Genomic DNA, 57505 nt, shown 5'->3' on the forward strand with positions numbered 1-57505 from the left:
GGCTGCCAATGCCATCCGTGCGGTGAAACTCGGTGCACCCGCCATTGATATGAACTTTGGCTGTCCAGCCAAAACCGTGAACCGTCACCGTGGTGGCTCGGTGCTTTTAGATGAGCCAGAAGTGGTGCATGAACTGGTCAAAGCAGTACGTGATGCGGTTCCTGCGCACATTCCTGTTTCTGCGAAAATGCGCTTAGGCTATATGGACCGACATTTTATGTTGGACAATGCTCATGCCATTGAAGATGCAGGTGCAGCATGGGTTACCGTGCATGCACGTACCAAAGCCGATGGTTATACCCCACCCGCTTTTTGGGATCAGCTCCGCCCGATTCGTGAAGCATTGAAGATCAATGTGATTGCCAATGGTGAAATTTGGAACAATACAGACGCGAAACAGTGTCGGTTAGAGTCTGGCTGTGAAGATTTGATGATTGGACGTGGTGCCGTGACTACCCCCGATTTGACTCAGTGTATTCGTCAAAATATCGATACACCTCTGCTCACATGGAATGAGCTACTGACCTTACAAATCCGTTTTTTAAACGGCGGCTATAAAAAAGAAATGAATATGGTCGGACGTTATAAGCAGTGGTTGGGCATGATGTCTAAACACTATCCTGAAGCCAAAGCCCTCTGGGATGAAGTCAAGCGTATCAAGCCGCTGGATGACATTATTCTTAAACTAAACGCAAGCGCGACTTAATCCGTTCGCGCAACGATCGCGACATAAGTGGGTAAGTTCCATGCACCACCCGCAAAGCCTTTACATTGCTGCGATTGTGCATGATAACTGAGGACAAAAGCCTTTCCATTCCAAGCCCACTCGGAACGAATACCACAGTCAGCGATACCCCGCCCTTTTTGTTCTGAGAAAATTTGCGCCTCACTAAAACTTGAGCCTGATGTGGTGACTTGCTGCTGAATCTTTTGCAATGCTTTGTCCATAACCCAATAGCCTAGACCTTCATTGTACGCTCCACGCCAACATGGCACTTGAACCACCACTTGTTCCGCATTCAGCGGATAGACTGAAACCCGATCTTCCTCAAAAAACCGTGCCTCATAGAGATTTGGACAGTCTTGTTCATCTGTTTTTGCTTTTAACTTTTTAAAGAGTTGATGGGCATTTTTACTGTCCACGGCAAAATGACTGGCAACCGCAGGTCGGTATCCCGTGATGCCAATTTTGGGGATGGCTTTGGGTTGTAAAACATTTTGCTCAGACTGATTGCCTTTTTGATATACCGCATTCGGTGTATTTACACGTTTTTGTATATCATCCATTTTGAGCAAAACAGCATTTGCACCAGCGGTTGAAATTTGCCATTGCTGTGCTTGGGTCGTAAGACGAATATCTTCTGCACCCACCAAGGCCTTTAGCAACTGCGCACTTTGAGCACTGGACAGTTTCGCAGTACTTTTCTTGGCATCGATGGTTAGGTTCCCTAGAGATGTTCCTCCTATATTTAAACTGGCTTCAGTATCCTGCGTAAACTCCTCAGCCACTTGAATTTGGCTGAGCACCGCACTGCCTGCACCTGCGGGACGAGAAATCAGTAATGAAACTGGATGACCAAACTCAGCATCACTTTGATACCCCACCGCACGGCACATACCCGTATTATCACAGGCAAGCTCCCAGTCTTTATGCATAAAATAGTTACCCGTTTCAGCATGAGTCAACTGGCTCAAGGCACTCATCAGCAAGACACCAATAATGGGACTATTTCGTTTTATGATCTTATTATTCAACATATGCACTCACTCCACTTTAGAGGAATCTTAATTTTGCACTCAAAAACTTCGGCTTTGCACGATACCTGTATAATTTAAACAATCTTCAACGCGAATCCGTTGTACTCTCGACAGCTGATCTAAATCAAACCAAGCATAAGCCGTATGTTCATCACTGAGGCTGATCTCAGCAGATGCAGCCAAATGACATCTAAAAATAAAGGCATGTGAGGTCACTGCCGAATGAAAGTACACACCCGATAAATAATCGATTTGAACCTGACAACCGAGCTCTTCTTGGCACTCACGCAATAAAGCCTGATGAATGGTTTCTCCCATATCCAAGGCTCCACCGGGTAGCCCCCAAGCCTGATCGGCATAATTGGCTTTCAGTAGCAAAACCTGTCCTGCGTCATTGGTCAGCACTGCATGAGAACTCAGTCGGTAAAAGTCTTGAAATGCCATAGATGCCCTCCTTCTTAAGTTGTTCATGTTGTCATTCAAACATAGTCCAGCAAAACGGAGGTGGCTCTATCTGTGCCCAAGCCAAAGCTTTAGTCGAACTCAGTCTGGAAAATAAATCGGCTTTGACATTTTAGTTTCAAAGTCCACAGGCACCGAAATATGCTGATGGGCAACCAACCACTCACCTGCCGTTTTTTGAAAACATAGCGTGGTTCTGCACCAAGGAATCTCTGGGGTTGCAACGCCACTGGCATGATCCAATTTAGAATAACAATGTAAAAAAGCTAAACCGTCAAGACTAAAAATATTGATGTTACGCCTGAACACTTTGATTTCCCCCTGAAAAAATGGGGCATATCGTCTCCACAATTCTTGATAGGCTTGTACACCTTGTAGCTCAAACCCAATATCAAACAAGCTGACATCACTCTGACAAAGACGAATGATATTTTGTACATCCATTTTACAAATGGCATCATCCCATTGTTTGAGTTTGAAGATAATTTCATGCCCTGCATGCTCATCTCCAACTAATCGAAAATCCACATCGCACTCCCACACTACAAATCAAACCGCATAAAAAACGCGTGCGCCATCCATAGCAAACACGCGGTTTTCTTTAATTCTTAAAACAAGCAAAATATGTAATCTGATCTTAAGTCGTCAAATCCTTAATCGTGGTACTTGAACCATTGTTTTTGACCGATTCAATGCCTTTATCTCGGGATTGCTCACTGGCATAAAACTGACTGGTACCAATAATCTGATGATTGGCAGCCTTTAAGTTAAAATAAGGTTTGCCATTTTTGGCTTCTAAGCGTTCATAACGCGTATCATCGGGGCTATTTTTTTGCACCGATTCAATTCCATTATGTGCTGACGCCTTTGCTTTATACAGTTCACTGGTCAAAATGACCTCGCCATTTCCCGCTTTTAAAACAAAGCGATATTGGCCATCATTTGCCTGACTTACTTCGTACCATCCTGACATAAGCTCACCTATTGTTATTTTAAAGTGATTATAGATCCACCAAAACCGAATAAAAAATCATCCAATTTCATAAAATATAAATGACTTCTTTTATAAAAAAAAGTGCATTTACTACCAGCCCAGATTTTATTTTTTTAAAATAACAGCGCTATATGAATAACGCATGACAGCCTCAAACCGTTTAAATGACACGTGATATCAGCCCAATAAACGGTTTGGAACTCTTCATAATTTTATGCTTTTAATACCAATTTGCTATAACTGCTTTTTGGCATTTCAATAATTTCTACACAAATTTGTACCGTTAAATCCTGAGGAGCGGTAAAGTTTTGCTGCAAGGTTTTAAGCAATTGGCTCGAAATGGCAGACTTGGTGGCTTCATCTCGTCCGCTTAATAAAGACACTTTGGCATGCAAATAAGCCTGCGCATCGCCTTCTACCCCAATCACAAAATCGGACTGCCGAATGGCACGACTTTTGATGTGATTGCCCGATTGTACAAACTGACCATCCAGCAAAGCTTGGTTTAGAGCCAATAACATCGGCTTAACTTCAAGGGTATCGATATTGTCTGAATATTCAAGGTGGATATGTGGCATAACGTATTCTTCAACAGTTTTTATCTTTATAGCATGCTGTGCTGGTGTTTCAACGCTTAAATGTCTTTTCAAAATGGCTAAAAAACAAAAACGGAGTCCAATTGACTCCGTTTTAATCTCAAGCTGCAAACTCAGCGGATTAGGCTTTTTTCACATACTCAGATTTCAGTTTCATCGCACCGACACCGTCAATTTTACAGTCAATGTCATGACCATCTGCGGCATCTGGCAGTAAACGAATATTTTTCACTTTGGTTCCGACTTTCACCACCGATGACGAACCTTTAATTTTTAAATCTTTAATCAACGTTACCGTGTCACCATCAGCAAGTAAGTTGCCGTTGGCATCTTTGATTGCTACCACTTCTTCTGTTGCTTCTCCCTCTTTCCATTCGTTTGAACATTCAGGACAGATCAGCAAGTCACCATCTTCATAGGTATATTCGGACTGGCATTTTGGGCAGTTGGGTAAAGACATAAAAACCTCAAAAATAAAAAAATAAGCAATTCACATTGCTCAAAGCGCCAATATAGCATTTTTCAGATGAAAACGATGCGAATCACATATTTATTTTAAGGCTTTAGCATTGTCATGGGATGAATAAAATAAAGCCTAGGAAAATATAAATTTTCCCTGTATTAGCATCAGCTCAACTCTTATTTTTGTTCCAAGCACTGCTTCAAAATCACCACATGGTTATGCTGTTCTTCTTTGGCTGCGGTGAGTAACGTTATCTGCTCACGCACCGCGAATTGGCGCAAATCATTCAACTCGGTGGGATGTGCTTCCAGTTCTTTCATATAACGGACTTTAAACTCATCCCAGTGTGCCACCATGTCTTGGTGATACCATTTCCGTAGTTCATTGGATGGTGTTAGAATTTTTGGCCATTCATCTATTTTTGCCTCAAGTTTTGAGACCCCTCGTGGCCACAACCGGTCAACCAAGACCCGTTTGCCATCCTCGGCCTCGGCAGGTGCATAAATTCTCTTCATGCGTATTGGCATGCAGAACTCCTTTTATTCTTTTGTGCAACTTATTCTATTGTTCAACGATGACGAAGCACTATTCATCGGGAATGTCTGGATTCACTAAAAAAGCCAAGAGTTGCAATGACTCCTGCCAACCCAGATAACAGCCATCAACAGGAATCACATCGGATAAACCAGACTGCGTAATATGGACCTCAGTACCGACAGATACTTCTTTAAACTCAACACGCACTTCAATTTTTCCTGCTAGTTCAGGTACATCGAACTCATCGGTATAGCGCAATAAACTGTTTTCAACGATTTCATGATAAGTGCCATGAAATGAATGCTGCATGCCCGTACTGAAGTTGGTAAAGAACATGCGATATTGACCAGCTTCTCGCAAATCAAACTGATCTACATGTGCGGTAAAGCATGTGGTGCCATCCATTTCACTAAAGCATCTGCGGTGGTAAAAGCACCATAGACGCGCTCGACGGGCGCACTCAATACGCGGTGTAATTGGACATTATTTGGCATGATTTTTTTCGTTTTTTTCAAATATTCAGATTTAGTTTAAAACGCTCAAACCCACATGCTGTATTTTTCTGTAAACATTCTTAGGTAAGCAAAACGTGTCCTGCCTTCTTTTTCTCCCCACCAACAAAAAAAGCATGTTTTTCAACATGCTTTAACTTTAACCATTTCTTAGGCTTGACCTTGCTCATAGTCCTCATCATCTTCATCGTCATAGACATAGGCCATACAGCCCCAGCCGTCATATTCACCACCAAACTGTTCTGCAATTTTAGTAAACCATTGTTCTAAGTCAACAATGTCTGAATACTCAGGTTCCATATACACATAGATGGTAATAATCCACTCAGATACGTCGCTTTCTTCATCGACAAACAACGTGATTTTTTGCTCTTCTTGTAATAAATACAACGCACACTTTTCTGCTTGTGACTGCTCTTGAAAGGCAATCGAATATTCTATTTCATGCGGTTCAGACAGGTCGTCGCCATCCTCAGCCATTTGCCAAAGTACATTTCCGTTATCATCATCTGGATATAATTCATAATCACGTGTCATGCGTATGTCCTTGTTATCTTTTTAGCCAATATATCGTTGGCAAGTGACAAAATAGTGACTTCAACATAGCATATTTTGCTCATTTTTATAGCAGTTACATCTGATTTTTCGAAGGTTGTTTAGACTTTATTTCACGCTGGCTTTGCCGTGTTAGTGTAAAACCCGATCTTCAACTAAAATGTCCGCTTGAAACTGTAAATCACTGCTTTTTAAGTTTTCTAATAAGGCTGAAAATTTAAGTTCTTCTAAGCGTAAAGCCAGATAACTCTCTTGTATCTGAGTATGACCGAAAGCCACACCATAGTAATTGATCAGGGTAAAGTCATCCTGCAAAGCTTGAATCAAAAGACCAAGATTGTCTTTGCTCACACGTTGTAAATAAAAGTCTGCTTTCGTATTAAACAACTGTGAAACCAAAACCATCATCGATAATCGCCGATTCTCATCCATAAAGGCGCAGTTCACAACGTCGTTTTGCTCAACCGCACGAATCACCTGTTGCCGAACTTTCAGTAAATGAACAGCCGCATCCGTTTTCCCATAGCCTTCGATGAGTTCATCTAATAACTGCTCGGAAGGTAGTTGATAACTCTGGCTGTAGGTTTCAATTTTATGGTGTAGTACCTTCGATATTTCAGCCAGATGTTGTCGTTCTTCAGCCATATGAAAAAAAGCACCCAGTTTTTCTCTGGCGCGCTGCATGGTAACTTCTTTGGCTTTACATTCATATTCCGTTAAGAAGTGATGTACTTTTTCAATGCGCTGCCGAAATTGTTTGAGCATCTGTTCAGCATCAAATTTAACCGTTTCAGCAAACAATTCAACTTGGTTGTGCCGTTCAATCACATAGTGTTCAACATCAATAATTTCTTGGTAAGGACTCAAAGTTTCGTTACGTTGTCTGAGTGTTCCAAGCTCAATTCTTAAACTGGTCAGCCGGTGTTGTAATTCACTTTGCTGCTGTTCATAAACTTCTAAACTGTTTCGACTGCGCTCTAAATTGCTTTCTAAGGATTCAATCTTCTTTTTTTGGGCAAGGCTGTGTATTTTTTGCCAGCATATAACCGCACACAGCAGCACAAGAATGACAGCAAATACATAAAGCATGGCCTATCTCCCTAAGGGAACGTCATTTTTCTTTTAAAGACTCCGCTGTAAGAACACATGAAACTCGAACAGTAAGCCTTGGAACAGACAAACCTATTTTCATTCAATTTCAATCAGTCGTGATCATGGCTAAAAAGCCAAACTCAAATGTTAATTTCAACAAAGATAAGCACACTGGATAAAACTGCACTTACACAACTTACGCTAACGGTTTTTTAAACGACCTGATATCCCAAATTTTAAGTATTTCTCAAAATATAGTTAAAGTGTGACACAGTTAAAATGGCACACTTCCATGAATCGCAACCGCTTTACCACTTAAAGGCTGCTGAAAGGCGAGAAAACTGGCATGTAAAGCCATACGTTTTAATGGACTTCGTGTCGGCTCAGGGTGATATAACTTATCCCCTGTAATTGGATGCCCAATATATTGCATATGCACACGGAGCTGGTGTGAACGCCCCGTAATCGGGGTCAGTAAAACTCGCGTAATACCGGTCTCAGTATCATAGCTAAGAGCTTGATAAAGTGTTTTTGCAGGTTTGCCCAGTTCAAAGTGCACGATCTGCCGTGGTCGATTTTCCCAGTCAGTAATCAGTGGTACTTCAACACTGCCTGCGGCATCCAACTGGCCTTGAACTAAAGCAATATAGTGTTTGTCCACCGTGCGGGCTTGGAACATTTTGCTGACGGCGACTTCGGCATCGCGATGTTTGGCAAACATTAGAATTCCCGAGGTCGCCATATCTAAACGATGGGTAATTTTGGCATGTGGGTACTGAGCTAAAACCCGTAAATAGGCACTGTCTTGGTGTTCTGGTAAACGCCCTGGCACAGACAACAAACCCGCAGGCTTTTCAATCACCACCAAATCATCGTCTTCATAAACGATCACCAAGTCTTCTTGGGGCGGTGTATAAATAAAGTTGTCATTTAGAGCCATGAGAATAACAGCATACAAAAGCGAGCGCGAAAAATAGCAAGCTGTGTTTCTGCTGTCAATCATTCAAGAAATATCGAAAACAGCCTTAATCCTAGGCACCCATCACTCCATATAAAACCAACTTTTTAGCAGCGCTGATTAGATTGAAAACTTAAAATAAAATGATGTAAGTGAAACTACAACAGCAGAATTTTTCGGTTTTATCGGGAAATATTAAAATTTATTTTTTTTGATTTATATTTTATTCGAGTTCAAATTTTTTAGGGTGTCTGGGAAAACATGTTGTTTACTTCAACTATCATAACTTTGTAAGCGATGATCTTATAGCCTATAAACTTTTGATTTATAGCGTCCTAAGCCGAATCAAGACCTTTTGGGTAAGTACTACTCACGCGTTTTGCGCCACTGGTAGCATGCTACTCTTTTCGATCCCGTCACACCCTTGAGATATAATTTAACAATCCAAGGGCGGGATTGTTTCCCGAAGATAAAGTCTTTTTGGCTATTTTTGGAAAAAAATCTTGGCTTTCAGGTTATCTAAAAAATATTTTCCCAAATGCAGCGTATTTATGATTTTTTTCTCACATAACAGCGCTTTTCTCAGGATTTTATTTCTTTACTGCATCACAGATGAGAAATTCAACTTCCTGCGCAGACCTGCATCAGCTGAATGAGATTCCCGCAGGTATCATCAAAGACTGCAACTTTAACTTTTCCTGCCCGCATCGGTTCACTAGTAAAGCGCACCCCTAAGTTTTTGAGTCGCTCATATTCCGCATCGAGGTCACCCACTTGAAAAGAAGTATAGGGAATCAGATCTGCTTTAATCGCAGCTTTAAACGGCTGTGCCGCAGGATGTGCATCAGGTTCCAGTAGCAGTTCAACACCCTCTGGACTTTCGGGGGAAACCAAAGTCAGCCAACGATAATCCCCCACAGGTACATCATGTTTGACTTTAAAACCGAGTTTTTCTGTATAAAACTGACAGGCTTTTTCTTGGCTATCGACCATGATGCTAGTGACATATATTTTCATTGTTGTTCCATATTTTTTATCAGACTTTTAATGGTTATAGCAGAACTCTAAGCGTTCCAATGTTATCAAATCGCAATTTTTTTAAAGCCGTTTTCGCAAACCAAAGCGCCAATTTGTTTTAGCATAGTTAGAGCAAATATTTGAATAAATTCGGAGCAATATAGACGCTTAAAATGGAAGAAAATATTTAAATGGACGTGTCTTTTATCGTGTTGTTTTTATCATGTTGTTTCTAGGGATCAGGAGATAACTTCAACGATTAAAACTGGGTAAGTTCTAAACTTTTGCCTATAAATGGATAATCTATAGCGTCCTAAGCCGAATCGAGACCTTGTGGGTAAGTACGACGCTGATCTGATAGATAACAAGTCGCAAACTACTCTTTTCGATTCCTGTGCCCTTAAACGCTATATTAAGCAAATTGGTACGGGATAAATTTCCGAAGATTAGCTAATTTCAAGCGATGATGAAAAATATTTCCCTAAATAAAACCAGACTTGATAAAAATATTCATAACGACAGTTGAATCATCTATTTCATCGCATAAAAATGAACTTTTATCATTTTTTACACCATCATTTCAGAACGCTTAAGTCCCCATATAGCCTTGCAACCATGTTGCAATAAACCACCATAAACTGATCGCAGACATACCACAGAGTAAATTGGCAAGCACCTTTTGCATATTGCTGAGCTGAGACAGATAGATTTTTCGGTTAATCACATAAGCAACCACAGCTAAGGCTCCACCGATTGCACCACCAATCATCACTAAAAACAAAGGCCAGCCTGCCATCAAATGAGCCGCCGTACTCAGCTTAGGTTTCTCTTCAACACTCAAGAGCAGTTCTTTATTTTCCATCTCTCTCCCCTATACATAATCCAAGCAGTCATGTGACTGATGCCCTAGGCTCACGTCACTCATAGAAGTGCATTTTGAGATATAAGTTAGCAAAAACTAAGCCAACACTATTCAAAACTCAGATCATCGATGTCCTGAATTGTGCTCAAATACAGCGGAGCAACACTCACTTTGCTCCATATTTCTTTAAATTTAGGGTCGCTATCCGAGTCTTTGTTGAGATTTTCTCTGACCAGCTTCTTAGCCGTGAGAAAATTGACACTGGTTTCACTGTTCACATAAGGGCCAAAATTATCGGAGCTGTCATAGCCAATCAAGCGCATATCACGCCCCTCTAAACGAAACTGATAGGCCCAATATCCATAACGGCCATGGGCATAATGTAGTTTTAACAGGCCTTTTTCGATAGAGGGCACCAACTCAGGTGCAAAGTACACACCGCCATCTTCATTTTCTGAAGAAAACAGTGACAGATTCTGAACGACTTTTTGGTAGTGCCCTTTGGTATTCAACAGCACAATCACACCACGGCGGTTGCGATCTAGTTTCCCACGGTATTCATCGGTGACCCATTGTTTCGGATCTGTAGCTTTGACGATTAAAACCACATCTTTTAAACCATCTTTGTTTAAGTCCCCTTGCAGGACCTCTAACACCGTATATTTTGCGGGAAGGTAAGCCTTGTATTGGCTGGTGGCTTTTTGTCGCTGAATATCAGCTATATCCGCTGCGCTTAAATTTTCAGCATATATATTGGCGGATATACCCAACATTGCAGTGAACATTAGAGAAGTGAGAATGAACTGTTTTTTCATAGTTTTGTTAATTTTTTAAATAATAAAGTAGGTAAAAGAGCGCGCTAATGAATGCTTCATCTTTGAGACCTGTGCTACAGATTAGCATTTATCAGAAGCCTATTTGTAGAATGCTCTACAATTAAAAACAGATGACTGTATCCGTGTCATATTTTGATTGTTGCCATGGAAAACTTTCGGCTAAAGTGACGAAAGACCATTCAAATACGTTTCATCATGAAAACCAAAACTGCCCTATTGATGCTGTGCCTTGCGCTTTCCCTCAGTGCATGCAAAGTGTTAAAAACACATATTGTCAAAGTCACCAACTCAACTGAAGCACAGCCACATGAAGTGTTGTTAAAAACCTCCAAAGGCTATGTATATTTATCGACACAGAACATGACAGATAAACAGAAGCACATCCTAAAAAATCTACGTCCTTTTCAGTGCTTAGAAATTAGGACACCTGAACAGTTTGCTATGCAAAACCGAGTAGTGCGGTTTTCTGACTTTAAAATTCGTGCTTTAGTCGAAGCTGACCGAGAATGTCGAAAAATTAAGGTCACGACCCGAGTTGAAATTCATTAATGTTGTAATGCTTAAAAATAGAGCATCCATATCCAACAATGAAAAGCTCAGCATAATTTGCAGAGCTTTTTTGTTTTTGATTATTTGAAACAGCACTTGTCACAACCTTCGACTTTTTCTCTGGGCCAGTTCATTCTTGCCCGTTTATAAGCCAGCTCATAACTGGCAAAATAACCAATCAGAATTTGATCCTCCGAGCTGGGTAAATCTGCACAACCTAAGGATGCATTATGAATATGATGAATGCCTTTTTCACTAGGCTGTTCATTTACAATAAATTTTATCATTTACAGTTCCCCGAATAATTTTTATAAAGTTCAACTACAAACAAAACCATACAAAAAGTATGTATTTATAAAATTAAACGGATGCCGTATAAAAATCAATCATTATTTTAAAAGTGAAACTGACCTCTAAGCCATATCAAGTTAAAAGGATTGATGTCCACTAACCAAAAAATTAGCCACTCTATTTTTAAAATTTAGAGACCCAGCAATGCCATAAGAAAACTACTGAAACTATAAGGGTGTTCTGATACTTTGTTGTTTTTTACGTTTAAACCAACGTACGGTCCAGATCGCCAAAATAATGCCCACAATCACCACCAAGACAGGAACCAGTAGTGACAGCACGGACAGTAAAACGGCACCTATCCACTCCACTGTAGACACCAGTGGGTTGGCAACCCCGCCCGTCGTTGCAGTTGAAACCCCTCGAACGGCAACGGTACTCATTTGCACAGCACCTGCTGTTCCGCCACCGATAATAATTGCGGCGGCCCAACTGGCAAACTGTGACATTTCCCCGCTGCTGACTGCCATAGTGGTGAGTGTTCCTGCGACCATCGCGGCTGGCGTTGCAATGGTGTCCAAAGCGTTGTCGACCCAAGGTATGTAATAAGCTGCGATTTCACAGACAGTTGCAATGGCTAAGGCGATACACACCGATGGCATGCTTAACCACTCAAAACCTTGCATGGGTTCGAACCATCCCATAATAGATGCAAGGCTCATGACCAAGAGTGGGACAAAGACACGAAAGCCACAGGCAGCACTTAAGCCAATGCCGATACAAAGTCCTAATATGGTTTCCATGTGCTTTTCCTGTGTGGCCTAAGTTGGGATGTTTTTATCTTTTTTATAACTTAGCAAAAAGCCCTATCGGGTGATAGGGCTTTTCTTTTAAACAGTGGGTAACTGTTAAATCTTTGGCTTAGGCATTCTTATTGTTAAATTGATTGCCTTGGCATTTGGTACACGGGGGTAAACGATCTGTACCAATTTCTAAGTAGACGCGGTGTCCGCATTGAACACAAAAATAGAAGCCTGTTCCAGGTTTTTCGCCAGCAGTAACCATTTTTGTTCTCCATATGTTTAGAAAATGGTCTTACTAGTATATGCATTTTATGATGGATGTCTATTGATCATTTCGACAAATGATGATGGCATTTAGGCAAAGTATAATTTCGATTGGAAATTTTGGCTGCTTTACAAGGATTTGCTAATCTAGCTCTCTACTTGCAGTTCATCTACATGTAGAAATTCTACTATTTTCTGATTTGGATAACTTCTCGTTCTTGCGGTGGTTCATCTACTCTTTCTTCGGAATAGAAGTCAGAAGGCATTTCAGAAAGTGATTTAAATAGTTTTTCTACTTCGATTGTTTTATTTTGAACAGTATTTTCTTCAATTTTAGGAAGTGTTTCTTTTTCTATAGGCATTTGTGACTCCTAATTATTATGCGGAATACCAAAATGATTAATATTTGAATAAATGAAGTGTAAATTTTTAAATAAACTACTTTGCAGTTCCACCGTAAAGCGTGGTGGAACTCTAAATAAGTCAGATTATCAATTGATAATTTATTACACTTTTAAAATTTTTTGTTTTTGTAGATATGCCAAAAACTCCGTCCCTTTTTTCGTCATTGCAAATCTACGATACTTTACACCTGTAACTTTTTCATTTTCAACTAAACCGTGAATTTGTAACTTAGGACAAACATTATGATAAAGAAATGATTCTCCATCGCTTACACCAAATGCGTTAGTAATACCCGTAATTATATAATCACTACTATTTTTATACAATTGTAACAGAGTCAATTCCATTTCAGCGCTTTGCTTAGAAACATTTTCTGGCACCTTAACTTTGATTGACTCTAGTACTTGTATTAATTCCTGATAATTATTTGTATTAGATTCCCGACTTTTATTCATTCTTAACTGATTATTGTCTTTTTCTAAATCTTTAATTTTTTCTCTAAGTTCAGTTACTTCATTAATTAATCCATTAATATCGGGAATATCATCACCCGACACCCATCCGGACAAATTATTCATCTGAGCAATTTCTGGCAAACTTTCCATTACAGTTAGTCTAATATCTTTTAAATCATTAAAAAAAGAACTCATATTTTGTAAAACTTTTTCTTTAAAAAGTTTTAATTCAGAAGGTCTGTCTCTTTCTAAAAAATCCAAACCATTTTTTTTAACTTTTTCTTCTAAAGCCGACTCTTCAATTACCACAGCAAATAATGGTTTTCCCGTCTCAACAGCGTAGTCATATTCTAATTCTGTATAGCTAACGCCCTTTTGAGGATCAATGCTCCCATATCTACCACCTAGAATAAGCATATAAACATCAGACTCATCTATCCAACGCTTTATAATCTCCCATTGACTTTTGTCAGCGGCTTTAAACAACTCCATACCTGCTGGAATGTGTCCTGCTTTTAAAATTGCACTAACTGCAGCTTGTCTTTCCTCTTTCAAATCGATGAAAGTAGAAGAAATAAATACTTGTAATTTTTTATTCATCTGAAGTCTCAAAATTTAATAACGGTTAATTTATCTGTCATACAATTTATTAGCATACAACTTAATATAAGAATTAAGACCATCGCCACATTTAGCCAATCGCTTCATTTCTTCTACTTTATTAACCCCTGCTTTTCGATAACTATAAGTATAAATTTTAGCTGTACCACTAAATTTAACCCTTATGAAAGTATCCCCAATTTCATATCCAACTACACCTGAATCACCATCTAAATCCAAATATCTTTCCATATCCATACACAAAAAATAAAGCCATATATGAAATATGGCTTTATAAAATTATTTCAAGTATTAAAAAGACTTATTTTTAACTACGCCACATTCCCTTCCAAGAAATCCTGCGCAAAGCGTTGTAATACACCACCCGCTTCATAAACAGACACTTCTTCTTCAGTATCTAGACGACAAGTTACAGGTACTTCAACGATTTCACTCTTACCTTCATCCGTCGCACGCTCAATCACTAAAGTTAAAGTCGAACGTGGCGCGATATTACCAATCACGCTATATAGCTCAGTACCATCTAAACCTAAAGTTTTACGGTCAGTACCTGCTTTAAACTCAAGCGGTAACACGCCCATACCCACCAAGTTAGTACGGTGAATACGCTCAAAACCTTCTGCCACAATCGCTTCAACACCTGCAAGACGTACACCTTTTGCAGCCCAGTCACGGCTAGAACCCTGACCATAGTCTTTACCTGCAATGATGATAAGAGGTTGCTTACGGTTCATATAAGTTTCAATCGCTTCCCACATACGCATCACTTCGCCTTCAGGTTCAACACGTGCTTTCGAACCTTGCTTAATCGTACCGTCCGCACGAACCACCATTTCATTAAACAGTTTCGGATTCGCAAATGTCGCACGTTGTGCAGTCAAGTGATCACCACGGTGCGTTGCATAGGAGTTAAAGTCTTCCTCAGGTACACCCATTTTGTGTAGGTACTCACCTGCTGCCGAATCCATCATAATTGCATTCGATGGAGACAAATGATCCGTTGTAATATTATCAGGCAAGATGGCAAGCGGACGCATATTTGCCAGTGTACGTGGCGCAGCCAAAGCCCCTTCCCAATATGGCGGACGGCGGATATAGGTACTTTGTGGACGCCAGTCATATAAAGGACTTGCCGCTTTTTCAGTAACACCCAAATCAAACATTGGAATATACACTTTACGGAACTGTTCAGGCTTCACCGCTTCTTTAACCAGCGCATCAATTTCTTCATCCGAAGGCCAAATATCTTTCAGGTAAATTGGATTACCGTCTTTATCCGTGCCTAATGCGTCTTTTTCAATGTCAAAACGAATGGTTCCTGCAATCGCATACGCTACAACGAGCGGAGGTGATGCCAAGAACGCTTGTTTTGCATAAGGATGAATACGACCATCAAAGTTACGGTTACCCGAAAGCACCGCTGTTGCATACAAGTCACGGTCAATAATTTCTTGTTGCAGTTTAGGGTCTAACGCACCTGACATACCGTTACAGGTGGTACATGCATACGCCACGATACCAAAACCTAATTTTTCTAAGTCATCCAATACGCCTGCTTCTTCAAGATAAAGCGCAGCAGCCTTAGAACCTGGCGCAAAAGATGATTTCACCCAAGGTTTACGGGTTAGGCCCAATTCATTGGCTTTACGTGCCAACAAACCTGCGGCAACGGTATTTCGTGGATTAGATGTATTGGTACAAGAAGTAATGGCTGCAATGATCACCGCACCATCTGGCATTAAACCATCGGTACGCTGTTCAACCACACCTGCAATGCCTTTGGCTTTTAAGTCGCTGGTTGATACACGTGCATGTGGATTCGATGGCCCTGCAATATTACGCGTTACAGTCGATAAATCAAAACGCAGTACACGCGGATATTCTGCTTGTTTCATCTCCGATGCCCAAAGACCAACTTCTTTGGCATAAGTTTCTACAAGTTTGATTTGATCTGCTTCACGACCTGTCAGGGTTAAATAATCAAGCGTGTTTTGGTCAATATAAAACATCGCCGCTGTTGCGCCATATTCAGGTGTCATGTTGGAAATCGTGGCACGATCCCCCACCGACATGCTGTCCGCACCTTCACCAAAGAATTCTAAATATGCACCGACCACACGTTCTTTACGCAAAAACTCAGTTAAAGCTAAAACGATATCTGTTGCAGTGATTCCCGCTTGACGTTGTCCAACAAATTCAACACCGATAATATCTGGAAGACGCATCCAAGAAGCACGACCTAACATTACATTTTCAGCTTCTAAACCACCGACACCAATCGAAATCACACCAAGTGCATCGGTATGTGGCGTGTGTGAGTCTGTACCGACACAAGTATCTGGGAATGCCACACCTTCACGGCTTTGCACCACAGGAGACATTTTCTCCAAGTTGATTTGGTGCATGATGCCGTTGCCCGCAGGAATTACATCAACATTTTCAAAGGCTGTTTTGGTCCATTCGATGAAGTGGAAACGGTCTTCGTTACGGCGGTCTTCAATGGCGCGATTTTTCTCAAAGGCATCTGGATCAAAACCACCGTATTCCACAGCAAGAGAGTGATCGACAATGAGCTGAGTTGGCACCACAGGATTCACTTTCGATGGGTCACCGCCTTGATCTGCAATCGCATCACGTAAACCTGCAAGGTCAACCAATGCCGTTTGTCCAAGAATGTCATGGCACACCACACGCGCAGGATACCAAGGGAAATCGTGATCTTGTTTTGAGAAAATCAGTTCTTTTAATGACTGCTCCAAAATGGCAGGATCACAACGACGCACTAACTGTTCAGCCAATACTTTTGAGGTGTATGGAAGTTTTGCATAAGCGCCTGGCTGAATCTGTTCAACGGCTTCTCGCACATCAAAGTATTCTAGCTGGGTGCCTTGCAGTGGTTTGCGGTGATTCTTGTTCATAGCGTTCCTGCCTTTGGTGTTTCATTTTTCTTCACTGTCTTTACTAGACAATTCATCTTTGTCTGCTAGGCATACTACACTGTCGAAAACCCATTTCCCAAATCGTTTATATTTCATAAACTTAGATATAAAAACAGGGGTTTTTGAAACATTTAGTTACATTAACTTTTAAATATTTACTCTAAATATGATTTTTTCTGAAAAATAGCGGAAAATAGCCCTAATTCTTTAGTATTAGATTTTAAGGTAGGCGAGCAATTCATGAGCGATCTAGCTTTCTCCTCTTTCACTTTAATTGGTGTAGATGCACTCAAATTTTTACAAGGTCAAGTGACGGTCAACGTTGAAGCTTTGGCTGAAAATACAACGCAATACACCGCCATTTGTGACTTGAAAGGCCGTATCCACTTTGGTTTGTGGCTGACAAAACGTAACCCTGAACATTTTGAAATTGTCACCACTCAAGACCAGTCGGAAGACTTTGCTAAACACATTAAAAAGTTTGGTGCTTTCTCTAAAATGAAACTTGAACCTATGGGTTCAGTTTTTCCAACATTCACGCAAGACCGTACCACCTTTTCTGCTGAGTCTACCGATATTGCAGCATGGCAAGTGCAAGCCATTACCCATGGTGAAGCGTTTATCGACCAAGCCATTGAGCATGTATTTCAACCTCAAGAGCTACGTTTACACCAACGTGAAGGCGTACACTATGACAAAGGCTGTTACTTGGGTCAGGAAGTAATTGCGCGTTTATGGTTTAAAGCCAAACCAAAAGCGTGGTTGCATTTAATTCAGAGTACAGGCAGTGCGCCTGCGCAAGCTGAACAGTTGAATAAAGGTATTCAAGTGGTGAATAGCGCTGCGATTGATGGCGGTTATGTCGCGTTGGTGGTGGCACGTCCTGAGTCGTTGAGCGAGCTGGATGTAACAGTTTTAGACTTACCAGAACGCTTAAATGGTGATGTGGCAAGACCGCAATAACATTTTAAAAATAAGGAAAATCAATTGATTTTCCTTATTTTTATAGGATAATCAATAAGAAGATAAATATTAGTTTTGGCTTTAAATAAATGACAATTAAAGATTCAGATTTACAACATTGGTACAACAATAATAGATTAAAATACGACCAACTCTGTTTATCTGTCAAAAATATTTTGGAAAATGTACTTTCCCAAGAAAAAATTGCATTAGTAGGGATACATCATAGAACTAAGCAATTTAATAGTTTGAAAAATAAATGTTTAAAGAAAAAATATGAGAATACTGAAATGATTATGGATATTTCGGGTATTCGTATCATTGCTTTAGTTGAAGATGACTTAAAAGTAATTTCTGAAATAATTGAGAATACATTCAATATCCATAAGGAAGATTCGATAGATAAAACCAATGAACTAGGTGTTGATAAGTTTGGTTATAGATCTATTCACTATATTTGCGATTTAGGTAGCAAAAGAAATGATCTAGAAGAATACAAGGATCTAAAAAATTTATGTTTTGAAATTCAAATCCGAACCGCTTTATCACATGCTTGGGCAGAAATTGAACATGATAGAGGTTATAAATTAAAAGGACAACTTCCCAACGAATTAAAACGTAGATTTAACCTATTGTCTGGTCTTTTAGAGTCAGCAGATCTTGAATTTAATCGTCTAACTAGAGAAATCAAAGCTTATAATGCTACTTTAAAATCTTCTAATGAAGAGCAAATTTTGGATGAAGAAATTAATAAAGTTTCAATAATAAATTATTTGAACAAAAAATTAATAAATTCAGAATTCCATCTAAATCCTAACGATTACTCAATTGAATCTCTTCAAGATGAAGATAGTCTATTTTATAAGTTATTATCATATTTTAATTTCCATACGATTAATGATATTGAAAATGTATGGAGCAAAAATCTAAGTAAAATAACTTTAGAAACTTACAAAGCTTCTAAATTTTTACATTATATTTTAGATAGAGTCTTACAATATGAAGACCTAGAAAAAGAAACTCTTTTCTATTCAGAAAGAGTTGGTCCAATTGCTGCTGATTTAGAAGAATATCAAGATCTTTGTAATAAATTAGGTAAAGATTATGTAGATCATATTTATGAAAAGCACTCAGTTTTTGTTATTCCTGAAGAAGCTTATTCAATGCCTGAATAAAATATAATTTTGAAAGAAAAAATATTTTAAGAGTGTAAATAAAACCACATTTGCACAGAATTATTTACACCCACTTATATGAGTTAAACAATCAAGGAACTTTAAGATGAGCCTGTCTTCCTCACAAAATAAACTACACCACTCTTATCATCTGAAAAATAAAAGGAATTTGCATCTATACGGTAAATATCCGCAGGTCGACCATTCACCTTATTCCCTACTAAAAAACCATCCATAAAGGTTTCAAGTTTTTGCCCTTTACGCATAATCACAATTTTATAGCCATGACCAATCGTGGCATCCGTAGAACCATGTAAAGCCACTAAAAAAGAATTTTTAATGGTGTCATCCGTATTTGGATCATCAAAATAGTCAAATCCTAGTGCAGATGAATGCGCAGGAAAATAAGCGTAAGGAGATGGTACATTTTTACATCCAGTTGGACATTTAAATTTTGGGTCTGCAAAAATTTTACCATTCGACGAATAGCAAGATGGCCAACCATAATCGGCATCACGTTTGAGTGCATAAAAAGTTTCGTCAGGTTTGTGTTTACCCAGATGGTCTGCACCTTGATTGGTGGCAAATAAAAATTTACCCACCCATTTCAAACCGACGGCATTGCGTAAGCCTTTGGCGAAAATCTTTTGTTCCGAACCATCGGGATTCATTTCTAAAACTATTGCTCGAACTTTTTCTTTCTCGGCACAAGCATTACAACTTGAGCCGACTGAAACATAAATTTTACCGTTCCCACCTACTGCAATGGTTCGTGTTAAATGCCAGCCACCATATTTATAACTTAAACCATAATCAGGAAAAGTCGCTAAAACTTCAGCTTTAGCCGTGGGTTTTATTTCACCTTGGGTGAATTTTCGTCGGGTGAGCTGATGAGTTTCAGCCAAATATAACCAGTCTTGCCCTGAAGAATCGGTATAAAATTGAACTGAATTTGGATTTTTCAGACCTGTCATATAAGGAATGATTTTGCCGAATTTACCAGTTTCAGCATTCCATTCATCCAAAATATAAACGATGCCTTTATTATTGTCGGTCAAATCCTGCATATCTGTGACAAACATTCTACCGTCAGGTGCTTTGCTAAAAAAACGAACACGTTTTAAACCCTCAGCCGCAGGAATGATGTCGTAATTTGCTGGCAGATTGAGAGAAAAACGCTTCCCATTTTTCAAGCTGATTTGATGAGACACAAGATTTGGCTGCCCTGCTAAAACTGCCATTGAACCAACTAAACATATGAATAAGATTGAGAATATTTTTATCATTTTAGAGACGTCTCGATTCATCTTATGAAAAGTAACCTTCTTTTTTATATGATATAACTTGAATGATGAGCACATAGTCAAACGCTTTTGCTAGAAAATCGTATAGGCTCTTCATATACAAAATATTATTTTATATTATCTTTTAGCCTAACCACTGCAAGTGTCTTTACAGTGGGTTAAAGCCTTCATTCTCGTTCTGTGGCTATAAACAGAACATAAAAAAGTATTGCTTTAGAAGTCTACAGCAACCATCAGTACTTGGATAAAAGGCTCATCCAAGGACGTAAACCCTTTTAGAGCCTTATTTAATAGTTCACTCATCTTCAATGAAGATTAAACATCAAAAATCATGAAACAGCTTATTCATGTCTTTGCAGAGATAGTCTTTAAATGAAAAGTCTCGTGCATGTTTAGCATCAAATTTTGCGGTCACACCATCTTTTTCAAAGATATATACACGGTCATCTTTGCTCACTAAAAACTCACCACCCAATTTCATCAATAAGGCATCAATTTTTTCACCATCTGGAATCGACTCATCGGCCAAAACTTTTAAATAATTTCGCTTAATTGACTTAATAAACATGCTGAACTCACTACTCATTTTCAGCGCTATTTAAACAGAATCTAAGCCAGAATCCTAATAAATCCCAAAGCTCATCCGCTACAAATACCAATAACACGTTTCAGACTTTTCCACTGCATAGCACGCGGGTTGTATTGGAAAAAGATATACCGATCAACACAATCAACGAAAATTTGTAAGACCAAGACACAATTCAGATATTTACATTCACACAATTCAACTTATGATGTGAAATGACTCAAAACAAATACACACATAGATGGACTTATGTGTAAGAAAAAGGTTTATAAAACATGAAGAAACTCGTACTTGCAAGCTTAATTGCACTCTCTAGCCAGCTTGCACTTGCAGCCTCCACTCAAGATACCATTAACCCCGAATTTGCCAAGATTGAGGAAATGGTCAAAGCCAATAATATGACAGGGGCGTATCAGGCTTTAGAAAAACTGGCAAAATCTGGCAACCCACAAGCCATGTACAACTTGGCTTATTTGACTCAGACTGGTCAAGGCACAGCGAAGAATGAGAAGAAAGCCATTCAGCTCTATCAAGATGCTGCAAACAAAGGCTACCCTGTTGCGCATTATGTGCTTGCGAAAAACTATGTCACTGGTACTTTAGGCTTGCCTCAAGACATTAACAAAGCCAAACAACACTTTGAAGCCTCATCTAAATTAGGCTTTGATGATGCAACCGTTGAATATGCCGTGCTGTTATTTTCCGAAAATAAACCAGAGTCTGAAAAGTTAGCCCTTAAGAAACTTGAGCCTTTGGTGAAAAAAGGCAACTATCAAGCCATTCATGCACAAGCCCTGTACGACATCAGCACAGGCTTTAAAAACAAACAAGAAGCACCCATTCAAAAAGGTCTCAACAGCATTCAAGACTTAGCCAAAAAAGGTTACATTCCTGCACTGATGGCCGTAGGCAATATGTTTGCTAATGGCAATATCATTCCGCAGAACTTGCCTGAAGCGAAGAAAATTTTCACCGCTTTAGCCAAGGAAAATGTGCCACAGGCCAAAGAGTCTTTGGCGATGGTTGATAAAATGATTGCCGATCAAGCTAAAGCTCCAGCTGCAACAGCTGCGGTCAAAAAATAAATCTCTTCTTCAAAAAATACTCTCAATTGAGAGTATTTTTTTCACCACCAAAGACCAATCAAGGCACTGACCACCACAAAACTCAATAGCGTGCTGATCATCAATGGAGTGAGTGCTTTTTCATTCAATCCATACACTTGCCCAAAAATTCCAAATAGAGAAGGCATCGGTAAAGCCGCAATCAAGGTCCCTGCATAAATCATCTTTGGGTCCAACTCAGTCAAATAGGTCAGCCCTAAATAAACCAATATTGGCATACAAATATTTTTAGATATCACCAGATAAACGGTTTGTAAGTTAAACGATTGAATGGTTAGCCCCACCATTCCCCCACCAATAATAAAGAGCGCTAGAGGTGCAGCAGTCTGACCTAACATCGCAAACACTTGGTCGATTAAATGTGGAATTTGAAGTTCGAAAATCGCACAACTCATGCCAAGCATCACCGACAAGAACAGTGGATTTTTGAGTAGCGTGAGAAATGTGGTTTTTAAAATGGAGGCTAAATTGGCTTGTCTTTGTCGCCCTATTTCTGCCAGAGTGAGCATCAGCGGTACAAGAAATACACTTTCAATGATCACCACCAATGAAATATAAATCATCGCTTCACTTCCCATCAGAAGTGTCAAAATTGCTGCTCCCAATAACCCAGTATTGGACATGGATGCACCCAGTGAAAAGACTGCAGCATGGGTAAAGTGATTTTTAAACAGCTTTTGACCTAAAATAAAAGCCGTAATAAATAAGCCAAAGGTCACAGCGGCATAAACATAAAAATATGACGGATACCAAATTTCATGTAAATCTTTTGAAGCTAAGGCATGCAACAATAAAGCAGGTAACGCAATTTTGATGACAAAAGCACTGATTGCAGTCATTTGCTCTTTAGCGAGCAACTGGATTTTGACAGATGCAAAACCGAGGAAGAGCAGGAAAAATACTGGAAAAATTACCGAAAAAATCATTCAAGCTGTTCCTTTTCCAGATGATGTAAGTAAAGACCTATCCTAGGATACACCTTTACTCAGTTGAAATATTTTTAAAGACCAATTGGCGAATATGTGATTAAAACGCAGAAAACAAATCTTTGATCCCATGTGGCTGACACCGTAAATACTGCGGTGCGATAGAGACTTTCCCACCCAGTTCTGCGGCTGCATGCCACGGCCATCGTGGGTCATACAACATGGCGCGCGCCAGACCAATTGCATCGGCTTCTTGCGCTTCTAAAATATGTTCAGCCTGTTTGGCTTCTGTAATCAATCCCACCGCAATGACTGGAATTTTCACCGCTTGCTTCACTGCGTGGGCAAAAGGTACTTGATATTTGGCCTTAATCTGAATGTCTTGTTCCACATGCAAGCCACCACTTGAAACATGAATATAAGCCGCACCGAGTTGTTCCAACGCTTTCGATAGCCCCACTGTTGAATCAATATCCCAACTTTCTGTTGCGGTCGACTCCATCCAATCAGTTGCAGATAAACGTATACCTACGGGATAGTTTTCAGGAACAGCTTGTTTAATGGCTTGGAATACTTCTAAGGTAAATCGAATGCGGTTTTCAAAACTTCCGCCATATTCATCGGTACGTCGGTTCGACAGGGGTGACATGAATTGATGCAACAAATAGCCATGAGCTGCATGTAATTCGATCAGCTCAAAACCTGCATCTACAGCGCGTACCGCAGCACTGGCAAAGTCATCGATGATGTCTTGCATCTCCGTCACACTTAAAGCATGTGGTGCGTGCTCTTCGGGCTTAAAGGGCACATCACTGGCAGACACCGTTTGCCAACCATGGGGTTCATTCGGTTTGATCTGACCTTTTCCCGACCAAGGACGATCGGTCGATGCTTTACGTCCTGCATGTGCCAGTTGAATGGCAAAAGGCATTGGAGAGAGTATTTTGACTTTTTGAAGTAAGGCCTTCATTTGCGCACGTTGCAAATCATTCCACAGTCCTAAATCCGCAAAGCTGATCCGTCCTACCGCTTGTACGGCTGTCGCTTCAACAATACATAGACCTGCACCTGACAAAGCATAATTGGCCCATTGTTGCTCATGCCAATAGCTCAGCTCACCCGCATCATTGGCTGAGTATTGGCACATCGGTGCAATCACGATTTTATTTGTTAAGTTTAGATCCCCAAATTGAATGGGTTGAAATAATAATGGCATCATAGCTCTCCGTGTACTCACTATGATCTATAACAAATAAAGTGCCTTGCATTCAACGCTAAAAGTGCAAATCTGCTGTCAAACCTTTGCACTTTTATAGCTATCCATTTAAAAAATAATGCGGCTTCCAAGCCCCAAGACCAGTGCATTATCCACCACATGGCTTGAACCTGAGTTGACCACATACTGAATGTTGGGACGTAACATTAACCACGGCGTAGTGTTATAGCTATAGTTCAGTTCAATATTGTATTCCGCGCTCGCATCATACTGTGCTTTACCCGCAGTGAATCGATCATTTAGGTGTACTCGATTCACACCCAAACCTAGAATATCCGTCGGATGCTGTTCAAATACCCCAATATATTTCAGCCCCACTTGTTGTGAGTTATCTACTTTATTAGTAATGCGGTCATGCCATGTAAAGTTGGCAAAACTATGCAAACCTTGGCGCCCTGCACCCGTTGAAGTCAGTTGCTGTTCGATGGCAAGCCATCCTGCAAATGTCCGGTCTTCGCCAACCACACCTTTGCCATAAGCCACATCATATTGGTTATTTGGATCATCTGCGGTGTTATATATCCCACCAACCCGATAGCTCCCCGCCAAACCATTCAATAGTGCTTTCGGTCTCCAAATCACTTCCACAGGAATAGTCACACCATCGGCATGCTCTGTGTCTAGGCTCCAACCTTGTCCTTCGGCTTTTCCATTGCCATTATCTGGATTGAATTCATAAACACCCACTTGAGTTGCTACTTCAGGGGTCAGTTGGTACTTAATACGACCGCCCCATTGTGAAACCGGCGTATTCATCCAGATATTGCCCTGCCATTTCCCCATTTGTGCGGCACAAAAGGCATTACTGACAAAATCACACGCCATCACATCAAAATCAGAACCCAAACCCAGTCGCCCAACTTTGACACTGAGCCCTTGTTCTTTAAATCGCTTTTCAATCGAAAGCTCAGATAAACGGCTGTCTTGGTTTCCACGGCCATAGGTGGCTTGCACATTGGCTAATTGCGGTGCAGAAGGATCTTGCAAATCTCGAATTGAGGTACTTTGTCCTTGACGCGCAGTCGCAACAAAACGAACAGTGACCCCTTCCCAGCCGGCTAGCTTTTCTAAATCAAATTGTGTACCTAACCAAAACTGCGAAGCGGTACTTGGGCTTGCACCTGCATTATGCCCGCCATCCGCCAAATAGTTGGTATCTGTTAAAGCATTGGCTTCAAACTTAATGCCTTTTTGCGCCAATTCAGTTCGTTTTCCCTGCCAGTCACCAAACAAATACTGACCCTGTACATCTAACATCTGCTCCGCATGACTCACTGTCGCCCAGGCACACATTGCTGTTGCAAATAAAGAGAAAGAAAACTGTCGCATAAAACCCAAGCCCCAAACTAAAATGAAGAACAATCCATTTCATTTAAATGAAAAATTTAATGAAAAGTACATAATTTTTAAATAAAGATCTCAGCAAAATTTTTATCATTAAGTCAAAAAAAAGTTATCAATATCGCCCACAGCTATAAATAGAAGATTGGATTTGGGTGATTCATAGCAGTTTTCACTCAATTCAAGAATGCTATTTAAAGAGGATGATTCCTGATCACACTCGCACTCTAGCTCCGTACAAATGTGCTAAAGGCAAGCCTCTCGTTGAAATCACTTGCAATCTTGCGTGTACACCGCAATATTAGCCTCAAGTTTTATCATCTCATGTTGCCATGCCAGAATTACCCGAAGTTGAAACCACCAAAGCCAGTCTAGCGCCGTTATTAGATCAACAAGTACTCAGTGTTGAAGTTCGCCAGTCGAGCCTGCGCTGGCCGATTCCCGCCGATCTCAGCAAACTGGTGGGTCAGCGTTTAATTCAACTCAAACGCCGTTCTAAATACATTTTGGCCATTTTTGAACAAGACACGATGCTTTGGCATTTGGGTATGTCTGGTAGTTTCCGTATTTGTGAGGTGGGTGAAACCCTGCGTAAACACGATCATTTGATTATTCGTTTTGAAGATGTCGAGCTACGCTACCATGATCCGCGCCGCTTCGGCTGTATTTTATGGTTGGATAAATATTCGCAAACCAAGTTAATCGATACCCTTGGGCCTGAACCACTGAGTGCTGATTTTAACGCTAAATATTTAAGCCAAAAGTTAAAAAGCAAACAGGTCGGCATAAAAGTTGCAATCATGGATAACCATGTGGTGGTTGGTGTCGGAAATATCTATGCCACAGAGAGTTTGTTTAATTTAAGAATACACCCTGCGCAAGTGGCGTCTAGTTTAACACCCAGCCAAATTGAAAAATTGGTGGTCGAGATTAAACGTATTTTGCAGCAGGCCATCGATTTAGGTGGGTCTACCCTGCGGGACTATTCCAACGCAATGGGTGAAAATGGTTACTTTCAACAAACTTTATTGGCTTATGGTCGAGCAGGTGAAATGTGTGTGAACTGCGAGACTACGCTTGAAAACATCAAACTAGGACAGCGTGCTTCTGTGTTTTGTCCCGAATGCCAACCGCTGAAAAAAGTGCAACCTAAGCCCAAAGCCACAGCTCGAGGAAAAACCAAATGAAAACTGCCATTGTTCGTCATATTTTGGTCAAAGACAAAGACCTCGCTGAACAACTGAAAAAGAAAATCCACGATGGCGCCGATTTCGCCAAAATTGCTAAGCAATACTCCACCTGTAATTCAGCTAAACGCGGTGGTGAACTAGGTGAAGTCAAAAAAGGCCAATTGGTGCCTGTGATTGATAAATTGGTTTTTAGTGCAGCTGAAAAAGTACTACATGGCCCCATCAAGAGCCAATTTGGTTTTCATTTAGTAGAAATTAAATTCCGTATGGATTTTTAAAAGGATGCGCGGTATGTGATGTGTTTATGTCTAAGCACATCACAAACACAGTATTTGATTAAGCCTCTTTCATCTCATATGTCCAAGCATCAACGTGTTCGCCAGATTCCAACGTCCCTTGTACCCTCACCCGTTGATACTGTATCCCTTCAAACTCATCCAACGCATCCCAATGTTCGGTTAATTTTTCACTGCTAAAAAAATATCCTTCAACTGCTGCTGCTTGCGGATCTAAAACAATGGCGAATAAGCCTTTGTCGGGTCCCCAATCCAAAATATGCACCACGCCATGCACATAGCCTTTTTGCCATGTTCCACCTATACGCTCTAAAAGATGGGCATTTTCATGATTTGGACGGAGCGTCCCATAGACAAATAATTGATTCATTCGGCATCACCACAGCTATTCAATCAGCGCGCATCATAAAGTCAAAATTGTACAAAAACCAGTCTTTCGATAAGTCTCAGACATAAAAAACGGCACTTGATGTGCCGTTTTATTTTAACCGTTCGATTACTGACGTTTTTTCAATTCATCACGAATTTCACGTAGCAACGCGATATCTTCTGGCGTTGCTGCTGGTTCTGGCGCTGCTTCTTCTTGTTTACGGCGCATACGATTAATCATTTTCACCATTAAGAACACCACCCATGCCAAAATGATGAAGTTAATTAAAATCGTAAGGAAGTTACCATAAGTCAGGACGTTCACCCCAGCTTTGGTCAACTCATCTAAAGACTGTAAATTGTTTGGGTTGTCCCCCAAAACAAAGAATTTCTGTGTGAAATCTACACCACCACCAGTCACAACCGTGATCAATGGCATGATGATGTCTTTCACCAATGAATCGACAATTTTACCAAATGCACCACCGATGATTACACCGACAGCCAAATCAATCATGTTGCCTTTTACCGCAAATTCGCGGAATTCTTGAACAATACTCATCTAAATCTCCAGTTATTTTTTGACTTTAATTTATGTGACGAAGTATACATTAATTTTATAGCTTCATTTCCACGTAATTTACTCGGAAATCATCTGCTTTTATATATTTGTTTGCTAATTTTAAACAAAAAAATGCCATCAATAAATTGATGGCATTTTTAAATGTCGCGGCCCCGCATGGGACAACATCATTTTTAAAACTTATTTACCAGAACGGTTACGTTTACGTTCGTTTTCAGTCAAGTAACGCTTACGGATACGGATTGACTTAGGTGTTACTTCAACTAATTCATCATCTTCAATGAATTCAAGCGCTTGTTCAAGCGTATATTCAACAGCAGGAACAAGAGTCAACGCATCATCAGTACCAGAAGCACGTACGTTTGTTAACTGTTTTGCTTTAGTTGGGTTAACTGTCATGTCATCTGAACGAGAGTTAATACCAATGATCATACCTTCGTAAACTTCTAACTGAGGTTTAGCAAATAGACGACCACGGTCCTGCAATGTGAACAATGCATAGCCAAGGCAAGTACCTTGAACCATAGAAATCAACACACCGTTTTGACGTTTCGCAACAGTACCTTGTTTCATTGGACCGTAGTGTGAGAAGCTTGAAGTCATGATTCCTGTACCAGAAGTCATGGTCAAGAATTCTGAACGGAAACCAATTAAGCCACGTGAAGGAACAGTTGCTTCAATACGGATACGGCCTTTACCGTCAACTTCCATATTCGTCATTTCGCCTTTACGGTGACCCATTTGTTCCATTACAGAACCTTGGTGCTGTTCTTCAACGTCAAATGTTACGTTTTCGTATGGCTCTTGCTTTTCGCCATCAACTTCTTTCAAGATTACTTGTGGGCGAGATACGCCCATCTCGAAGCCTTCACGACGCATGTTTTCAATAAGAACTGAAAGGTGAAGTTCACCACGACCTGATACTTTAAAGCTATCAGGACTATCAGTATCTTCAACACGAAGCGCAACGTTGTGAATTAATTCGCGGTCTAAACGTTCACGGATATTACGTGAAGTAACAAATTTACCTTCTTTACCCGCAAACGGAGAGTTGTTTACTTGGAAAGTCATGGTTACTGTAGGTTCATCTACAGACAATGCTGGTAAAGCTTCAACATTTTTCGGATCACAAATGGTGTCAGAAATATGAAGTTCATCAATACCTGTGATACACACGATATCGCCTGCTTGAGCAGATTCAACATCAACACGCTCTAAACCATGGTAACCCATGATTTTTAAGATACGACCGTTACGTGTCTTACCGTCTTTATCAATCACAGTTACTGGTGTGTTTAATTTTACAGAACCACGTTGAATACGACCTACACCGATAACACCAACGAAGCTGTTATAGTCAAGTGATGAAATCTGCATTTGGAATGGACCATCAACATCGACTGCTGGTGGTTCAACAATGTCTACAATTGTTTGGAACAACGGCGTCATATCTTCCGCTAATTCTTCTGGAGATGGACCAGCAACACCACGAAGACCTGAAGCGTAAACAACTGGGAAGTCTAACTGTTCGTCAGAACCACCAAGGTTATCAAACAAATCAAATACTTGATCAATAACCCAATCTGGACGCGCGCTTGGCTTGTCGACTTTGTTGATAATTACGATTGGCTTCAAACCACGTGCGAACGCTTTTTGCGTTACGAAACGAGTTTGTGGCATTGGGCCTTCTTGAGAGTCAACAAGAAGAAGTACACAGTCAACCATCGACATTACACGTTCAACTTCACCACCGAAGTCTGCGTGTCCTGGGGTGTCGACGATGTTAATACGGTATTCTGTATTGGTACGTGCATCTAACCATTTGATTGCAGTGTTTTTTGCAAGAATGGTAATACCACGTTCACTTTCAATCGCGCCTGAATCCATGACACGCTCAATCTCGCCTGCACGATCGCCAAGTGCACCTGATTGCTGTAAAAGTTTGTCTACTAGAGTGGTTTTACCGTGGTCAACGTGCGCAATGATGGCAATGTTGCGGAGAGTTTTGATATCTGACATGTAAATTCGATACGCCTAAAGTTTGAGGGCAAATTATACAGAAAAATAATAGAATTTAGTAGTGACAGTTTATTGACAGACTCATTTTTTTTGATAAGTGGTGTGTAATTAATTTTGTAAAGCTGTGTAAAGCGATTAGAATAGCGCCACCTTGCTAACACCCTTTGACATATGTCTGATCAAAATCTCTCTCCCAATCAAACAGATCAACTCGATTTGGTCTATGGTTTAAACGACCGCCCTCGCCCAATCATTGCTTTTCTTGCTGCATTTCAACATCTCCTTGCAATTATTGTCCCAATTGTTACTCCAGGCTTACTCATCTGCCTAGCGCTTGGTGTGTCGAAAGAAGACACTAACATGATTTTATCCATGTCTTTGGTCATCTCAGGGATTGCAACCTTCTTACAATGTAAAAAAGTTGGACCTTTTGGTGCAGGCTTATTAATTGTTCAGGGCACCAGTTTTAACTTTATCGGCCCGATTATTGGAATCGGCTCTGCCATGGTTGCTGCAGGTACTCCAGTAGAATCCGTCATGGCTGCAATTTTTGGTGTGGTAATCGCAGGTTCATTTATTGAAATGGGCGTGTCACGTATTCTGCCTTGGGTGAAAATGTTAATTACCCCATTGGTAACAGGCATTGTGGTGTTATTGATTGGTTTGACCCTCATTAAAGAAGGTCTGATCAGCATGGGTGGTGGCTATCAAGCCATGTCAAACAATACCTTTGCCAATGCAGACAACCTAATCATGTCGTGTACGGTTTTAGGCTTAATTATCTTACTGAATCGCATCCGTATTACATGGGTAAAAAGTTCTGCTATCTTAATTGCCTTAATTGCAGGGTACACTCTTGCAGGCTTTATGGGGCATCTGGATTTTTCAGGTTTAAAAGATGCGCCTTTAGTACAAGTTCCAACGCCAATGCATTTTGGACTAAGCTTCTCTTGGAGCTTGTTTATTCCAATGGCCTTCATCTATTTAGTGACGTCTTTAGAAGCAATTGGTGATATTACAGCAACCTCTAAACTCTCTAACCAACCTGTCGATGGTGCAACATGGATGGAGCGTATTAAAGGCGGTGTCTTGGTGAATGGTGCAAACTCTTTCCTTGCTGGTATTTTCAATACCTTTCCTAGTTCGGTCTTTGCACAAAATAATGGCGTGATTCAGCTTACTGGCGTTGCGAGCCGTTATGTCGGCATCTGGATTGCTGCGTTATTGGTGATTTTGGGTTTACTCCCTGCTGTTGCAGGTGTGATTCAGGCAGTGCCTCAAGCTGTTTTAGGCGGCGCTGTAATGGTGATGTTCGGTGCTGTAGCAGCTTCTGGAATTAACATTCTGTCAGGTATTCATCTTGACCGCCGCGCACTACTGATTATTGCCATTTCATTAGCACTCGGTTTAGGTGTTGCACAAGTTCCACAAATTTTGGAACACTTACCAGAATTATTCCGTAACATCTTCAGTTCAGGTGTTGCGACAGGTGGTATTGCAGCTTTGTTATTAAATATTATTCTTCCTGAAACGAAGAAATAATTGTTCATTTCAGTATGCACTTTGCCCAGCACTGTCTGGGCATCGTTTTTACAATGGAGTATATAAAATGGATCCACGAAGTGAAGTTGTTCTTCGCCAGCAAGAATTTCTCTCTGGTTCAGTTTTACTGGTCAATGCACCGTGTGACGAATTAAACACACAGCTGATTGCTGCTGTAGAGCCACATTTTTGGACATGGAATTTTAACGAATTACAATATTTCCAAAACCAACAAAGTGATGTGCATTTTGGTACAGATTTGCCTGATGTCGCTTTTGATCAAGCCATCGTATTTGTTCCAAAGTCAAAAGAACTACTCAATTATGTCCTACACCAACTGGTGAGTCGCTTGGCCGTAGGCGCATCGATCTTTTTAGTTGGTGAAAAGAAAGGCGGTGTAGAACGCGCCTCTAAACAGCTGCAACCTTTTGGTAAAACCCTCAAATTAGACAGCGCTCGACATTGTCAAATGTGGCAGTTAATCACCGAAAAAACCGTAACCGCAAAACCTTTGGCCGATTGGGCACTACTCTATACAGTGCCAACCCCGAAAGGTGAATTACAGATTTGCGCATTACCGGGGGTATTTAGTCAAAATCGTCTAGACGTGGGTACAGCCGTGTTATTGCCCCACCTTTCACAGGTCACTTCTGGAAAAATTGCAGACTTTGGCTGTGGTGCAGGTGTAATCAGTGCTTATTTGGCCAAGTTAAATCCGAAAAATCGCATTTTTGCACTGGATGTCGATGCCTTTGCACTCGCTTCAACAAAAATGACTTTTGAGAAAAATAACCTTTTACCAGAACAACTTGAGATTAAAGCGGTACACGGAATTGAGGATGCTCCTCTGTTTTTACACGCAATCGTCAGTAATCCCCCATTCCATCAAGGCATTCATACAGATTACAATGCCAGCGAAAATTTATGCAAAACATCCCGTCGCCATCTTAAATCGGATGGCGAGTTGTGGATTGTTGCCAACCGCTTTCTGAATTATCCATTACTCATTGAGCAAAGTTTTGGCCAATGTACAACCAAAGCCGATCAACAAGGCTTTAAAGTGCTGTTTGCCAGCACACAAAAGAAATCTTAAGGAACAATGATGAGCGAAACGACTCAACCAGCTCAACTCAAGCGGAAGCTTGGAGCTCGCCATCTGAATATGATCGCGATTGGTGGTTCAATTGGTACAGGTTTATTCCTTGCCTCAGGTGCGACCATTGCAAATGCTGGCCCTGGCGGGGCGTTATTGGCTTACTGCCTAATTGGTGTGATGATTTACTTTCTCATGACCAGTTTGGGTGAGTTGGCAACACACAACCCAACATCGGGTGCATTTTTCACCTATGGCACCAAGTATGTTGAAGGCGGTTTTGGTTTCGCCCTTGGCTGGAACTATTGGTATAACTGGGCCATTACGGTTGCATTTGAATTGGTTGCAGTCCAATTCATCATGAAATTCTGGTTTCCCGACCTGCCCGGTTTCTACTGGAGTGCTCTCTTCTTAGCTGTTGTCTTTGGGATCAATGCACTGACAGTCAAAGGCTTTGGTGAAAGTGAATTCTTCTTCTCCTTGGTCAAAGTCCTTGCCATCATTGTGTTTATCATCATTGGTATTTTCATGATTGCTAAAATCATGATGACGCCTGGTGTCGCAACTTTTGCCAACTGGACCAAAGGTGAAGCACCCTTCGTTGGTGGCTTATCTGCACTGATTGGTGTGGCGATGATTGCAGGGTTTTCGTTCCAAGGTACCGAAATGGTCGGTGTTGCTGCAGGTGAATCGAAAGATCCACAAAAGACGATTCCGATTGCCATCAAACAGATTTTTTGGCGTATTCTACTGTTTTATGTGGTATGTATTTTCATTATCGGCACACTCATTTCATATGATGATCCACTTTTGTTACAAGCGGCTTCATCAGAGAATATTGCACTCTCTCCATTTACCTTACTCTATGAAAAAGCTGGTTTTGCCTTTGCTGCCAGCGTTATGAATGCCGTGATTTTAACCGCGATTCTATCGGCAGGTAATTCAGGGATGTATTCATCTACGCGTATGCTGTTCAATATGGCCCAAAATGGCAGTGCACCTAAAGTGTTTGCCAAATTAGACCCACGCGGCGTACCCATGAATGCGCTTTATGCGACAACTGCAATTGCTGCACTTTGCTTCTTAACCACCTTCATTGGCGAAGAACAGGTCTTTAATTGGCTGCTCAATATGTCGGGTATGTGTGGCTTTATTGTTTGGTTAGGGATTGCTGTTTCACACTTTCGTTTCCGTAAAGGCTATGTTGCCCAAGGTCATAAGGTTGAAGACTTAGCTTATCGTGCGAAATTCTTTCCCTTTGCCCCATGGTTTGCCTTTATCCTGTGTGCAATTGTTGTTTTAGGTCAAAACTACCAAGCAGTACTTGATGGCGAATGGCTCTCTGTTTTATCGACCTATATCGGTATTTTCTTATTCTTGGCGATTTGGCTAGGCTATAAATGGAAATACAAAACCAAACTGGTTTCTTACCAAGAAATGGATGTCAGTCCAATGAATCCTGATCGCGAATAAAATCCATTCATAATAAAAGACAGCCTTCGGGCTGTTTTTTTATTTTCTTCATTTATTCATTTACTTAAACCATAACCTTTCAATCATGCACACATCCATCAACAGCATGGTTCAACTCTTGAAGTTACATAGAATCGATAGTTATGACTTGGATCCATCCTAAACTTAGTTAATATTCTGTAACTAGCATCCGTTCACTTGCGCGATGAACAATTTACATATTTAGGTAGTAAAAATTTAGCCTCTCAATTCGCACCGCCATAACTAAATAAAACGGCTTATTGAGCACTGATCTCTCTCAAATTCCTAGCCCCTAAATATCAAACCAAAAATCTTATCTCATTGGCAAAATAAATCCTTATAAAGCTAAATAACTAGAAATATCCATTCATTCTAAAGACAAAATTATTATCGATGTCGTGAAGCATGAGTAATAGAAATCCCCCTTTTCATTCTTCTTATATTCATCCTCTAAAATGAAATACTTCTAACAGTGTCTTATATCCTATGCGTAAATAAACATGACCACCGTAAGCCTTAACGGCTCTTGCATTGAGCTTGAGCTTATTTTCATCAACACGAGTTAACATAAATTTCATTATTTTTAGATATAAAAAAACGACTCCGAAGAGTCGTTTTTTAGTTAAAACTCAGATTATTGAGCTTGAACTGTACGGCTGCCAGAAATTGTCGCGAATACACGACGGTTCATAGCACGGCCTTCTTTAGTGTTGTTGTCAGCAATCGGTTGGTCCCAAGCGAAACCTTGAGTAGACAAACGAGCTGGGTCAACGTTGTATTCGTTTACTAGAGACGATTTAACAGAGTTAGCACGAGCTAAAGATAAACGTTCGTTCAATGCACGTGGACCAGTATTGTCTGTGTGACCTTCGATGCGAGCAGTAGCGTTTGGATATTCCACTAACTTCTCAGCAACTTTAGCGATTTCTGGCTTGTATTGGTCTTTGATGTTTGATTTGTTTGTATCAAAGAACACACGAAGTTCCATGTTAAGGTCTTCAGTTAACTCTTGTGGTTGAACTGGAGCAACTGGCTCAACTGGAGCAACTGCTACTACTGGAGCAGCAGGTTTCAAGTGACCGCCAAGAACTACGTTAAGACCAGCTAAAGCTGTGTAGTTCCAGAAATCTTCATCGATGTTGTAAGTAGCACGAGCTTCAGTACGTAGAGATAAAGCATCGTTCAAGCGCCAGAAAGCACCGAAACCAGCATTACCTAAAGTACCTTCTTCTTTAAGGCCACGACCAGCACGACCTAGATCGTTATCAAACTCGTATTTGTAGTGACCAGCACCTAAAAGTACATATGGCTTGATTTTGCTGTCGTAGTTTTTAGTAATCAAGTCAGAAGTAGCATAGAAATTACCGTTGATTTGCGTTTGCTTGTATTCAGCATTCGCTTGGTCAACCATGTCACCTTTAACTTGGTTGTATTCCGCTTCAAAACCTAACCAAGGAGTAAGCTCTACACCAAGTGCAGCACCAACAAATAGGTCATCATCCATTTGAGCTGAATCAGTCAAATGATCACTACCATTATTATGTTGAGTGTCTTGGAAAGTGTAACCAAGCATTAATGGAGTAACAGTTACGCCCGCGTTTGCAGCAGCTAAAGGAGCAGCTACGAGCATTGCTAATGCAATACGACTCATTTTCATGGATTTATCCTCCAGAGATAACAATTGTTTTTCAAGCTTAAGCTTAAAATTATTTAACCATTCTGAGATAGGCTTTTTATACCCCAGTTTTATTTTTAAGCTATTCGCAATGAATCATACAAACACTTTATTTTTTTTCCAAGTGCTTGATAACTTTAATCAAGTAAATTATTGACAAAATTACTTACAATTTCCGTTGTAATTCGGTAATTTTTTACTCAATTTTTACTTGCGAATAGCTTATTTTCACTTGTGCTGCATTTTAACAGCTTTTTAAACAAGTTGAGTACTACTAATTATGTATAAAATTTGTTTGATAAACAAAGCTTTAATAAATAAAAAATAACTCTACAACAAAAAATTGGATAACCATATGTTTTTTATAAATAAAAAAGGGTTCACATTATTTGAACTCATCATCACTATTAGCATTATTCTGATCATTTGTACAATCGCACTTCCTCATTTTCATCAGTACATGGCCTCGCAAGAGCGAATCAAAACATTGAATACATTAAGGAATAGTATTCAGACAGCCAAAAATATGGCCAACTTACAACGTCAAAATATCACCATTTGCCCAAGTCAAGACCTCGTTCAATGCCAGAATCATCAATGGAACTCAGGCTTTATTGTATTTATCGATAATAATAAAAACCGACGAGTAGATACCAGTGAAACGATTATTCGGACAGAACAACAGCAGCTCAAATATGGCAATCTTGATTGGCGTGGCACACTCAATCTTCCATCCTTAAGCTTTAAAGCTGAAAATGGCTTACCCCTTGGCTCAAATGGAACCTTCTATTACTGCTCTTTACAAAGTCAGGATCACTTTAAATTGGTCATGAGCAAAATGGGACAGGTCCGCCCCGAACCACTCAATACCTGTAACTAGACCCATGAGTCCATAATCACGTTTTCAGCTTTTCTCGCTAGCAAATTTGCATATACTGCTTAAGTTTCCAACAAAACGTATAAGTGATTCGGAGAAGAAAATGACAGACATCGTGATTGTGAATGGTGCTCGTACGGCAATGGGCGGTTTTCAAGGCAGTTTAGCAAGTGTGACCGCTCCAGAACTCGGTGCTGTGACGATTAAAGAAGCGATTACTCGTGCTGGCTTACAAGCAAACGATGTAGAAGAAGTAATCATGGGCTGTGTTCTACCTGCGGGATTAAAGCAAGGTCCAGCGCGTCAAGCTATGCGCCAAGCAGGTTTACCTGATTCAACAGGTGCTGTGACCATTAATAAATTATGTGGTTCTGGCATGAAAGCAGTGATGCAAGCTGCGGATATGATCAAAGCAGGTTCGGCAAATATCGTGGTTGCAGGTGGCATGGAGTCGATGACCAATGCTCCTTATATTTTAACCAAAGCACGCGCAGGCTACCGTATGGGGCATGGCGATGTTAAAGACCACATGTTCCTTGATGGCTTAGAAGATGCTGAAACAGGCCGATTGATGGGTTCTTTTGCACAAGATATGGCCAATACCCGTGGCTATACGCGTGAGCAAATGGATGCCTTCGCGATTCGCTCTTTAGAGCGCGCACAAACAGCGGTCAACGAAGGTTACTTTGCCGATGAAATCGTGCCTGTGACAGTTTCATCTCGCAAAGGTGATGTTGTCGTTGATAAAGATGAACAACCGTTCAATGCCAACATTGCAAAAATTCCAAGCCTTCGCCCTGCTTTTGCTAAAGACGGCACCATCACTGCAGCAAATGCAAGTTCAATCTCGGATGGCGCATCCGCACTAGTTTTAACTTCAGCAGAAAATGCATCGAACAAAGGTTTAGCACCATTAGCCAAAATTGTGGCTTATGCATCGAATTCACAACATCCATCAGAGTTCACCATTGCACCAGTCGGTGCAATTGAAAAAGTGCTTAAGAAAACAGGTTGGAATGCGCAGGACGTAGACCTTTGGGAAATCAATGAAGCTTTTGCGATGGTAACTATGTGTCCAATCGACGACTTCAAACTTGATCCAGCAAAAGTGAACATCAATGGTGGAGCTTGCGCATTGGGTCACCCTGTCGGATCAACTGGTTCACGTATTATCCTGACTTTAATTCATGCGCTTAAACGTACAGGTGGTAAAAAAGGGATTGCGGCACTCTGCATCGGCGGTGGTGAAGCGACTGCTGTAGCGATTGAATTACTTTAAGATTCAAGCAACTTTCTTTTATTGACATATTTTATACAATAAAAGATTGGATGATTAGCTGATATAAAAGCGGCATTTATGAAAATCCCTCGACTGCGAGGGATTTTTTATTACAAGATTGTATTAGGGGCGATCTCAACGACTTGTTAAAATAACGTCGAAAAAAACAATAAGGATAAGATAATGCAACTGAATCACTACCTCAACTTTGATGGTCAAACTGAAGCCGCTTTTAATTTTTACAAATCTGTCTTTGGTGGAGAGTTTGCAACGTTCATGCGTTATGGAGACTTACCTTCAGATGAAAGTTCAGTCGCCCTTTCTGACGCTGATCAACAAAAAATCATGCATGTTTCACTTCCCATCAATGCCAGCACGATTTTGATGGCTTCGGATACCAACGATCAGTTTTGTGCCCAAAGCAATACTGTCTTTACTGTAGGCAACAACCACTATATTTCGATTAACTTGGATGCCCATGAACAAGCCGATGCAAAACGCTTATTTGATGCACTTTCAGTCAATGGAAAAATAGAGATGCCTCTGGAGAAAACCTTCTGGGGCGCACTCTATGGTGCATTTACCGATCAATTTGGAGTGAAGTGGATGGTGAATTGCCAATTAGAAGAAGGATAAAAGCGTCTTCTTTTTAAACATCAATATTTGAAAATTGCGCAATAATGGTAAGCCCCACAGTAATAAAACCGATACCGAGCCATCCAGCCAAATCAATGTCCTGTCCTAAGAATGTTTTAGCAAGGAGTGCTGTGGCGATGACACCAATGCCAGACCACAGCACATATAAAATTCCCGCTTGCATAAATTTCAAGGCATAGGCTGCACACGCAAAAGAAATTATGTAAAGCACCAGTGCAATGCCCTGATCCAATTTATTGACCAAGCCATTACCTTTTGCGGAATAAAAAGTCGAAAGCACATCTGTAGCAATAGCAATAAGTAGCCAAATGACACCGGGATTAATTTTTGCAAAAAGTGCCATCATGTCCAATTTACCTGTTTCTTTTTCTTCAATTTGTTCATCAAAAATGCTGCGTATAAATACAAAAAAGCTGAACCGAAGTCCAGCTTTTCATTGCTTGCTTAAAAAATTAAGCGCCCGTTTGATAACTGGCTTGTGCAACGGCTGTTGATGCTTGATACGGATTTCTAAAATCATTTAAACCCGCAGCAGCTTCAAGAATGTCTTTACCTTCTTTAATGACAAAGGTATCAAAGCCTGAACGTTTCATGTAGTTCAAGACATCTTTAAACACATCACCTGTTGCACGTAGTTCACCTTGGAAACCTTGGCGACGTAATAGCGCTGCAAATGAATAGCCACGACCATCGTTAAAACCGGCAAAATCAATAAAGATGGCATCTAGCTGATCTAAAGGGAACGCATGCGTTTCAGGAGAAGCATCGACTGTAACCAGTAGTGCTTTTTTACCCGAAACTTCAGCTAATTGATCTAACTGCTCAACCGTTAAAACCACATCACCTTGCGGTAAAACACCATCTTCACCAATCACTTGATAAGTATTGTCTGCAATCGAGCCATCTTTAGAGAGGACTTGTAGTGCTGTATTAAGCATATGCACGCTCCTTAAAGGGTTGAATGCCTACACGGCGATAAGTATCGATGAATTCTTCACCCTCAGCACGAAGGTCAAGATAAGTATTTAAAATTTCTTCAACAATGTCCGGCACCACTTCAGCTGCAAATGACGGGCCTAAGATGTCACCAATTGAAGCATCATGATCTGCATTACCACCCAAAGTGATTTGGTAGAATTCAGCGCCTTTTTTGTCTACACCTAAAATACCAATGTTGCCCACATGGTGATGACCACATGCATTCATACAACCTGAAATATTCAGATCCAGTTTGCCAAGGTTATAAATGGTATCTAAGTCATCAAAACGGCGTGAAATCGCTTCTGAAATAGGAATCGATTTCGCATTTGCCAGTGAACAGAAGTCACCGCCTGGGCAGCAGATAATGTCGGTTAAGAAACTAATGTGCGCACGCGCTAGATTGTTTTTCTCAAGAATAGTCCACAGTTCAAATAAATCCTTCTGTGGCACATCTACCAAAGAAATATTTTGCTCATGCGTGGTCCGCAGTTCACCAAAGGTGTATTTGTCTGCAAGGTCTGCAATCAAATTCATCTCTTCAGTGGTCATGTCACCCGGTGCAATACCCGTACGTTTCAACGAAATCGTTACAATACGGTAGCCCTTCACTTTATGTGCATTGGTATTGATATTGAACCACTGTTTGAATTTCGGATGTGCAGCAAACTGTTCAGAAAAATCTTCATCTGCATAATCTTGATAATCAAACGGTATAAATTCTTCGTCTAATTTCTGCAAAATTTCAGGCTGAATTTTTAAAGTTTTAATGGTGTGCGCAAACTCAGCTTCGACTTTTTCAGCAAAGACTTGAGGCGTCAACGCTTTCACCAAAATCTTAATACGTGCTTTGTATTTGTTATCACGGCGACCGTGTAAGTTATAAACACGCAGTACGGCTTCTAAGTAAGCAATCAGGTCTTCACGTGGCAAGAAGTCACGAATGAAACTACCAATCACAGGGGTACGACCTAAGCCGCCACCGACTTTAATTTTATAGCCAATTTCGCCCGCTTCATTTTTAACGATATACACCCCAATATCATGGAATGAGGTTGCTGCACGATCAGTTTCTTCAAGTGCTGATACCGCAATCTTGAACTTACGTGGCAAGAAGGCAAACTCTGGGTGGAAGGTTGACCATTGACGGATCAATTCACACGTTGGACGTGGGTCAGCCACTTCACCAGCAACCACACCTGCATATTGGTCTGTGGTGGTGTTACGAATACAGTTACCCGAAGTTTGGATTGCATGCATTTGTACAGAAGCGAGCTCTTGAAGCATGTCTGGAACATTTTCTAGCGCAGGCCAGTTAAACTGAATATTCTGACGCGTTGAAACGTGTGCATAACCACGGTCAAACTCAGTTGCAAGTTCTGCAACTTTGCGCAATTGCGTTGAGTTCATCAAGCCATAAGGCACAGCAATACGTAACATTGGCGCATAGCGTTGTACATATAGACCGTTTTGAAGACGTAATGGGCGGTACTCATCTTCAGTGAGTTTTCCAGCTAAATAACGTTCCGTTTGGTCACGGAACTGTGCAACACGTTCATTGATCAGTTGCTGATCGAAATCAGTATATAAATACATGGCGTACAGCTAGTAGTTTCATTATAACGGCTGACAGCATAACGAGATTTAAACTATCAACAAAATGCGTTTTTTACATATTTCATAGCTGTTTTATTGATAAGGATAAGTAGATGTACTGTTTGTCCCTAATCCTAAAGGTTTTTTCTGATTAAAGTATTTTTTATTAGATACTTATACATTATTCAGCTAACTCCGTTCACCTGATCACATACACACTAATTCATTCATTGCTACCACGTAAATTTTAAACTCGGCTTATCTGGGTAGAACTCAATTTTTCTATTCTTTCCTCCTCGTCACTTTGCCCTTTTAAACCGACTGCATATAAAAATAGCCTGACGAATCAGGCTATTTTAAAGTTTAAATAACTACAGACGATTATTTTGCATCGGGTAAGGCATACGCCACCAAAGCATCTCCCATCTTAGTACCAAATGAACCATGACCACCCGCCATAATGACCACATACTGTTTGCCATTGGCTTCATAGGTCATTGGTGTTGCTTGACCACCTGCTGGTAGACGACCTTTCCAAAGTTCATCACCATTGGTCACGTTGATGGCACGGATATAATTATCCTGCGTACCACCGACAAACATCACATTACCCGCAGTTGAGATTGAACCACCAAGCATAGGAACCCCCATTTTAAATGGTGGTAATTGAATCCCCGGTAAGCTGTCACGGATCGTACCAATACGACGTTTCCATGCAACTTCGTGAGTATTTAAATCCACACCCGCCACAAAGCCCCAAGCAGGCTGTTTACATGGCAAACCAAATGGAGACAAGAACGCACTGATCTCTACACCGTAAGGCACACCATACATCGGTTGTACACCCGCTTCGGTGCCTGCACCTTTGGCTGTTTTCGGACGGTTTGGATCGGCTGGAATGAGTCGAGAAACAAACGGTAAACCGATTGGGTTCATCACCGCGATTTGACGATCAGGGTTAACGGACATACCGCCCCATTCAAATACACCCAAGTTGCCTGGGAAAACTAAAGTTCCATTTTCTGAAGGTGGGGTATAAATACCGTCATAGTTCAGTTTGTGGAAAGACACACGGCACATCAACTGGTCAAACATGGTTGCACCCCACATTTGCTTATCCGTCAGTTTCTCTTTTGGCGCAAGGTCAAAGTCAGAGAAAGGTTGTGTCGCAGAGTAACGCTCACCTTTGGTTTGCGGCCCACGTTTCACTGTTTGTGGTACAGGTTTTTCTGTAATTGGAACAATGGCTGCACCAGTACGACGGTCTAGAACAAAGGCATTACCTGTTTTCGTTAATACGTAAATGGCAGGAACCATTTTGCCTGACTTATCTTTAATATCCGTCAATGTCGGCTGTGATGGTACATCCATATCCCACAAATCATGATGCGTGGTTTGGAAGTTCCACACCAACTTACCTGTTGAAGCATTCAATGCCAGCATTGAGTTGGCATAACGCTCATGCAACTCAGTACGGTTACCGCCCCAAATATCTGGCGTACCCACACCCGTTGGAATGTAAACGATATCCAAAGCCGCATCATAGGCTAATGGTGCCCATGCATTCGGTGAGTTTTGAACATACTTTTGACCTGGAGCTGGAATTGCGTTCGGATCTTCTGCACCTGTGTCAAAGACCCACAACAATGCACCCGTATTCACATCATAACCACGGATCACACCTGAAGGTTCTTCAGTTGAATAGTTATCTGTGGTTGAACCCGCAATAATAATCGTCGTGCCTGTGACCACAGGTGGCGACGTTGGGATATAACCGCCTGGATAAGGGAACGGCATATCTTTTTGTAAATCGACTTCACCATTTTTACCAAAGTCAGTACAACGCTCACCAGTATCAGCGTTGATGGCAACTAAACGGCCATCATTCACAGGTAGGATTACTTTACGTGGACATAGCGCAGACGATGACTTTTTATGCTGCAAGCTGGCTTCAAAACCAGCCGTATTGTTCGCATCATAATAAGACACACCACGACAGGTTAAGTGCTGAAAAGTATTGTCCGCTTTAAGTTTCGGATCAAAAGTCCATTTCGCCTTACCTGTAGCAGGGTCAAGTGCAACAAGTTTTTGGTGCGTGGTACAGATATACATATTGTCCCCAACTTTAATTGGGGTGACCTGATTGGTGGTTTCACCAGAGTCATTTTCTGTTTTAAAGTCACCTGTGTTATAGGTCCAAGCCACTTTTAAATCTTTAACATTCTCAGAATTAATTTGCGTTAAAGGAGAATAACGCAAACCAGACTGAGTACGACCATAAGCAGGCCAGTCGCCATCAGCAACACCCGGAATGGACTGTGCGGTTGCAGGTTGCTTGCTGCTCAGTTCACCTCGAATTTCTTGAGGGTCATTAAACACAGCATAGATCATCACTGCAATGGTAATTGCCAATGAACCTGTTAAAACCAGTTTTGCACTTTTAGCGTTGTAAAAACCGCGTGTGACCGCTGGAATGAGTAGCCATAAGCCAAATAAACCAAGGATATCTAAACGTGGCGCTAAGGCAAAGAAGTCTGAACCCACTTCCCATAAGCCCCACATCACTGTACCCAAGACCAGCAACGCATAAACGATTAATGCCGTACTTTTTAATTTTTGCAGTAGAACTGCAGTCACGATGAAGAGTAAACCTGCAATGATGTAGTACCAAGACCCACCAAGCACTGCAAGATAAATCCCTCCTATCAGCAGGACTAAACCAAAGATTACAGCAATCACAGCTGTAAAAGTTTTAAGCCCTGAACCTGAAGACGGAGTACTCATATTGACCACCTTTTTCTTAGATTCTGTTAAAAGCTCATATCGTTTTAATATCGATATGAACACCTAGACAGTTTTTAGATTTTAAGTATCTGTCCAAACGACTTATTTCGAACAGTTTTATGCTTTGAACAACCGTTAAAAGTTTTTATCAACCTTGCTGGACAAATACTTATCGATCTAGAAACTAAAATGCAGTCTGGAATTTAATTCCGCCCACCCATGCATTTTCACCATTTTTATATGCGCCTACATGGCGGATATATTGGATATTGGGACGAATGGTTAACCAGTTGGCTGCATGAATACCGTAGTAAATCTCGGCATCATACTCTTCACCTTGTAAACGGGCTTTGACGCTGTTATTGACAATATTCGCGTCCTTGACATCATCATTGATATTAATACGGGCTAGGCCAATCGCGATTTCATCTTGAGGGCGAGCATCAAAAGCACCTTTATAGACCAAACCAATGTTCTGCATGTCGCGAACCGTATTGGTATCTGAATCATGTAGTGTGAGATTCACAAAACCTGTTAAACCACGCGCAGAATCACCGCGATGTGCTGTGAATTGCTGCTTGGCAACGACCCAGCCCCCTTGTTTATGTGAGGTTTGCTTTGGGTTTTGAATATCTGTGGCATCTGCAGAACTGTAGTAATAACCCGCACGATATTCGCCAGGTAACTTATTTACACCTACAGCAGGTTGCCACACCACTTCAGCAGGAATAATGGCCCCCTGCGAACCGTCAGTACTTAAGTTCCAGCCTTTGCCACGTTCTAAGTTTTCAGTGTTATATTCATACACCCCAACTTGTGCATACAGGTCTGGCCGAAGGTTATATTTGACTCGCGCAGCCCATTGGCTGACAGGCCAGTTGTACCACTGGTCACCGACCCCGTTACCAACTTGAGAGCCACAGAGCGCAAGGTTTTGGAAATCACAGTCGAAACTGTTGAAGTCTTCACCTTCACCAAAACGACCGACTTTGATGTCCAACTTTTGATCCATGAACTTTTTCTTAATCCACAAATCCGTTAAACGCCACGTTTGTCCACGTCCCCACACTTCTTGAGTAGAACTTAAATGTCCATCTAAAGCATCGGAAGTTTGAGAAAGTGAACGTCCATTACGCTCAGTAATGGTGATTTGAGCCTCAGTATCCTGCCAACCCAAAATTTTGTCTAAATCGAAGTGCGTACCAAATGCAAACTGGTCTGCATATTCAGTACCATGATTTGAAGAACGTGAAGCATCGAGTAAAGTTGCCATCTCCCCCGTATAACCAAAGCTAAAATCGTAGCCTTTTTCTTGCAATGCGGTGCGTTGACCATTCCAATCACCGAGCATCCAAGGGCTTTGTACCTCGAATGCATTTGCAGCATATACAGTTTGCAGGCAACAGCTGAGTGTTAATAAACTCACCGTTAAACACCAACTTCTATTACATTTATTCATAATTGGTGACCTTTCTTACAATTTTACAACCAATTGATATGATACTTGCTATTTGTATAAAGACCCATTGTTTTTGTTAGATTATTGTTTTAAAACTGGTTAAATTATCGCTATATGATATTTACAAAGAGTCAAAACCCAAAGATTTCCCTATAAATTCATACCTTATTTTTGAACGTGAAAACTTGATTGGACAAGCTAATTGTTGTTCGCTTTTTGTACTCCCCTCTTCTAAAGGCACAGCAACAATCCATTTTCGGTCTCTTGCCAGTTGCGAATCGAGTGCTTCATCCAGCTTCAATACAGGCTCAACACAGACATCCCGTGACTGAAAAATTGCGTTCCATACAGCAAAATCTTGGGTTTTAATCTTGGCTTTTATCGCTTGTTTCACCACCTGACGGTCGTCAGTTGCCAGTGAGGCGCCTTTTTCAGCCACAATCGGCAACTCTAAAATTTCTGCCAGTCCGTGTAAAAACTGTGGCTCTAAACTCCCAATCGACAAATAGCGGCCATCTTGCGTTTCATAATAGTCATAAAAAGTCGCACCATTGAGATAGCTTTGCTCCGGCCCTTGCTTTTCCTGTCCTGCTAAGCTCGCCGCTGCAGCCATGCTACTGAGCCCCACCACACAGTCAGTCATAGAGATATCAATATACTGCCCTATGCCACTACGCTGCCTTTCGATCACAGCTGCGAGTATTCCTATCACGCTATGTAATGACCCGCCTGCAATATCCGCAATTTGAATTCCCAAAGGAGGAGGACCACTGTGCTGTCGGCCGCTATGTCCTGCGATCCCAGACAAAGCCACATAGTTGATATCGTGCCCTGCTTTATTTTGATATAAACCTGTTTGCCCATAACCCGTAATGGAACAATAGATCAAGCGCGGATTAATTTCAGATAAAGTTTGATAGTCAAGTCCCAGTCTTTGCATTACCCCCGGGCGGAATTGCTCAATCACAATGTCATAGTCTAAAATTTTCGACTTGATCAGTTCAATATTGGCAGGATCTTTTAAATCCAGTGCTACCGAATGCTTATTTCGGTTGAGATAACTGTGTGCTGTGGCCTGTCCATTGGCATAAGGTGGCATTAAACGGATCAGATCAGGTCGAGTTGGAGACTCGATGTGGATCACTTCTGCACCTAAGTCTGCCAAATACATTGTTGCAAACGGTCCCGGTAAAAGTGTAGAAAAATCGAGAACTTTCAATCCTTTCAATGCCATATCCATGCTACTTTTTACTCTTTTTATGTTGATTTTTTAGCTATTTTAGAAATATAAAAGCAACAAAACAATGTCATGTTCAGCCATTTACCTTGATCATTTCGGCAATTTAACATGTAAAAAGGCAAAAAACTTTAGTGTAAATTGCCTAAACTTATTTTTTTAGCGTCATTTAGGTCAAACGCAAGTGAATATAAAAGAGACTGAAGGATTAAATATGAGCCGTGATACCATTAGTATCCATTTCGTCAATGCGGCTTTAACTGGCGTAAAACGTCTCGGCATGGATGTCGAAACATTACTTTCTCACGTTGGCATTGAGGCAGAACTGCTGCGTCAGCCTAAAGCCCGTATTTCTCCAGAACAATATACTCGCTTCGTTAAAATGTTATGGATGGTCACCCAAGACGAACATGTTGGTTTTGACAAACAACCACGTCGTCTAGGTACATTTGCCATCATGTGCCAGTTGATTATTCATGCCAAGACCTTAGGGGATGCTTTAGAACTGTCTTCACAGTTTTATAAACTGTTTGGTGATGAATGGTCGGTGACATTAGAGCGCGACAAGCACGAAGCACGTCTCGTTCCCCAGATTCCAAAATCAATGGACCCAGATCACTTTATCACTGAAAGTATGTTGATGATTTGGCATGGTCTTGCTTCTTGGTTGATTGAACGTCGTTTACCACTTGAACGTGTACATTTTGGCTATGAACGTCCTGCACATGCAGATGAATATGATGCCTTATTCTTCGCACCTGTGATGCAGTTCGATATGCCGCGTACAGAAATCACTTTTGCCGCAGATTATTTGGACTTACCAATTCGTCAGAATGAAGAAACGTTAGAAGAGTTCTTAAAAGCAGCTCCTGCACAGTTGTTAGTGAAATTTAAAAACACCAACTCCCTCACTTCACGTATTCGTGATGTGTTAAAGAGTCAAATTGGTGAGGAAATGCCAACGCTGAACGATGTGGCTTCCATGTTGTATTTATCTCCTCAAACGTTGCGTCGTCGCTTAGCGGCTGAAGGTAAAAGTTACCAAGGCGTGAAAGATGCATTACGTCGTGATGCCGCGATTCACCTGCTGTTAAATCCGGGTTTGACGTTGGAAGATGTGGCACAACAAGTGGGCTTTAGTGAAACCAGCACCTTCCACCGTGCCTTTAAAAAATGGACAGGCGTCACACCTGGTTTATATCGCCAACTACACGGTTATCACTAATTTTTTAGTTTGACGACGGTTCGGCACATTGCTAAACCCAAGATTTCGATCTTGGGTTTTTTTATGCCCTAAACTCAGGCTATTGGCAAAAATCTTCATCTAGCCTGACCCGTTCTAGTCATTGCATCACGGCGATTAATTTGTACACTCAAGGACATAACAACTTAAAAGTGATAAAAGGAACAGCTATGAGCGAGGCTTATATCATTGATGCCATTCGCACACCACGCGGAAAGGGAAAGAAAGATGGTTCACTTTATGAAGTGAAACCTATTACGTTGCTGACCACATTATTGAATGAACTCAAAGATCGTCATCATTTAGATACTTCTAAAGTAGATGACATAATCTTGGGTTGTGTCACACCAATAGCTGATCAAGGCGGTGATATTGCGAAAACTGCGGCAATTGCAGCAGGTTGGGACAATGATGTTGCGGGTGTACAAATCAATCGCTTTTGTGCGTCAGGTCTTGAAGCTGTCAATATGGCAGCGCAAAAAGTACGTTCAGGTTGGGAAGATGTGGTTGTTGCTGGTGGCGTAGAGTCGATGTCACGTATCCCAATGGGTTCCGATGGTGGACCGTGGGCATTAGACCCTGAAACCAATTTAAAATCACATTTTATACCCCAAGGGATTGGTGCTGATTTAATTGCAACACTGGATGGTTATACGCGTTCAGATGTCGACGCATTTGCAGCAAATTCTCAACGTAAAGCGGCGGCGGCGCAAGCTGCGGGTTATTTTAATCAATCAGTCGTTGCCATCAAAGATAAAGCAGGCGTGACCATTTTAGACCAAGATGAATTTATTAAACCAACCACAACAGCAGAAGGTTTAGCAAAGCTCAATCCAAGTTTTGAAATGATGGGTGCAATGGGTTTTGATGCGATTGCATTACAACAATATCCAGAAGCGCAAAAAATTAATCATGTGCATCATGCAGGAAACTCATCAGGCATTGTCGATGGTGCAGCGCTTGTATTGCTTGCTTCTGAGAAAGCGGTCAAAGAACAAGGTTTAAAACCACGTGCCAAAGTCTTGGCAACGGCGTTGGTCGGTTCAGATCCAACCATTATGCTGACTGGGCCTGCACCTGCTGCTCGTAAAGCATTGGCAAAAGCCGGTTTAAGCATTGACGATATTGATCTATTTGAAGTCAATGAAGCTTTTGCATCTGTAGTGATGCGTTTTATGACGGAATTAAAAGTGCCAAGCGATAAAGTTAATGTAAATGGTGGCGCAATTGCGATGGGGCATCCATTGGGTGCGACGGGTGCAATGATTCTCGGAACATTGCTGGATGAATTAGAACGTCAAGGTAAAAAGCGTGGCTTGGCAACATTATGTGTAGGTGGTGGCATGGGTATTGCGACCATTATTGAGTTGGTATAAGGAGAATAATAATGAGCGCAATTCAATATCTAAAAAATGACGATGGCATTATTATTCTGACTTTAGATTCTCCGAATCAATCTGCAAATACCATGAATGGTGATTTCCGTGTAGCTTTAGAAAACATTGTTTCTAAACTGAAATCTGAAACGTCAATTACTGGGATTATTTTCCGTTCAGCGAAGAAAACTTTCTTTGCAGGCGGTGATTTAGATGAATTGATTCAAGCACAACCTGAAGATGCCACACCATTTTTTGAAATGGTTCAGAAAATGAAAACCGAGTTTCGTTATATCGAAACTTTAGGTGTACCTGTTGTAGCAGCATTGAATGGTACGGCTTTGGGTGGCGGTTGGGAAATTGCTTTAGGCTGTCATGCACGTATCGCATTGAATGATCCTAAAACAAAATTTGGTTTGCCAGAAGTGACTTTAGGCCTACTGCCGGGTGGTGGTGGTATCGTGCGTATGGTACGCCTTTTAGGTTTACAAAATGCTTTTCCTTTTTTAATGGAAGGTAAGCAGTTTGGTGTGGATAAAGCGAAATCTCTAGGTTTAATCCAAGACACGGCGGAAACACCTGAAGAGTTGATGGATAAAGCGATTGCTTGGGTAAAAGCTAATCCAAAGTCACAACAACCGTTTGATGTGAAAGGGTATAAAATTCCGGGTGGTGATCCTAAAACACCTGCAGTTGCGCAAATGCTTGCGATTGCTCCAGCAATGTTACGTGATAAAACCAAAGGATGTTATCCAGCGCCTGAAGCCATCATGGCGGCTGCGGTTGAAGGTGCACAGGTGGATGTGGATACGGCACTGACCATTGAATCACGTTATTTTACCTATCTGGCGACAGGTCAAATTTCAAAAAATATGATTGGTACTTTTTGGCATGGATTAAATGCAATTAAAGCAGGTGCAAGTCGTCCTAAAGATGTTGCAAAATGGCAAGCGACCAAAGTTGGTGTGCTTGGTGCAGGGATGATGGGCGCAGGGATCGCTTATTCAACAGCAATTAAAGGTGTTGCTGTGGTATTGAAAGATACCTCTATTGAAAATGCAGAAAAAGGGAAAGCCTATAGCCAAAAACTGCTAGATAAAAAAGTATCACAAGGACGTATGACGGCTGAAAAGCGTGATCAGGTTTTAAGCTTGATTACTGCAACGGCATCTGCGGAAGATTTAAAAGGCTGTGATTTAATGATTGAAGCAGTATTTGAAAATCAAGAACTCAAAGCCAAAGTCACTCAAGAAGCTGAGACTTTCCTTGTGGATGGTGGTGTGATGGCTTCAAATACCTCGACATTACCGATTACAGGTTTGGCAAAAGCTTCGAAAGATCAGGCAAATTTTATTGGCCTACATTTCTTTAGCCCAGTTGATAAAATGCAATTGGTTGAAATCATTAAAGGCAAAAACACTTCTGCTGAAACTTTGGCAAAAGCCTATGACTATGTACAGCAAATTGGTAAAACCCCGATTGTTGTGAATGATAGCCGTGGCTTCTTCACCAGTCGCGTATTTGGTACTTTTGTTCAGGAAGGTTTACGTTTACTGCATGAAGGTGTACACCCAGCACGTATCGAAATGGCTGCGTTGAAAGCGGGGATGCCCGTTGGCCCATTGGCCATTCAAGATGAAGTTGCATTAACCCTTTCTGAACATGTTGCCAATGAAACGCGTAAGGCATTGCAGGCCGAGGGTAAAGATTTACCACGCTCAGGTGCAGATGATGTGATTCAAACCATGATTCATACTTTTGATCGTAAAGGTAAAGCTGCTGGTGCAGGTTTCTATGATTATCCAGAAGGTGGCAAGAAACAGCTTTGGGATGGTTTGAGTCATTGGAAAAAAGAGATTGATATTTCTGAACAAGAAATGATAGATCGTTTCCTATTTGTACAATCGCTAGATACGTTACGTTGTTATGAAGAAAATGTCCTTGAGTCTGTAATTGATGCCAATATCGGTTCGATCTTTGGGATTGGCTTTGCGCCGTGGACAGGGGGAGCAATTCAGTTTTTAAATCAATATGGTTTAGACAAAGCGTTGCAACGTGCCAATCAGCTTGAAGCGAAATACGGTGAGCGTTTTAAAGCACCGCAATTACTCACTCAATCATTGCCATCTGGGCAAATCCATTAAAATGCTGACTTAAAAATCAGGGATCCATAGATCCCTTTTTTTATTCTCTTGGAGAAAACCAATTAAAATACTGATTCATCTTTTAATTTTGACCTATCTTAGTGCATTATTTTCGCACCGGAACTCATTTTTTGTGTTATAAAGTTACATAGTTTTAGATTTATTATTATTCAATTGGGCTGTTGCACATGACTGACAATACTTCTCCTGAAAAATCACCATGGGGTTGGAAAGCACTGATTATTGCTTTCATTTTAAGTGGAATTTTCTTAGGTATCTTCTACCTTGCGATCACCAATGAGCCTGACTATATGCCAAGTCAGCAAACGCAGCAAAACTCTCAGCAACATGCTTTTAAAAATGCGCCTGCAATGTCTGAAGAAGCCATTGCCAAAGCACAAGCGGATAAAGAAGCGCGTGAAGCAAGAGCTCAAGCAGCGTCTGAAGACACCACAGAACATGTAACCGCTGATGAGCACAGTATGAATGCTGATGAACACGCGAAAATGTCATCTGAACATGGTCACTAATATGCTGTTACTAATAAAAAAGCCCTGAAAGATCAGGGCTTTTTTATGGATGATAAACGCATGTGGATATGTGGAATACCACAATGCAAATACTCCTCACCCTCTTGCATAAAGCCCAAAGCCTGATAAAACGCTTGCGCATGTACTTGAGAGGATAAGACTAAAAATGGACGCTGTTGTTGTTGAGCATATGCAATCACCGCCTGCATCAGGACTTTGCCCACGCCCAAACCGCGATGTGACTTTAAAACTGCAACACGACCAATACTATGATTTTGCAAAAGTCGTGCGGTGGCGATGGCTTGATCTTGTTCATAGACCACAAAATGAACTGCTATTTCATCTTGCTCATCCCATTCATCTTCAGCAGCAATGTTTTGCTCTTGAATAAAGACCTGCTCACGAATCATTTTCGCAGCCCGTTGCGACTCTTCCCATGTTCCGTGCGTAATTCTCAAGCTTGGCATTTTCATTTCCCTATAAATTATCTTTGTATTGGTCATTGCACTAAAAAGTGATGTTCAGATCAGCATTTACAGCCTACATCTTGCTGATCCCATTGATCATTCAACAGCAATTCCAGTGAATGCTTTTGAATACCATACATCTCTTTCAAGGCTTGAATTTGCGCCAAGACAGCAACATCAGGCGCTTGATAATCCTTACGCTTGGTTGCCAAAATCATTTTATTCTTGCTGGTATGCTCAAGTGCTACAAACTCAAACACTTTGGTTTCATAGCCATAGGCTTTGAGTAATAAGGCACGAATAGTATCCGTCAGCATTTCAGCTTGCTGTCCTGCATGAATGCCAAACTGCAACATCGGTTGCAACACGAGTGGAGCTTTCAGCTGTGGACGTAATTCTTTATGACAACACGGCGCACACATGATCATTTCAGCATTTAAACGAATGCCGGTATGAATTGCAAAGTCCGTCGCGACATCACATGCATGTAACGCGATCATCACATCGAGGCGTTCAGGTTGGTAAGTCCGAACATCACCCTGAAAAAAATCAAGTTGCTGAAAATCCGACTTGTTCGCAACCTCCTGACAGAATTCCACCATCTTGCTGTTTAGCTCCACCCCAGTCACAAAAGGGTTCAGATCTTGCTTCAGCAAATAATCATACAAAGCAAAAGTTAAATAGCCTTTTCCTGAGCCAAAATCGACCACGCGCAGTTGTTCAGGCAGTTGAATATGACTTAATGCTCCTGAGAAAATTTCGACAAACTTATTAATCTGCTTCCACTTACGCGCCATACTGGGAATGATGTGCGCTTTTGCATCGGTAATACCAAGCGGCTGTAAGAAATAGCTGTCTTGATCGATAAAACGCTGTTTGACACGGTCATGGCCTTGCTGTTCAACAGCTTTGGTTACCGTTTTATTTTTACTTTGTGTCAGCATGGCTTTTTTCTTGTTCTTCTTCAGTTGCAACTCTTGTTCAGTTGTCAGCAGATTGGCTTGTTTACACTGCGCCAAAAGTGCAGTTACCGTATCAAGTGCTGTGTCTAATGAATAATTTTTGGTGACATCTTGGGTTTTATGGCGATATAAACAGCTCAATACAGCCTGTCCTTGCAACATCACCACCCGAAAAGTCATCTTCTCGAGTTGCTCTAGTTCACCCTGATATTGACTTAGAATCATCCGATCAAAACTTTGAGATTCAAGCGCTTTCTGAAAGGCTTGAAGGAATTGCTGCTCTTGTGCAGAGGACGATACCGAAACGGTCATAATAGAAACCAAAAAAAGAATTGCGATTAAATTTTAAAGCGTCTTACGCTAAATGCAAATTTGAATTACGATACAGTTGTATATTTTATAAAAATGCACATGACTTATGAGCGTTCACCCTGTTGTCAACTACGATCCTGCTGAAGAAAGAATCAATTTTATTAGCCATGCTATTGGTGCAGCTCTTGCACTCATAGCAGGTATTTTGTTGATTATCAAAGGGTCTTACTTAGAAACAGCGCAGTGGATCGGGCTCTGGGTCTATGCTTTGAGCCTATTTTTATTATTTGCCGCATCAAGCTTGTATCATTTTGCGGAATCTCCAGAGCGTCGCGGCTGGTATAAAAAATTAGATCACACTGCTATTTATTATCTAATTGCAGGCACCTACACTCCATTTTTGTCTATCGCACTGCCCACGCAAAAAGCCCATTACCTACTCATTGCACTTTGGGTGATTGCTCTCATTGGTACACTATTCAAGTTAGTTTTCATTCATCGCTTTGAAAAAATTTCACTGATTGCTTATCTGCTTATGGGTTGGCTGGCTGTGCTGGTAATGGATGATATGCAACGTTTTTTATCTAAACCAGCTTTGACTTTTTTAATCATTGGTGGACTTTCCTATACCATCGGTGCATTGTTTTATGCGCTAAAAAAGGTAAGATATACGCACGCTATCTGGCATATTTTTGTATTGATTGGTGCAGGATCACATTTCCTGTCCATCTATCTTTACGTGATATAACCCGCGCACACTACATTTTTTAGTAACCCTAATTCCGTAGTCTGCCCGAGGAACATTCGTATTTTTTTAAAAAATTACGCCTTTTTTAAAAAGATGACGCTTTTAAAACTCAGTTCGACTATTTTTTAAGTGTAAGGTCTACCATGGCGTCATTAAATACTGCTGTTGCTGAACAGCAGCCTGTAAACTCAAAATTCCGCGTACTTACAGCCAGTCTGGTAGGTACAACTATCGAATTCTTCGATTTTTATATTTATGCCACTGCGGCTGTCATTATTTTTCCTTACCTGTTCTTTCCAGCAAGTACCGATCCAATGACCGCAACCATTCAGTCTTTGGCAACCTTCGCGATTGCCTTTATTGCACGCCCGATTGGCGCTGCACTCTTTGGACATTTAGGTGATCGTATCGGCCGAAAGGCGACCTTGGTTGCAGCTTTGCTGACCATGGGACTTTCAACTGTGTGTATCGGCTTATTACCCACCTATGCACAAATTGGAATTGCCGCGCCATTACTACTTGCACTGTGTCGTTTAGGTCAAGGACTCGGCTTAGGTGGTGAATGGTCGGGTGCGGTATTGCTTGCCACAGAAAATGCACCTGAAGGTAAGCGTGCTTGGTATGGTATGTTTCCCCAACTGGGCGCGCCGATTGGCTTTATCTTAGCAACTGGTTCATTCTTAACGCTGGGTCATTTTATGACTGAAGAAGCGTTCATGACTTGGGGCTGGCGTATTCCCTTTATCTCAAGTGCGTTATTGGTAATTGTAGGTCTGTGGATTCGTTTACAACTCCATGAAACCCCCGCGTTCCAGAAAGTTTTAGACAAGCAAAAAGAAGTTAACATTCCGTTTAAAGAAGTGATGACCAAGCACTGGGGCATGTTGATTTTAGGTACCATTGCAGCCATCTGCACCTTTGTGGTCTTCTACCTCACGACGGTATTTGCTTTACAATGGGGTACCAAACAGCTGGGTTACACCCGCGAACAGTTCTTACAACTTCAACTGGTCGCAACCCTGTGCTTTGCTGCATTCATCCCCTTGTCTGCAGTTTTTGCGGAAAAATTTGGTCGTAAAACCACGTCTATTGCAGTCTGTATTGCTGCGGCGTTATTTGGTTTAGTATTCTCAAGCATGTTGGAATCAGGCAGTACCCTTATTGTGTTCTTGTTCCTGTGTATTGGTTTATCCATCATGGGTTTAACCTATGGACCGATTGGTACCGTGCTCTCTGAGATTTTTCCAATATCCGTTCGTTATACAGGTTCAGCGCTGACTTTTAATCTTGCGGGGATCTTTGGGGCATCATTTGCACCTCTCATTGCCACCAAGCTTGCAACCACCTATGGTTTACACGCAGTAGGTTACTACCTCACGGCGGCATCGCTTCTGTCTTTATGTGCGTTCTTAATGATCCGTGAAACCAAAAATGATGATGTAAATAATCAAATTTAACCCTGAATTTGATGCCTAAAAACCAGCACAATGATGCTGGTTTTTTTATACCAATGCGTTAACAAACGCTACAAAAACCATATTTAAAATCTGTCGTTTTACTTCAAAAATAGAGAAAGATACAGATGAATAGGACCGAAAAATGGATGAAAAAATACAACAACTCACCAATGAACAACTCCTTGATGTCATCGTATTAGTTGAAGAAAATAAAATTATTCAAGCCATTCAATACATCGCCACACATACCGCTTTTCAATACGATGATGCACAAGAGATCGTGACTGAACTCACGAAGCGGCATGATGCTGCACTAAAAAGCATGTATCGCCATAAACGACATCAACAACCACGCATATCAACCGCTGAACTAAGACACCACAGCTCCCTTGTGTCTGAAGGACGGAGCTTTACACAACAACAGCCACAAAGCCCGCATAGCACAGCAGTGAATAACCTCGATGCAATACAAGACCTACAAGAGCTCCATACAAAAAACCACAACCTTTGGATTATCTTGGCTGTGGTCATTTTGGTTTTAAGCTTTATTTTTTATTGGTTCTAAGCCCAACTTAAATCAGTTCAATAATATCGATGGTCGGTGGTACACGAAAACGAAACGGCACACCCACCATGCCTGTTCCAACCGTGACAAACACATCCGCATGTTCATGTCGGTACAAACCTTTTTTGTGTCCTAATATAGACACCTTCTTCATCACATAATCTGTAAGCCATGGCAGCTCAACTTGACCACCATGCGTATGACCTGAAAGCATTAAAGGACGACTGGGTAAAGCAGGTACCATATCGACCGTGTCAGGATTATGCGACAAAATCACCCAAGGTTTGTCTCGCGGTAAATGCGGCATAAAACGCATATCTGCCTTACCTGCCCACAAATCCCCAACACCCATCAGACGAAATTCTTCGAATTCCACAATCTGACCTTCAATATCAATGACATTGTTGACCTTCAAAGCATGTCTTAATAAATTTTGAATTGGTGGTCCAGGATATTGTTCGTCATGGTTACCATTGACTGAATAGACAGGTGCATTGATTTGCTTTAACACCTCTAACTCTTCTGCCAGTTTATTTTCGGGTTCATAAGTCCAATCCCCTGCAACCACCACCAAATCAGGCTTTTGCTCATTGACTCGTTTGACAATGGTTTTCAGCTGCCGCTCATGCCCTGAAAATAGACCAATATGTAAATCGGCAATTAAGGCGATACGGACGGGTTTGAGTAATTTATAATCTTTTTGAATTTGATATTGAGTGGTTTTGACATGCACAAAATGTGGTTCAATGAAACGTGCATAGCACAATATACCACTGACCAAAAATACAAAAATAGCTTCATGCCATGAATAATAGCCCTGAAAACCTGCGTATATGCTAAAGAAAAACAAAGGAATGAGTAAATACGAAAGATAAAAAGCCAATAAATGCACAAAGGCTTTAAACGGAT

The 57505-nt window shown here is 41.0% G+C and carries 58 protein-coding genes and 1 pseudogene (2 of these 59 only partly in view); 20 read left to right on the top strand and 39 right to left on the bottom strand.

From position 1 onward, the window contains the following. Positions 1–706 carry the 3' portion of a tRNA-dihydrouridine synthase gene (locus ACF8FD_RS08740; protein ID WP_234304569.1) on the top strand. The gene continues 230 nt to the left of window position 1, outside the view, so only the last 706 of its 936 coding nucleotides appear in the window; the start codon falls outside the window, past its left edge; its stop codon occupies positions 704–706. Here ACF8FD_RS08740 and ACF8FD_RS08745 read toward each other — a convergent pair. From ACF8FD_RS08745 to ACF8FD_RS08810, 14 genes and pseudogenes are all read right to left on the bottom strand, one after another. Next, positions 703–1758, bottom strand: a complete 1056-nt coding sequence (locus tag ACF8FD_RS08745) for a DUF1176 domain-containing protein (protein WP_279678924.1) — start codon at positions 1756–1758, stop codon at positions 703–705. The two genes, ACF8FD_RS08740 and ACF8FD_RS08745, sit on opposite strands and share 4 nt — an antisense overlap. A 39-nt stretch (positions 1759–1797) precedes the next feature. Further along, complete coding sequence (locus ACF8FD_RS08750) at positions 1798–2202, bottom strand: NUDIX hydrolase (RefSeq protein WP_183174142.1); 405 nt, start codon at positions 2200–2202, stop codon at positions 1798–1800. Positions 2203–2301: 99 nt separating this feature from the next. Continuing rightward, entirely contained in the window at positions 2302–2748 is a 447-nt protein-coding gene (locus ACF8FD_RS08755) for a nuclear transport factor 2 family protein (RefSeq protein ID WP_234304567.1), read from the bottom strand. Between the two features lie 109 nt (positions 2749–2857). Then, entirely contained in the window at positions 2858–3193 is a 336-nt protein-coding gene (locus ACF8FD_RS08760; RefSeq protein WP_004695228.1) for a YegP family protein, read from the bottom strand. Between the two features lie 233 nt (positions 3194–3426). Next, complete coding sequence (locus ACF8FD_RS08765; protein WP_234304566.1) at positions 3427–3792, bottom strand: 5-carboxymethyl-2-hydroxymuconate Delta-isomerase; 366 nt, start codon at positions 3790–3792, stop codon at positions 3427–3429. A gap of 139 nt (positions 3793–3931) precedes the next feature. Then, positions 3932–4270: a zinc ribbon domain-containing protein YjdM gene (locus ACF8FD_RS08770; RefSeq protein WP_234304565.1), complete on the bottom strand. Its 339-nt coding sequence runs from the start codon at positions 4268–4270 to the stop codon at positions 3932–3934. Positions 4271–4449: 179 nt separating this feature from the next. Then, positions 4450–4800, bottom strand: coding sequence for a DUF488 domain-containing protein (locus ACF8FD_RS08775; RefSeq protein ID WP_234304564.1), 351 nt, complete (start codon positions 4798–4800; stop codon positions 4450–4452). Between the two features lie 58 nt (positions 4801–4858). After that, positions 4859–5304: pseudogene (locus tag ACF8FD_RS08780) on the bottom strand (SRPBCC domain-containing protein). Between the two features lie 168 nt (positions 5305–5472). Further along, the gene (locus tag ACF8FD_RS08785) at positions 5473–5859 is read right to left on the bottom strand and encodes a ribonuclease E inhibitor RraB (RefSeq protein WP_004695219.1); all 387 of its coding nucleotides are present in this window, start codon (positions 5857–5859) and stop codon (positions 5473–5475) included. Between the two features lie 150 nt (positions 5860–6009). Continuing rightward, entirely contained in the window at positions 6010–6966 is a 957-nt protein-coding gene (locus ACF8FD_RS08790; RefSeq protein ID WP_234304563.1) for a DUF5660 family protein, read from the bottom strand. 277 nt (positions 6967–7243) lie between these two features. Then, complete coding sequence (locus ACF8FD_RS08795) at positions 7244–7909, bottom strand: RluA family pseudouridine synthase (protein ID WP_234304562.1); 666 nt, start codon at positions 7907–7909, stop codon at positions 7244–7246. A 639-nt stretch (positions 7910–8548) separates the two neighbouring features. Beyond that, positions 8549–8944 carry a VOC family protein gene (locus tag ACF8FD_RS08800; RefSeq protein ID WP_125274689.1) on the bottom strand — a complete coding sequence of 132 codons (396 nt, stop codon included), beginning with the start codon at positions 8942–8944 and terminating at the stop codon, positions 8549–8551. 589 nt (positions 8945–9533) lie between these two features. Then, positions 9534–9806 carry a hypothetical protein gene (locus tag ACF8FD_RS08805; RefSeq protein ID WP_004695211.1) on the bottom strand — a complete coding sequence of 91 codons (273 nt, stop codon included), beginning with the start codon at positions 9804–9806 and terminating at the stop codon, positions 9534–9536. A 107-nt stretch (positions 9807–9913) separates the two neighbouring features. Next, on the bottom strand, positions 9914–10621 hold the full coding sequence (locus tag ACF8FD_RS08810) for a hypothetical protein (protein WP_392453327.1): 708 nt from the start codon (positions 10619–10621) through the stop codon (positions 9914–9916). Positions 10622–10837: 216 nt separating this feature from the next. On the opposite strand from ACF8FD_RS08810, the gene ACF8FD_RS08815 reads away from it, so the two are divergent. Beyond that, on the top strand, positions 10838–11191 hold the full coding sequence (locus ACF8FD_RS08815) for a hypothetical protein (RefSeq protein ID WP_234304560.1): 354 nt from the start codon (positions 10838–10840) through the stop codon (positions 11189–11191). Positions 11192–11271: 80 nt separating this feature from the next. Here the strand turns inward: ACF8FD_RS08815 and ACF8FD_RS08820 are convergent, their stop codons facing one another. The 7 genes from ACF8FD_RS08820 to acnD all read right to left on the bottom strand — a co-directional run bounded on the left by ACF8FD_RS08820 (position 11272) and on the right by acnD (position 16948). Further along, positions 11272–11478: a hypothetical protein gene (locus tag ACF8FD_RS08820; protein WP_234304559.1), complete on the bottom strand. Its 207-nt coding sequence runs from the start codon at positions 11476–11478 to the stop codon at positions 11272–11274. A 231-nt stretch (positions 11479–11709) separates the two neighbouring features. Continuing rightward, the gene (locus tag ACF8FD_RS08825; protein WP_234304558.1) at positions 11710–12285 is read right to left on the bottom strand and encodes a DUF4126 domain-containing protein; all 576 of its coding nucleotides are present in this window, start codon (positions 12283–12285) and stop codon (positions 11710–11712) included. Between the two features lie 118 nt (positions 12286–12403). Continuing rightward, positions 12404–12547 carry a zinc ribbon-containing protein gene (locus ACF8FD_RS08830; protein ID WP_004695201.1) on the bottom strand — a complete coding sequence of 48 codons (144 nt, stop codon included), beginning with the start codon at positions 12545–12547 and terminating at the stop codon, positions 12404–12406. A gap of 190 nt (positions 12548–12737) precedes the next feature. Further along, positions 12738–12911: a hypothetical protein gene (locus tag ACF8FD_RS08835; protein ID WP_234304557.1), complete on the bottom strand. Its 174-nt coding sequence runs from the start codon at positions 12909–12911 to the stop codon at positions 12738–12740. A gap of 144 nt (positions 12912–13055) precedes the next feature. After that, a complete protein-coding gene (locus tag ACF8FD_RS08840; RefSeq protein ID WP_159153320.1) occupies positions 13056–14009 on the bottom strand; it encodes a DUF4062 domain-containing protein in 954 nt (317 codons plus the stop codon). 30 nt (positions 14010–14039) lie between these two features. Further along, a complete protein-coding gene (locus tag ACF8FD_RS08845) occupies positions 14040–14261 on the bottom strand; it encodes a hypothetical protein (RefSeq protein WP_201706719.1) in 222 nt (73 codons plus the stop codon). Between the two features lie 80 nt (positions 14262–14341). Continuing rightward, positions 14342–16948 (bottom strand): Fe/S-dependent 2-methylisocitrate dehydratase AcnD, encoded by a 2607-nt coding sequence (gene acnD / locus ACF8FD_RS08850; protein ID WP_234304556.1) that lies wholly within the window; start codon positions 16946–16948, stop codon positions 14342–14344. A gap of 261 nt (positions 16949–17209) precedes the next feature. Here acnD and ACF8FD_RS08855 point away from each other — a divergent pair, with 261 nt between their 5' ends. Both ACF8FD_RS08855 and ACF8FD_RS08860 read left to right on the top strand, forming a co-directional pair. After that, complete coding sequence (locus ACF8FD_RS08855) at positions 17210–17932, top strand: folate-binding protein YgfZ (RefSeq protein WP_234304555.1); 723 nt, start codon at positions 17210–17212, stop codon at positions 17930–17932. A gap of 89 nt (positions 17933–18021) precedes the next feature. Then, a complete protein-coding gene (locus tag ACF8FD_RS08860; protein WP_234304554.1) occupies positions 18022–19107 on the top strand; it encodes a GTP pyrophosphokinase family protein in 1086 nt (361 codons plus the stop codon). Between the two features lie 101 nt (positions 19108–19208). Here the strand turns inward: ACF8FD_RS08860 and ACF8FD_RS08865 are convergent, their stop codons facing one another. Both ACF8FD_RS08865 and ACF8FD_RS08870 read right to left on the bottom strand, forming a co-directional pair. Continuing rightward, positions 19209–20393, bottom strand: a complete 1185-nt coding sequence (locus ACF8FD_RS08865; protein WP_234304553.1) for a sorbosone dehydrogenase family protein — start codon at positions 20391–20393, stop codon at positions 19209–19211. A 340-nt stretch (positions 20394–20733) separates the two neighbouring features. Continuing rightward, positions 20734–20979, bottom strand: a complete 246-nt coding sequence (locus tag ACF8FD_RS08870) for a hypothetical protein (protein WP_004695190.1) — start codon at positions 20977–20979, stop codon at positions 20734–20736. Positions 20980–21272: 293 nt separating this feature from the next. Here ACF8FD_RS08870 and ACF8FD_RS08875 point away from each other — a divergent pair, with 293 nt between their 5' ends. Continuing rightward, on the top strand, positions 21273–22082 hold the full coding sequence (locus ACF8FD_RS08875) for a tetratricopeptide repeat protein (protein WP_234304552.1): 810 nt from the start codon (positions 21273–21275) through the stop codon (positions 22080–22082). A 41-nt stretch (positions 22083–22123) separates the two neighbouring features. Here ACF8FD_RS08875 and ACF8FD_RS08880 read toward each other — a convergent pair whose 3' ends face one another. The 3 genes from ACF8FD_RS08880 to ACF8FD_RS08890 all read right to left on the bottom strand — a co-directional run bounded on the left by ACF8FD_RS08880 (position 22124) and on the right by ACF8FD_RS08890 (position 25652). Next, positions 22124–23047 (bottom strand): AEC family transporter, encoded by a 924-nt coding sequence (locus ACF8FD_RS08880; RefSeq protein WP_234304551.1) that lies wholly within the window; start codon positions 23045–23047, stop codon positions 22124–22126. 100 nt (positions 23048–23147) lie between these two features. Continuing rightward, a complete protein-coding gene (locus ACF8FD_RS08885; protein ID WP_234305072.1) occupies positions 23148–24263 on the bottom strand; it encodes an NADH:flavin oxidoreductase/NADH oxidase in 1116 nt (371 codons plus the stop codon). Between the two features lie 108 nt (positions 24264–24371). Then, positions 24372–25652 (bottom strand): carbohydrate porin, encoded by a 1281-nt coding sequence (locus ACF8FD_RS08890; protein ID WP_234304550.1) that lies wholly within the window; start codon positions 25650–25652, stop codon positions 24372–24374. Between the two features lie 344 nt (positions 25653–25996). Here ACF8FD_RS08890 and mutM point away from each other — a divergent pair, with 344 nt between their 5' ends. After that, positions 25997–26851, top strand: coding sequence for a bifunctional DNA-formamidopyrimidine glycosylase/DNA-(apurinic or apyrimidinic site) lyase (gene mutM, locus ACF8FD_RS08895; protein ID WP_234304549.1), 855 nt, complete (start codon positions 25997–25999; stop codon positions 26849–26851). Beyond that, on the top strand, positions 26848–27132 hold the full coding sequence (locus ACF8FD_RS08900; RefSeq protein WP_058870212.1) for a peptidylprolyl isomerase: 285 nt from the start codon (positions 26848–26850) through the stop codon (positions 27130–27132). The genes mutM and ACF8FD_RS08900 overlap by 4 nt, the downstream gene beginning before the upstream one ends. A gap of 58 nt (positions 27133–27190) precedes the next feature. On the opposite strand, the gene ACF8FD_RS08905 is transcribed toward ACF8FD_RS08900, so the two are convergent. From ACF8FD_RS08905 to typA, 3 genes are all read right to left on the bottom strand, one after another. Further along, positions 27191–27520, bottom strand: coding sequence for a gamma-glutamylcyclotransferase family protein (locus ACF8FD_RS08905; RefSeq protein ID WP_004983113.1), 330 nt, complete (start codon positions 27518–27520; stop codon positions 27191–27193). Positions 27521–27646: 126 nt separating this feature from the next. Continuing rightward, positions 27647–28081, bottom strand: coding sequence for a large conductance mechanosensitive channel protein MscL (gene mscL, locus ACF8FD_RS08910; protein WP_004983115.1), 435 nt, complete (start codon positions 28079–28081; stop codon positions 27647–27649). A 201-nt stretch (positions 28082–28282) separates the two neighbouring features. Beyond that, positions 28283–30121, bottom strand: coding sequence for a translational GTPase TypA (typA, locus tag ACF8FD_RS08915; RefSeq protein ID WP_010327435.1), 1839 nt, complete (start codon positions 30119–30121; stop codon positions 28283–28285). Between the two features lie 171 nt (positions 30122–30292). Between typA and ACF8FD_RS08920 the strand changes: the two genes are divergently transcribed. The 3 genes from ACF8FD_RS08920 (at position 30293) to ACF8FD_RS08930 (ending at position 34229) form a co-directional block, all read left to right on the top strand. Then, a complete protein-coding gene (locus tag ACF8FD_RS08920; protein WP_004695168.1) occupies positions 30293–31663 on the top strand; it encodes a uracil-xanthine permease family protein in 1371 nt (456 codons plus the stop codon). 67 nt (positions 31664–31730) lie between these two features. Further along, positions 31731–32756: a class I SAM-dependent methyltransferase gene (locus ACF8FD_RS08925; protein WP_279678922.1), complete on the top strand. Its 1026-nt coding sequence runs from the start codon at positions 31731–31733 to the stop codon at positions 32754–32756. 9 nt (positions 32757–32765) lie between these two features. Next, positions 32766–34229 carry an amino acid permease gene (locus tag ACF8FD_RS08930; RefSeq protein WP_279678921.1) on the top strand — a complete coding sequence of 488 codons (1464 nt, stop codon included), beginning with the start codon at positions 32766–32768 and terminating at the stop codon, positions 34227–34229. Between the two features lie 655 nt (positions 34230–34884). Here ACF8FD_RS08930 and omp38 read toward each other — a convergent pair. Next, the gene (gene omp38, locus ACF8FD_RS08935) at positions 34885–35907 is read right to left on the bottom strand and encodes an outer membrane protein Omp38 (RefSeq protein WP_279678920.1); all 1023 of its coding nucleotides are present in this window, start codon (positions 35905–35907) and stop codon (positions 34885–34887) included. 373 nt (positions 35908–36280) lie between these two features. Between omp38 and ACF8FD_RS08940 the strand changes: the two genes are divergently transcribed. From ACF8FD_RS08940 to ACF8FD_RS08950, 3 genes are all read left to right on the top strand, one after another. After that, positions 36281–36805 (top strand): GspH/FimT family protein, encoded by a 525-nt coding sequence (locus tag ACF8FD_RS08940; protein ID WP_279678919.1) that lies wholly within the window; start codon positions 36281–36283, stop codon positions 36803–36805. Between the two features lie 100 nt (positions 36806–36905). Next, entirely contained in the window at positions 36906–38081 is a 1176-nt protein-coding gene (locus tag ACF8FD_RS08945) for an acetyl-CoA C-acyltransferase (RefSeq protein ID WP_201706728.1), read from the top strand. 183 nt (positions 38082–38264) lie between these two features. Further along, positions 38265–38717, top strand: a complete 453-nt coding sequence (locus tag ACF8FD_RS08950; protein WP_234304545.1) for a VOC family protein — start codon at positions 38265–38267, stop codon at positions 38715–38717. Between the two features lie 13 nt (positions 38718–38730). On the opposite strand, the gene ACF8FD_RS08955 is transcribed toward ACF8FD_RS08950, so the two are convergent. The 6 genes from ACF8FD_RS08955 to ACF8FD_RS08980 all read right to left on the bottom strand — a co-directional run bounded on the left by ACF8FD_RS08955 (position 38731) and on the right by ACF8FD_RS08980 (position 46795). Continuing rightward, positions 38731–39084 (bottom strand): multidrug efflux SMR transporter, encoded by a 354-nt coding sequence (locus ACF8FD_RS08955; RefSeq protein ID WP_126037843.1) that lies wholly within the window; start codon positions 39082–39084, stop codon positions 38731–38733. A gap of 106 nt (positions 39085–39190) precedes the next feature. Next, entirely contained in the window at positions 39191–39676 is a 486-nt protein-coding gene (locus ACF8FD_RS08960; RefSeq protein WP_234304544.1) for a DUF934 domain-containing protein, read from the bottom strand. Next, positions 39669–41312, bottom strand: coding sequence for a nitrite/sulfite reductase (locus ACF8FD_RS08965; protein WP_234304543.1), 1644 nt, complete (start codon positions 41310–41312; stop codon positions 39669–39671). Before ACF8FD_RS08965 ends, ACF8FD_RS08960 begins: the two co-directional genes overlap by 8 nt. A gap of 381 nt (positions 41313–41693) precedes the next feature. Then, positions 41694–44096 (bottom strand): glucose/quinate/shikimate family membrane-bound PQQ-dependent dehydrogenase, encoded by a 2403-nt coding sequence (locus ACF8FD_RS08970; RefSeq protein WP_234304542.1) that lies wholly within the window; start codon positions 44094–44096, stop codon positions 41694–41696. A gap of 184 nt (positions 44097–44280) precedes the next feature. Next, positions 44281–45555, bottom strand: a complete 1275-nt coding sequence (locus ACF8FD_RS08975) for a carbohydrate porin (RefSeq protein WP_392453328.1) — start codon at positions 45553–45555, stop codon at positions 44281–44283. Between the two features lie 121 nt (positions 45556–45676). Then, a complete protein-coding gene (locus ACF8FD_RS08980) occupies positions 45677–46795 on the bottom strand; it encodes a CaiB/BaiF CoA-transferase family protein (RefSeq protein WP_279678916.1) in 1119 nt (372 codons plus the stop codon). Between the two features lie 211 nt (positions 46796–47006). Here ACF8FD_RS08980 and ACF8FD_RS08985 point away from each other — a divergent pair, with 211 nt between their 5' ends. The 4 genes from ACF8FD_RS08985 (at position 47007) to ACF8FD_RS09000 (ending at position 52085) form a co-directional block, all read left to right on the top strand. Then, a complete protein-coding gene (locus ACF8FD_RS08985) occupies positions 47007–48017 on the top strand; it encodes an AraC family transcriptional regulator (RefSeq protein ID WP_086208841.1) in 1011 nt (336 codons plus the stop codon). A gap of 188 nt (positions 48018–48205) precedes the next feature. Then, positions 48206–49411, top strand: a complete 1206-nt coding sequence (locus ACF8FD_RS08990) for an acetyl-CoA C-acetyltransferase (RefSeq protein ID WP_279678915.1) — start codon at positions 48206–48208, stop codon at positions 49409–49411. An 11-nt stretch (positions 49412–49422) separates the two neighbouring features. Further along, entirely contained in the window at positions 49423–51555 is a 2133-nt protein-coding gene (locus tag ACF8FD_RS08995; RefSeq protein ID WP_279678914.1) for a 3-hydroxyacyl-CoA dehydrogenase NAD-binding domain-containing protein, read from the top strand. Positions 51556–51743: 188 nt separating this feature from the next. Next, positions 51744–52085 carry a hypothetical protein gene (locus ACF8FD_RS09000; protein WP_234304539.1) on the top strand — a complete coding sequence of 114 codons (342 nt, stop codon included), beginning with the start codon at positions 51744–51746 and terminating at the stop codon, positions 52083–52085. 32 nt (positions 52086–52117) lie between these two features. Here the strand turns inward: ACF8FD_RS09000 and ACF8FD_RS09005 are convergent, their stop codons facing one another. Next, on the bottom strand, positions 52118–52552 hold the full coding sequence (locus ACF8FD_RS09005) for a GNAT family N-acetyltransferase (protein WP_234304538.1): 435 nt from the start codon (positions 52550–52552) through the stop codon (positions 52118–52120). 59 nt (positions 52553–52611) lie between these two features. After that, the gene (locus ACF8FD_RS09010; RefSeq protein WP_234304537.1) at positions 52612–53826 is read right to left on the bottom strand and encodes an SAM-dependent methyltransferase; all 1215 of its coding nucleotides are present in this window, start codon (positions 53824–53826) and stop codon (positions 52612–52614) included. Between the two features lie 106 nt (positions 53827–53932). Here ACF8FD_RS09010 and ACF8FD_RS09015 point away from each other — a divergent pair, with 106 nt between their 5' ends. From ACF8FD_RS09015 to ACF8FD_RS09025, 3 genes are all read left to right on the top strand, one after another. Then, the gene (locus ACF8FD_RS09015) at positions 53933–54574 is read left to right on the top strand and encodes a hemolysin III family protein (RefSeq protein ID WP_234304536.1); all 642 of its coding nucleotides are present in this window, start codon (positions 53933–53935) and stop codon (positions 54572–54574) included. A gap of 143 nt (positions 54575–54717) precedes the next feature. Next, entirely contained in the window at positions 54718–56031 is a 1314-nt protein-coding gene (locus tag ACF8FD_RS09020) for an MFS transporter (protein WP_078426767.1), read from the top strand. A 142-nt stretch (positions 56032–56173) separates the two neighbouring features. Further along, on the top strand, positions 56174–56596 hold the full coding sequence (locus tag ACF8FD_RS09025; protein WP_234304535.1) for a hypothetical protein: 423 nt from the start codon (positions 56174–56176) through the stop codon (positions 56594–56596). Positions 56597–56603: 7 nt separating this feature from the next. Here ACF8FD_RS09025 and ACF8FD_RS09030 read toward each other — a convergent pair whose 3' ends face one another. Continuing rightward, positions 56604–57505, bottom strand: partial view of a metallophosphoesterase gene (locus ACF8FD_RS09030; RefSeq protein WP_234304534.1) — the 3' portion only. The gene runs 109 nt beyond the window's last position; only the last 902 of its 1011 coding nucleotides appear in the window; its start codon lies off the right edge, out of view; it ends in the stop codon at positions 56604–56606.

The organism is Acinetobacter sp. TYF_19, assembly GCF_043105125.1.
GTDB classification, from domain to species: Bacteria; Pseudomonadota; Gammaproteobacteria; order Pseudomonadales; family Moraxellaceae; genus Acinetobacter; species Acinetobacter johnsonii.

What these genes read in the sequence shown, in the direction of transcription:
- ACF8FD_RS09005 (WP_234304538.1), bottom strand. Translation starts at nt 52,552, where the DNA reads ATGCCAAGCTTGAGAATTACGCACGGAACATGGGAAGAGTCGCAACGG.
- ACF8FD_RS08760 (WP_004695228.1), bottom strand. Translation starts at nt 3,193, where the DNA reads ATGTCAGGATGGTACGAAGTAAGTCAGGCAAATGATGGCCAATATCGC.
- ACF8FD_RS08770 (WP_234304565.1), bottom strand. Translation starts at nt 4,270, where the DNA reads ATGTCTTTACCCAACTGCCCAAAATGCCAGTCCGAATATACCTATGAA.
- ACF8FD_RS09020 (WP_078426767.1), top strand. Translation starts at nt 54,718, where the DNA reads ATGGCGTCATTAAATACTGCTGTTGCTGAACAGCAGCCTGTAAACTCA.
- ACF8FD_RS08890 (WP_234304550.1), bottom strand. Translation starts at nt 25,652, where the DNA reads ATGCGACAGTTTTCTTTCTCTTTATTTGCAACAGCAATGTGTGCCTGG.
- ACF8FD_RS08870 (WP_004695190.1), bottom strand. Translation starts at nt 20,979, where the DNA reads ATGTTTATTAAGTCAATTAAGCGAAATTATTTAAAAGTTTTGGCCGAT.
- omp38 (WP_279678920.1), bottom strand. Translation starts at nt 35,907, where the DNA reads ATGAAAATGAGTCGTATTGCATTAGCAATGCTCGTAGCTGCTCCTTTA.
- ACF8FD_RS08835 (WP_234304557.1), bottom strand. Translation starts at nt 12,911, where the DNA reads ATGCCTATAGAAAAAGAAACACTTCCTAAAATTGAAGAAAATACTGTT.
- ACF8FD_RS08845 (WP_201706719.1), bottom strand. Translation starts at nt 14,261, where the DNA reads ATGGAAAGATATTTGGATTTAGATGGTGATTCAGGTGTAGTTGGATAT.
- ACF8FD_RS08825 (WP_234304558.1), bottom strand. Translation starts at nt 12,285, where the DNA reads ATGGAAACCATATTAGGACTTTGTATCGGCATTGGCTTAAGTGCTGCC.
- ACF8FD_RS08810 (WP_392453327.1), bottom strand. Translation starts at nt 10,621, where the DNA reads ATGAAAAAACAGTTCATTCTCACTTCTCTAATGTTCACTGCAATGTTG.
- ACF8FD_RS09000 (WP_234304539.1), top strand. Translation starts at nt 51,744, where the DNA reads ATGACTGACAATACTTCTCCTGAAAAATCACCATGGGGTTGGAAAGCA.
- ACF8FD_RS08775 (WP_234304564.1), bottom strand. Translation starts at nt 4,800, where the DNA reads ATGCCAATACGCATGAAGAGAATTTATGCACCTGCCGAGGCCGAGGAT.
- ACF8FD_RS08745 (WP_279678924.1), bottom strand. Translation starts at nt 1,758, where the DNA reads ATGTTGAATAATAAGATCATAAAACGAAATAGTCCCATTATTGGTGTC.
- ACF8FD_RS08765 (WP_234304566.1), bottom strand. Translation starts at nt 3,792, where the DNA reads ATGCCACATATCCACCTTGAATATTCAGACAATATCGATACCCTTGAA.
- ACF8FD_RS08855 (WP_234304555.1), top strand. Translation starts at nt 17,210, where the DNA reads ATGAGCGATCTAGCTTTCTCCTCTTTCACTTTAATTGGTGTAGATGCA.
- ACF8FD_RS08805 (WP_004695211.1), bottom strand. Translation starts at nt 9,806, where the DNA reads ATGGAAAATAAAGAACTGCTCTTGAGTGTTGAAGAGAAACCTAAGCTG.
- ACF8FD_RS08975 (WP_392453328.1), bottom strand. Translation starts at nt 45,555, where the DNA reads ATGAATAAATGTAATAGAAGTTGGTGTTTAACGGTGAGTTTATTAACA.
- ACF8FD_RS08875 (WP_234304552.1), top strand. Translation starts at nt 21,273, where the DNA reads ATGAAGAAACTCGTACTTGCAAGCTTAATTGCACTCTCTAGCCAGCTT.
- ACF8FD_RS08930 (WP_279678921.1), top strand. Translation starts at nt 32,766, where the DNA reads ATGAGCGAAACGACTCAACCAGCTCAACTCAAGCGGAAGCTTGGAGCT.
- ACF8FD_RS08865 (WP_234304553.1), bottom strand. Translation starts at nt 20,393, where the DNA reads ATGATAAAAATATTCTCAATCTTATTCATATGTTTAGTTGGTTCAATG.
- ACF8FD_RS08840 (WP_159153320.1), bottom strand. Translation starts at nt 14,009, where the DNA reads ATGAATAAAAAATTACAAGTATTTATTTCTTCTACTTTCATCGATTTG.
- ACF8FD_RS08795 (WP_234304562.1), bottom strand. Translation starts at nt 7,909, where the DNA reads ATGGCTCTAAATGACAACTTTATTTATACACCGCCCCAAGAAGACTTG.
- ACF8FD_RS08950 (WP_234304545.1), top strand. Translation starts at nt 38,265, where the DNA reads ATGCAACTGAATCACTACCTCAACTTTGATGGTCAAACTGAAGCCGCT.
- ACF8FD_RS08815 (WP_234304560.1), top strand. Translation starts at nt 10,838, where the DNA reads ATGAAAACCAAAACTGCCCTATTGATGCTGTGCCTTGCGCTTTCCCTC.
- ACF8FD_RS09015 (WP_234304536.1), top strand. Translation starts at nt 53,933, where the DNA reads ATGAGCGTTCACCCTGTTGTCAACTACGATCCTGCTGAAGAAAGAATC.
- ACF8FD_RS08945 (WP_201706728.1), top strand. Translation starts at nt 36,906, where the DNA reads ATGACAGACATCGTGATTGTGAATGGTGCTCGTACGGCAATGGGCGGT.
- ACF8FD_RS08820 (WP_234304559.1), bottom strand. Translation starts at nt 11,478, where the DNA reads ATGATAAAATTTATTGTAAATGAACAGCCTAGTGAAAAAGGCATTCAT.
- typA (WP_010327435.1), bottom strand. Translation starts at nt 30,121, where the DNA reads ATGTCAGATATCAAAACTCTCCGCAACATTGCCATCATTGCGCACGTT.
- ACF8FD_RS08990 (WP_279678915.1), top strand. Translation starts at nt 48,206, where the DNA reads ATGAGCGAGGCTTATATCATTGATGCCATTCGCACACCACGCGGAAAG.
- ACF8FD_RS08860 (WP_234304554.1), top strand. Translation starts at nt 18,022, where the DNA reads ATGACAATTAAAGATTCAGATTTACAACATTGGTACAACAATAATAGA.
- acnD (WP_234304556.1), bottom strand. Translation starts at nt 16,948, where the DNA reads ATGAACAAGAATCACCGCAAACCACTGCAAGGCACCCAGCTAGAATAC.
- ACF8FD_RS08800 (WP_125274689.1), bottom strand. Translation starts at nt 8,944, where the DNA reads ATGAAAATATATGTCACTAGCATCATGGTCGATAGCCAAGAAAAAGCC.
- ACF8FD_RS08885 (WP_234305072.1), bottom strand. Translation starts at nt 24,263, where the DNA reads ATGCCATTATTATTTCAACCCATTCAATTTGGGGATCTAAACTTAACA.
- ACF8FD_RS08955 (WP_126037843.1), bottom strand. Translation starts at nt 39,084, where the DNA reads ATGATGGCACTTTTTGCAAAAATTAATCCCGGTGTCATTTGGCTACTT.
- ACF8FD_RS08960 (WP_234304544.1), bottom strand. Translation starts at nt 39,676, where the DNA reads ATGCTTAATACAGCACTACAAGTCCTCTCTAAAGATGGCTCGATTGCA.
- ACF8FD_RS08970 (WP_234304542.1), bottom strand. Translation starts at nt 44,096, where the DNA reads ATGAGTACTCCGTCTTCAGGTTCAGGGCTTAAAACTTTTACAGCTGTG.
- ACF8FD_RS08905 (WP_004983113.1), bottom strand. Translation starts at nt 27,520, where the DNA reads ATGAATCAATTATTTGTCTATGGGACGCTCCGTCCAAATCATGAAAAT.
- ACF8FD_RS08965 (WP_234304543.1), bottom strand. Translation starts at nt 41,312, where the DNA reads ATGTATTTATATACTGATTTCGATCAGCAACTGATCAATGAACGTGTT.
- ACF8FD_RS09010 (WP_234304537.1), bottom strand. Translation starts at nt 53,826, where the DNA reads ATGACCGTTTCGGTATCGTCCTCTGCACAAGAGCAGCAATTCCTTCAA.
- ACF8FD_RS08995 (WP_279678914.1), top strand. Translation starts at nt 49,423, where the DNA reads ATGAGCGCAATTCAATATCTAAAAAATGACGATGGCATTATTATTCTG.
- ACF8FD_RS09025 (WP_234304535.1), top strand. Translation starts at nt 56,174, where the DNA reads ATGGATGAAAAAATACAACAACTCACCAATGAACAACTCCTTGATGTC.
- ACF8FD_RS08790 (WP_234304563.1), bottom strand. Translation starts at nt 6,966, where the DNA reads ATGCTTTATGTATTTGCTGTCATTCTTGTGCTGCTGTGTGCGGTTATA.
- ACF8FD_RS08925 (WP_279678922.1), top strand. Translation starts at nt 31,731, where the DNA reads ATGGATCCACGAAGTGAAGTTGTTCTTCGCCAGCAAGAATTTCTCTCT.
- mscL (WP_004983115.1), bottom strand. Translation starts at nt 28,081, where the DNA reads ATGAGTATTGTTCAAGAATTCCGCGAATTTGCGGTAAAAGGCAACATG.
- ACF8FD_RS08880 (WP_234304551.1), bottom strand. Translation starts at nt 23,047, where the DNA reads ATGATTTTTTCGGTAATTTTTCCAGTATTTTTCCTGCTCTTCCTCGGT.
- ACF8FD_RS08940 (WP_279678919.1), top strand. Translation starts at nt 36,281, where the DNA reads ATGTTTTTTATAAATAAAAAAGGGTTCACATTATTTGAACTCATCATC.
- mutM (WP_234304549.1), top strand. Translation starts at nt 25,997, where the DNA reads ATGCCAGAATTACCCGAAGTTGAAACCACCAAAGCCAGTCTAGCGCCG.
- ACF8FD_RS08985 (WP_086208841.1), top strand. Translation starts at nt 47,007, where the DNA reads ATGAGCCGTGATACCATTAGTATCCATTTCGTCAATGCGGCTTTAACT.
- ACF8FD_RS08980 (WP_279678916.1), bottom strand. Translation starts at nt 46,795, where the DNA reads ATGGATATGGCATTGAAAGGATTGAAAGTTCTCGATTTTTCTACACTT.
- ACF8FD_RS08750 (WP_183174142.1), bottom strand. Translation starts at nt 2,202, where the DNA reads ATGGCATTTCAAGACTTTTACCGACTGAGTTCTCATGCAGTGCTGACC.
- ACF8FD_RS08785 (WP_004695219.1), bottom strand. Translation starts at nt 5,859, where the DNA reads ATGACACGTGATTATGAATTATATCCAGATGATGATAACGGAAATGTA.
- ACF8FD_RS08830 (WP_004695201.1), bottom strand. Translation starts at nt 12,547, where the DNA reads ATGGTTACTGCTGGCGAAAAACCTGGAACAGGCTTCTATTTTTGTGTT.
- ACF8FD_RS08900 (WP_058870212.1), top strand. Translation starts at nt 26,848, where the DNA reads ATGAAAACTGCCATTGTTCGTCATATTTTGGTCAAAGACAAAGACCTC.
- ACF8FD_RS08920 (WP_004695168.1), top strand. Translation starts at nt 30,293, where the DNA reads ATGTCTGATCAAAATCTCTCTCCCAATCAAACAGATCAACTCGATTTG.